61 protein-coding genes, 1 pseudogene and 1 riboswitch (2 of these 63 running past the window's edge) are annotated in these 53971 nt (G+C 62.2%); of the genes and pseudogenes, 34 read left to right on the forward strand and 28 right to left on the reverse strand.

Annotated elements, in window-relative coordinates; translation table 11 throughout:
• Positions 1-235, reverse strand: the start of a protein-coding gene (locus tag NKJ28_RS17355; RefSeq protein ID WP_502894598.1) for a cation diffusion facilitator family transporter. Its footprint begins 788 nt before the window's first position; 235 of the gene's 1023 nt are visible here — the first part of the coding sequence; the start codon lies at positions 233-235; the stop codon falls past the left edge of the window.
• A complete protein-coding gene (locus tag NKJ28_RS17360) occupies positions 232-495 on the reverse strand; it encodes a metal-sensing transcriptional repressor (RefSeq protein ID WP_023719742.1) in 264 nt (87 codons plus the stop codon). Before NKJ28_RS17360 ends, NKJ28_RS17355 begins: the two co-directional genes overlap by 4 nt.
• A gap of 104 nt (positions 496-599) precedes the next feature.
• Between NKJ28_RS17360 and NKJ28_RS17365 the strand changes: the two genes are divergently transcribed.
• Complete coding sequence (locus tag NKJ28_RS17365) at positions 600-1271, forward strand: TIGR02117 family protein (protein WP_352636532.1); 672 nt, start codon at positions 600-602, stop codon at positions 1269-1271.
• Between the two features lie 229 nt (positions 1272-1500).
• Here NKJ28_RS17365 and NKJ28_RS17370 read toward each other — a convergent pair whose 3' ends face one another.
• Both NKJ28_RS17370 and NKJ28_RS17375 read right to left on the reverse strand, forming a co-directional pair.
• Positions 1501-2733, reverse strand: a complete 1233-nt coding sequence (locus NKJ28_RS17370) for an FAD-dependent monooxygenase (RefSeq protein WP_352636533.1) — start codon at positions 2731-2733, stop codon at positions 1501-1503.
• Between the two features lie 19 nt (positions 2734-2752).
• The gene (locus NKJ28_RS17375; RefSeq protein ID WP_023677627.1) at positions 2753-2998 is read right to left on the reverse strand and encodes a zinc-finger domain-containing protein; all 246 of its coding nucleotides are present in this window, start codon (positions 2996-2998) and stop codon (positions 2753-2755) included.
• Between the two features lie 149 nt (positions 2999-3147).
• Between NKJ28_RS17375 and NKJ28_RS17380 the strand changes: the two genes are divergently transcribed.
• The 3 genes from NKJ28_RS17380 to NKJ28_RS17390 are packed head-to-tail and all read left to right on the forward strand — an operon-like array spanning position 3148 to position 7555.
• The gene (locus tag NKJ28_RS17380) at positions 3148-5349 is read left to right on the forward strand and encodes an RNA degradosome polyphosphate kinase (protein ID WP_352616756.1); all 2202 of its coding nucleotides are present in this window, start codon (positions 3148-3150) and stop codon (positions 5347-5349) included.
• A complete protein-coding gene (ppx, locus tag NKJ28_RS17385; protein WP_352636534.1) occupies positions 5349-6881 on the forward strand; it encodes an exopolyphosphatase in 1533 nt (510 codons plus the stop codon). Before NKJ28_RS17380 ends, ppx begins: the two co-directional genes overlap by 1 nt.
• Before the next feature lie 44 nt (positions 6882-6925).
• Positions 6926-7555: a hypothetical protein gene (locus tag NKJ28_RS17390; RefSeq protein WP_352636535.1), complete on the forward strand. Its 630-nt coding sequence runs from the start codon at positions 6926-6928 to the stop codon at positions 7553-7555.
• A 14-nt stretch (positions 7556-7569) separates the two neighbouring features.
• On the opposite strand, the gene NKJ28_RS17395 is transcribed toward NKJ28_RS17390, so the two are convergent.
• The 5 genes from NKJ28_RS17395 to NKJ28_RS17415 form a co-directional block, all read right to left on the reverse strand.
• On the reverse strand, positions 7570-7983 hold the full coding sequence (locus NKJ28_RS17395) for a DoxX family protein (protein ID WP_023677623.1): 414 nt from the start codon (positions 7981-7983) through the stop codon (positions 7570-7572).
• A gap of 144 nt (positions 7984-8127) precedes the next feature.
• Positions 8128-8562 carry a DoxX family protein gene (locus NKJ28_RS17400; protein ID WP_352578283.1) on the reverse strand — a complete coding sequence of 145 codons (435 nt, stop codon included), beginning with the start codon at positions 8560-8562 and terminating at the stop codon, positions 8128-8130.
• 159 nt (positions 8563-8721) lie between these two features.
• Positions 8722-10119: a class II fumarate hydratase gene (gene fumC / locus NKJ28_RS17405; protein ID WP_352636536.1), complete on the reverse strand. Its 1398-nt coding sequence runs from the start codon at positions 10117-10119 to the stop codon at positions 8722-8724.
• Positions 10120-10389: 270 nt separating this feature from the next.
• A complete protein-coding gene (locus NKJ28_RS17410; protein WP_352636537.1) occupies positions 10390-11148 on the reverse strand; it encodes an SDR family NAD(P)-dependent oxidoreductase in 759 nt (252 codons plus the stop codon).
• 113 nt (positions 11149-11261) lie between these two features.
• Positions 11262-12044 carry an NIPSNAP family protein gene (locus NKJ28_RS17415; RefSeq protein WP_023677619.1) on the reverse strand — a complete coding sequence of 261 codons (783 nt, stop codon included), beginning with the start codon at positions 12042-12044 and terminating at the stop codon, positions 11262-11264.
• A 150-nt stretch (positions 12045-12194) separates the two neighbouring features.
• On the opposite strand from NKJ28_RS17415, the gene NKJ28_RS17420 reads away from it, so the two are divergent.
• Positions 12195-12806 carry a TetR/AcrR family transcriptional regulator gene (locus NKJ28_RS17420; RefSeq protein WP_352636538.1) on the forward strand — a complete coding sequence of 204 codons (612 nt, stop codon included), beginning with the start codon at positions 12195-12197 and terminating at the stop codon, positions 12804-12806.
• A gap of 62 nt (positions 12807-12868) precedes the next feature.
• Here the strand turns inward: NKJ28_RS17420 and NKJ28_RS17425 are convergent, their stop codons facing one another.
• Positions 12869-13462: a hypothetical protein gene (locus NKJ28_RS17425; protein WP_352636539.1), complete on the reverse strand. Its 594-nt coding sequence runs from the start codon at positions 13460-13462 to the stop codon at positions 12869-12871.
• A 119-nt stretch (positions 13463-13581) separates the two neighbouring features.
• Between NKJ28_RS17425 and NKJ28_RS17430 the strand changes: the two genes are divergently transcribed.
• Positions 13582-14712 (forward strand): metallophosphoesterase, encoded by a 1131-nt coding sequence (locus tag NKJ28_RS17430; protein ID WP_352468361.1) that lies wholly within the window; start codon positions 13582-13584, stop codon positions 14710-14712.
• Positions 14713-14776: 64 nt separating this feature from the next.
• On the opposite strand, the gene NKJ28_RS17435 is transcribed toward NKJ28_RS17430, so the two are convergent.
• The gene (locus NKJ28_RS17435; RefSeq protein WP_352636540.1) at positions 14777-14956 is read right to left on the reverse strand and encodes a CsbD family protein; all 180 of its coding nucleotides are present in this window, start codon (positions 14954-14956) and stop codon (positions 14777-14779) included.
• A gap of 146 nt (positions 14957-15102) precedes the next feature.
• Here NKJ28_RS17435 and NKJ28_RS17440 point away from each other — a divergent pair, with 146 nt between their 5' ends.
• Positions 15103-15771, forward strand: coding sequence for a glutathione S-transferase family protein (locus NKJ28_RS17440; RefSeq protein ID WP_352468360.1), 669 nt, complete (start codon positions 15103-15105; stop codon positions 15769-15771).
• 77 nt (positions 15772-15848) lie between these two features.
• Positions 15849-16604, forward strand: a complete 756-nt coding sequence (locus tag NKJ28_RS17445; RefSeq protein WP_352636542.1) for an SDR family NAD(P)-dependent oxidoreductase — start codon at positions 15849-15851, stop codon at positions 16602-16604.
• 19 nt (positions 16605-16623) lie between these two features.
• Here NKJ28_RS17445 and NKJ28_RS17450 read toward each other — a convergent pair whose 3' ends face one another.
• Positions 16624-17475 (reverse strand): LysR family transcriptional regulator, encoded by an 852-nt coding sequence (locus tag NKJ28_RS17450; RefSeq protein ID WP_352636543.1) that lies wholly within the window; start codon positions 17473-17475, stop codon positions 16624-16626.
• 97 nt (positions 17476-17572) lie between these two features.
• On the opposite strand from NKJ28_RS17450, the gene NKJ28_RS17455 reads away from it, so the two are divergent.
• The 7 genes from NKJ28_RS17455 to NKJ28_RS17485 all read left to right on the forward strand — a co-directional run bounded on the left by NKJ28_RS17455 (position 17573) and on the right by NKJ28_RS17485 (position 21073).
• Complete coding sequence (locus tag NKJ28_RS17455; RefSeq protein WP_352636544.1) at positions 17573-18034, forward strand: RidA family protein; 462 nt, start codon at positions 17573-17575, stop codon at positions 18032-18034.
• 66 nt (positions 18035-18100) lie between these two features.
• Complete coding sequence (locus tag NKJ28_RS17460; protein ID WP_352636545.1) at positions 18101-18892, forward strand: SDR family oxidoreductase; 792 nt, start codon at positions 18101-18103, stop codon at positions 18890-18892.
• A gap of 437 nt (positions 18893-19329) precedes the next feature.
• Entirely contained in the window at positions 19330-19539 is a 210-nt protein-coding gene (locus NKJ28_RS17465; RefSeq protein ID WP_010915421.1) for a cold-shock protein, read from the forward strand.
• 344 nt (positions 19540-19883) lie between these two features.
• Entirely contained in the window at positions 19884-20111 is a 228-nt protein-coding gene (locus NKJ28_RS17470; RefSeq protein WP_023677608.1) for a hypothetical protein, read from the forward strand.
• Complete coding sequence (locus NKJ28_RS17475) at positions 20111-20518, forward strand: hypothetical protein (RefSeq protein WP_292664441.1); 408 nt, start codon at positions 20111-20113, stop codon at positions 20516-20518. The genes NKJ28_RS17470 and NKJ28_RS17475 overlap by 1 nt, the downstream gene beginning before the upstream one ends.
• A gap of 1 nt (position 20519) precedes the next feature.
• Positions 20520-20684, forward strand: coding sequence for a hypothetical protein (locus NKJ28_RS17480; protein ID WP_023722752.1), 165 nt, complete (start codon positions 20520-20522; stop codon positions 20682-20684).
• A gap of 50 nt (positions 20685-20734) precedes the next feature.
• Positions 20735-21073: a YkgJ family cysteine cluster protein gene (locus NKJ28_RS17485; RefSeq protein ID WP_352468390.1), complete on the forward strand. Its 339-nt coding sequence runs from the start codon at positions 20735-20737 to the stop codon at positions 21071-21073.
• Positions 21074-21110: 37 nt separating this feature from the next.
• Here NKJ28_RS17485 and NKJ28_RS17490 read toward each other — a convergent pair whose 3' ends face one another.
• Entirely contained in the window at positions 21111-22040 is a 930-nt protein-coding gene (locus tag NKJ28_RS17490; protein ID WP_352636546.1) for an AraC family transcriptional regulator, read from the reverse strand.
• A 158-nt stretch (positions 22041-22198) separates the two neighbouring features.
• Here NKJ28_RS17490 and NKJ28_RS17495 point away from each other — a divergent pair, with 158 nt between their 5' ends.
• Both NKJ28_RS17495 and NKJ28_RS17500 read left to right on the forward strand, forming a co-directional pair.
• Complete coding sequence (locus tag NKJ28_RS17495) at positions 22199-22618, forward strand: nuclear transport factor 2 family protein (protein WP_352636547.1); 420 nt, start codon at positions 22199-22201, stop codon at positions 22616-22618.
• Positions 22619-22704: 86 nt separating this feature from the next.
• Positions 22705-23316, forward strand: a complete 612-nt coding sequence (locus tag NKJ28_RS17500; protein ID WP_352636548.1) for a LysE family translocator — start codon at positions 22705-22707, stop codon at positions 23314-23316.
• A 17-nt stretch (positions 23317-23333) separates the two neighbouring features.
• On the opposite strand, the gene NKJ28_RS17505 is transcribed toward NKJ28_RS17500, so the two are convergent.
• From NKJ28_RS17505 to NKJ28_RS17515, 3 genes are read right to left on the reverse strand one after another with little or no spacing between them, the layout of a single operon-like run.
• Positions 23334-23720 (reverse strand): nuclear transport factor 2 family protein, encoded by a 387-nt coding sequence (locus NKJ28_RS17505; RefSeq protein ID WP_352636549.1) that lies wholly within the window; start codon positions 23718-23720, stop codon positions 23334-23336.
• 16 nt (positions 23721-23736) lie between these two features.
• Complete coding sequence (locus NKJ28_RS17510) at positions 23737-24183, reverse strand: OsmC family protein (RefSeq protein ID WP_352636551.1); 447 nt, start codon at positions 24181-24183, stop codon at positions 23737-23739.
• Between the two features lie 48 nt (positions 24184-24231).
• On the reverse strand, positions 24232-25242 hold the full coding sequence (locus NKJ28_RS17515; protein ID WP_352636552.1) for a zinc-dependent alcohol dehydrogenase family protein: 1011 nt from the start codon (positions 25240-25242) through the stop codon (positions 24232-24234).
• Between the two features lie 96 nt (positions 25243-25338).
• On the opposite strand from NKJ28_RS17515, the gene NKJ28_RS17520 reads away from it, so the two are divergent.
• Complete coding sequence (locus tag NKJ28_RS17520) at positions 25339-25938, forward strand: TetR/AcrR family transcriptional regulator (protein ID WP_352578268.1); 600 nt, start codon at positions 25339-25341, stop codon at positions 25936-25938.
• A gap of 93 nt (positions 25939-26031) precedes the next feature.
• Here the strand turns inward: NKJ28_RS17520 and groL are convergent, their stop codons facing one another.
• Both groL and groES read right to left on the reverse strand, forming a co-directional pair.
• Positions 26032-27687, reverse strand: coding sequence for a chaperonin GroEL (groL, locus tag NKJ28_RS17525; protein WP_352541606.1), 1656 nt, complete (start codon positions 27685-27687; stop codon positions 26032-26034).
• 62 nt (positions 27688-27749) lie between these two features.
• Positions 27750-28046: a co-chaperone GroES gene (groES, locus tag NKJ28_RS17530; protein ID WP_006203049.1), complete on the reverse strand. Its 297-nt coding sequence runs from the start codon at positions 28044-28046 to the stop codon at positions 27750-27752.
• A 217-nt stretch (positions 28047-28263) separates the two neighbouring features.
• Here groES and NKJ28_RS17535 point away from each other — a divergent pair, with 217 nt between their 5' ends.
• Complete coding sequence (locus NKJ28_RS17535; RefSeq protein ID WP_352636553.1) at positions 28264-29199, forward strand: bifunctional helix-turn-helix transcriptional regulator/GNAT family N-acetyltransferase; 936 nt, start codon at positions 28264-28266, stop codon at positions 29197-29199.
• Between the two features lie 40 nt (positions 29200-29239).
• On the opposite strand, the gene NKJ28_RS17540 is transcribed toward NKJ28_RS17535, so the two are convergent.
• Entirely contained in the window at positions 29240-30628 is a 1389-nt protein-coding gene (locus tag NKJ28_RS17540) for an FAD-binding oxidoreductase (protein ID WP_352636554.1), read from the reverse strand.
• 140 nt (positions 30629-30768) lie between these two features.
• Between NKJ28_RS17540 and NKJ28_RS17545 the strand changes: the two genes are divergently transcribed.
• Positions 30769-31677 (forward strand): LysR substrate-binding domain-containing protein, encoded by a 909-nt coding sequence (locus tag NKJ28_RS17545; RefSeq protein WP_352517858.1) that lies wholly within the window; start codon positions 30769-30771, stop codon positions 31675-31677.
• A gap of 79 nt (positions 31678-31756) precedes the next feature.
• Here the strand turns inward: NKJ28_RS17545 and NKJ28_RS17550 are convergent.
• A pseudogene (locus tag NKJ28_RS17550) lies at positions 31757-31874 on the reverse strand (AraC family transcriptional regulator); the annotation flags it as partial.
• A 135-nt stretch (positions 31875-32009) separates the two neighbouring features.
• Positions 32010-32213, forward strand: a riboswitch (cobalamin riboswitch).
• Positions 32214-32305: 92 nt separating this feature from the next.
• Here NKJ28_RS17550 and NKJ28_RS17555 point away from each other — a divergent pair.
• From NKJ28_RS17555 to NKJ28_RS17585, 7 genes are all read left to right on the forward strand, one after another.
• Positions 32306-33124 (forward strand): ABC transporter ATP-binding protein, encoded by an 819-nt coding sequence (locus tag NKJ28_RS17555; protein WP_502897392.1) that lies wholly within the window; start codon positions 32306-32308, stop codon positions 33122-33124.
• Positions 33121-34068: an ABC transporter substrate-binding protein gene (locus NKJ28_RS17560; protein WP_352636555.1), complete on the forward strand. Its 948-nt coding sequence runs from the start codon at positions 33121-33123 to the stop codon at positions 34066-34068. The genes NKJ28_RS17555 and NKJ28_RS17560 overlap by 4 nt, the downstream gene beginning before the upstream one ends.
• Positions 34069-34097: 29 nt before the next feature.
• A complete protein-coding gene (locus NKJ28_RS17565; protein WP_352624298.1) occupies positions 34098-35099 on the forward strand; it encodes a FecCD family ABC transporter permease in 1002 nt (333 codons plus the stop codon).
• Between the two features lie 81 nt (positions 35100-35180).
• Positions 35181-35660 (forward strand): MarR family winged helix-turn-helix transcriptional regulator, encoded by a 480-nt coding sequence (locus NKJ28_RS17570; protein ID WP_352517870.1) that lies wholly within the window; start codon positions 35181-35183, stop codon positions 35658-35660.
• Entirely contained in the window at positions 35657-36835 is a 1179-nt protein-coding gene (locus tag NKJ28_RS17575; RefSeq protein ID WP_352517859.1) for an HlyD family secretion protein, read from the forward strand. Before NKJ28_RS17570 ends, NKJ28_RS17575 begins: the two co-directional genes overlap by 4 nt.
• 303 nt (positions 36836-37138) lie before the next feature.
• The gene (locus NKJ28_RS17580; protein ID WP_352636556.1) at positions 37139-38674 is read left to right on the forward strand and encodes a DHA2 family efflux MFS transporter permease subunit; all 1536 of its coding nucleotides are present in this window, start codon (positions 37139-37141) and stop codon (positions 38672-38674) included.
• 173 nt (positions 38675-38847) lie between these two features.
• The gene (locus NKJ28_RS17585; protein ID WP_352636557.1) at positions 38848-41535 is read left to right on the forward strand and encodes an EAL domain-containing protein; all 2688 of its coding nucleotides are present in this window, start codon (positions 38848-38850) and stop codon (positions 41533-41535) included.
• Between the two features lie 43 nt (positions 41536-41578).
• On the opposite strand, the gene NKJ28_RS17590 is transcribed toward NKJ28_RS17585, so the two are convergent.
• A complete protein-coding gene (locus NKJ28_RS17590) occupies positions 41579-42097 on the reverse strand; it encodes a CAP domain-containing protein (protein WP_352636558.1) in 519 nt (172 codons plus the stop codon).
• A 235-nt stretch (positions 42098-42332) separates the two neighbouring features.
• Positions 42333-42788: a MarR family winged helix-turn-helix transcriptional regulator gene (locus NKJ28_RS17595; RefSeq protein WP_352592996.1), complete on the reverse strand. Its 456-nt coding sequence runs from the start codon at positions 42786-42788 to the stop codon at positions 42333-42335.
• A 62-nt stretch (positions 42789-42850) separates the two neighbouring features.
• Here NKJ28_RS17595 and NKJ28_RS17600 point away from each other — a divergent pair, with 62 nt between their 5' ends.
• Entirely contained in the window at positions 42851-43300 is a 450-nt protein-coding gene (locus NKJ28_RS17600; RefSeq protein WP_352636559.1) for an SgcJ/EcaC family oxidoreductase, read from the forward strand.
• A 276-nt stretch (positions 43301-43576) separates the two neighbouring features.
• Here NKJ28_RS17600 and NKJ28_RS17605 read toward each other — a convergent pair whose 3' ends face one another.
• Entirely contained in the window at positions 43577-43942 is a 366-nt protein-coding gene (locus tag NKJ28_RS17605; RefSeq protein ID WP_023674333.1) for a winged helix-turn-helix transcriptional regulator, read from the reverse strand.
• A 107-nt stretch (positions 43943-44049) separates the two neighbouring features.
• Here NKJ28_RS17605 and NKJ28_RS17610 point away from each other — a divergent pair, with 107 nt between their 5' ends.
• Together NKJ28_RS17610 and NKJ28_RS17615 are read left to right on the forward strand one after the other, a co-directional pair.
• Entirely contained in the window at positions 44050-44754 is a 705-nt protein-coding gene (locus NKJ28_RS17610) for a glutathione S-transferase family protein (RefSeq protein WP_023674334.1), read from the forward strand.
• Between the two features lie 143 nt (positions 44755-44897).
• Positions 44898-45722: a DUF2189 domain-containing protein gene (locus tag NKJ28_RS17615; protein WP_023674335.1), complete on the forward strand. Its 825-nt coding sequence runs from the start codon at positions 44898-44900 to the stop codon at positions 45720-45722.
• Positions 45723-45728: 6 nt separating this feature from the next.
• Here NKJ28_RS17615 and NKJ28_RS17620 read toward each other — a convergent pair whose 3' ends face one another.
• A complete protein-coding gene (locus NKJ28_RS17620) occupies positions 45729-46361 on the reverse strand; it encodes a LysE family translocator (protein WP_023674336.1) in 633 nt (210 codons plus the stop codon).
• 119 nt (positions 46362-46480) lie between these two features.
• Positions 46481-48436 carry a pilus assembly protein gene (locus NKJ28_RS17625; protein WP_023674337.1) on the reverse strand — a complete coding sequence of 652 codons (1956 nt, stop codon included), beginning with the start codon at positions 48434-48436 and terminating at the stop codon, positions 46481-46483.
• 331 nt (positions 48437-48767) lie between these two features.
• Between NKJ28_RS17625 and NKJ28_RS17630 the strand changes: the two genes are divergently transcribed.
• The gene (locus NKJ28_RS17630; RefSeq protein ID WP_023674338.1) at positions 48768-49628 is read left to right on the forward strand and encodes a TIGR01459 family HAD-type hydrolase; all 861 of its coding nucleotides are present in this window, start codon (positions 48768-48770) and stop codon (positions 49626-49628) included.
• A gap of 9 nt (positions 49629-49637) precedes the next feature.
• The gene (locus NKJ28_RS17635) at positions 49638-50621 is read left to right on the forward strand and encodes a bifunctional riboflavin kinase/FAD synthetase (protein ID WP_023674339.1); all 984 of its coding nucleotides are present in this window, start codon (positions 49638-49640) and stop codon (positions 50619-50621) included.
• A gap of 78 nt (positions 50622-50699) precedes the next feature.
• On the opposite strand, the gene NKJ28_RS17640 is transcribed toward NKJ28_RS17635, so the two are convergent.
• Entirely contained in the window at positions 50700-51254 is a 555-nt protein-coding gene (locus tag NKJ28_RS17640; RefSeq protein ID WP_023674340.1) for an HdeD family acid-resistance protein, read from the reverse strand.
• 343 nt (positions 51255-51597) lie between these two features.
• Here NKJ28_RS17640 and NKJ28_RS17645 point away from each other — a divergent pair, with 343 nt between their 5' ends.
• Together NKJ28_RS17645 and NKJ28_RS17650 are read left to right on the forward strand one after the other, a co-directional pair.
• Complete coding sequence (locus NKJ28_RS17645; RefSeq protein WP_031211148.1) at positions 51598-52503, forward strand: alpha/beta hydrolase; 906 nt, start codon at positions 51598-51600, stop codon at positions 52501-52503.
• Positions 52504-52701: 198 nt separating this feature from the next.
• Positions 52702-53505, forward strand: coding sequence for a MipA/OmpV family protein (locus tag NKJ28_RS17650; RefSeq protein WP_023674342.1), 804 nt, complete (start codon positions 52702-52704; stop codon positions 53503-53505).
• 3 nt (positions 53506-53508) lie between these two features.
• Here NKJ28_RS17650 and NKJ28_RS17655 read toward each other — a convergent pair whose 3' ends face one another.
• Positions 53509-53943 (reverse strand): RES family NAD+ phosphorylase, encoded by a 435-nt coding sequence (locus tag NKJ28_RS17655; RefSeq protein WP_023674343.1) that lies wholly within the window; start codon positions 53941-53943, stop codon positions 53509-53511.
• Between the two features lie 5 nt (positions 53944-53948).
• Positions 53949-53971, reverse strand: partial view of an Xre family toxin-antitoxin system antitoxin gene (locus NKJ28_RS17660; protein WP_023674344.1) — the 3' end only. The gene runs 682 nt beyond the window's last position; 23 of the gene's 705 nt are visible here — the last part of the coding sequence; its start codon lies off the right edge, out of view; it ends in the stop codon at positions 53949-53951.

Here is a 53971-nt window from a genome sequence, read left to right on the forward strand (position 1 = left end):
TATCGGCCAGCAATGCCACGCTCCCCGACAACGCAACCACGACCATCTGCAATGCCGCGGTGATGGCCAGGATCACGAACGACCATTTGATTGCCCAGATGCCCCGGTCGGTGGTGGCAATTGTCGCGTCGATGACGCCATGGCTGTGACCGTGCGGACCGTGACCGCCGTGATGATGTGCGGCGTGCGAGCCGAGCCCGAGCCATTCCAGAATGGGGGCTACGATGGAATTCATAGATATTTCGCCAGCTGCTTGAGTTCCGCCAGCGAGTTGCCGCCGGTTTCGACGCTGTCCGTCAGGCAATGCTCGATGTGATCGTTGATCAGCTCGCGCTTGGCGCTGCTGATGGCCCTTTCGACGGCATGAAGCTGCTGCGCCAGGTCAACGCAAGGGCGATGCGCCTCGATCATCGCCAGCACCGCCGCAAGGTGGCCTTGCGCGCGCTTCAGGCGCTTTATGATGGAAGGATGCGAGGCGTGGAGGTGATCTGACATGCTTGAGCGTATCCTCCCAGGGAGGATACGCGTCAAGCTCTAAGTCAGCTGTGCACCTTTCGGAGGGGCTTCACCTTGAGCATGGCTTGTTCTATGCCTTTCCCATGAAGAAGCTTGCCCGTTTTCTTGGCCTGCTGGTCGTTGCAGCAGTCCTTGCGGTGGCGCTGGGCACGCTGCTGCCGCGCCCGCTCTGGCCGGCGGCCGTTGCCGATCCGATCGGCACAAGCCACCGTATCCTGGTGCTGCAAAATCCGATCCACACCGACATCGCCATCCCGGTCGACGACGATGTGCGCCGGCGCTTCCATTTCCTGGTCGATGCCGGCATTCCAGCAGACGTGGCGGAGGTCCGCTACATCGTCTTCGGCTGGGGCGGCCGCGCCTTCTATCTGGAGACGCCGACCTGGTCGGAGCTGAAGGCGGTGCCGGTGATGAAGGCGCTGACGGTCGATGCCTCGGCAATGCATGTCGACATTTCCGTCGACATCGCCGAGCCGCATCGCGACGTCGCTGGCTTCGACATCGGCGAGGAGCGGTTTACGGCGCTGCTCGATTACATTGCGGCAAGCTTCCGGCAGGGGCCGAACGGGGCCATCCCGATCGAGAGTGCGGCCTATTCCCGCTTCGATCGGTTCTTCGAAGCCAATGGTCATTTCAACGCGCTGATCGGCTGCAACACCTGGACGGCGGCGGCACTGCGCACGGCCGGGCTGCGCACCGGCTGGTGGAATCCGCTGCCGGCCTCGCTCGGCCTGTCGATGCGGCTTTACAATTGAAGAGGGTTCCGGCTGATCAACGCCGCGATCCTTCGCGCCCCCCTCTGTCCTGCCGGACATCTCCCCACGAGGGGGGAGATTAGCGGCTTCGGCGCCTTGCTAGGTCATGCAACCTTGAAGATTGGCGAAAGCCAATGTGATGGCCAATCTCCCCCCAAGTGGGAGAGATGTCCGGCAGGACAGAGAGGGGTGCTGTCCAGGGCGCTGTCCCTCCAGCCTGTCGTGCGTATCATCGCGCGCCATCGTCCAACGCCCGCCAGCCATAGAGCCAGTCGAGATCGGCGGCGAGTTTTTCGGGCGAGCGCATCGCCAGGAACAGGTTGCGGGCCATCGCCACCGGCCCGGCCGCATGCCAGGCGAGGCGGTTGACGACGCCGCGGCGGGCGACCTGGGCGACGCGCGGCCGCCGCGCCTGTTCCCAGGCGACAAGCGCGCTGCTGAGATCGGCAGGCGAGGTGGCAACGAAACCGGCAAGGGTTACCGCGTCCTCGATCGCCATCGCCGCGCCCTGTGCGGCAAACGGCGTCATCGCATGCGCCGCATCGCCGATCAGCGCGATGCCTTCCGGCGTCGTCCACCGCCGCTGCTCGACGGTGTGGATCGGCCATGCCGTCCATGGCGCGGCCTCGCTCGCCAGACGGACCAGCGCCGGCGCGGTACCGCGCATGGCGCTGGCGAGAATGGCGGGGTCGGCATGCCCCGACCAGCCCTCGGCGATGCGCTCGCCCTTTGTGAAGGCAGCGAGGTTGAAGGCAGTGCCACGGCTGACCGGATAGGCGACCATATGGAAGCCGGAATAGAGGAATGCAGTAACACAATCGGGCGCACCGATCGCCGCAAAGGTTTGTCCAGCGGGGCTGTCGGCGGCCACCGTGGCGCGCCAGGCAAGCTCGCCCGAAAACCGGCTTCTCCGGAAATCGGCTGCGTTGCGGGCAATCGTTTCTCGCACCGACGACCAGACGCCATCGGCGCCGATCAAAAGACAGCCAGCCTCGACCGTGTCGCCATCAGCCGATGCAGTGACGGTAACACCTTTCGATCCGGCTGCGATGTCGGTCACCCGCGCGCCGGCGATCAGATCGATACCGGGCTGCTCCGAAACTCGCTGCATCAGCGCTGACTGCAGATCCGCGCGGTGGGCAACGAGATAGGGCGCTCCCCAGCGCGTTTCGGCCGCCTGGCCAAGCGGTACGCGCGCCAGCTTGCGCAGCGTGGCGGCATCCTTGAGCACGACCGCCTCCGGCCGCACCGCCGTAGCCAGCAGCCGATCGAGTACGCCGAGCTGCCGTAGGATGCGCGTCGCGTTGGGCGAAAGCTGGATACCGGCGCCGGCAGCCTCGAGGTGCTGCGCCTGTTCGAACAGTTTTATCCGATAGCCGCGCTCGGCGAAGGCCAGTGCCGCGGTCAGCCCGGCGACGCCCGCCCCGGCGATGACCACCTGCCGGGACTGCGTTTCCTGCATCAGGCTTGTCGCGAAAGAATCAGGCGGCCTGGTCGAGATAGAGGCAGCCCGGCGGCTGCGTTTCCAACGCCTTCAGCTTCGGCGAATAGCGATAGAGCGTCGAGCAATAGGGGCAGACTTTTTCATTGTCGTCGCCCATGTCGAGAAATACATGCGGGTGGTCGAAAGGCGGATTGGCGCCGGTGCACATGAATTCCTTGACGCCGATGTCGATTGCCGGATAGCCCGCATCGTTCTGGAAATGGGGAATGGAACCGCCTGCCATCGTCGTCTCCTGATCTTGTCGATTGCATCTGGATCATAACCCGTCTCTTTGCAAGATCGATGAAATGAAACTGTCGCAAAAGCCTGTCAGAGGATAAGTTAAGCCGGTTAAGGCTATGGTTGTCGAACGGTGTGGGAAGAGCGGAAACCATGAACGAACTGAAGCCGGTGCAGAACGAATTCATCACCGTCGAGGCGGCGAGCCGCGAAGGCGGCAATCCCGACCGCTTCGTCAACCGCGAGTTTTCCTGGCTGCAATTCAACCGGCGCGTGCTCGAAGAGTCGCTGAACGCCAATCATCCGCTGCTCGAGCGTGTTCGCTTCCTGTCGATATCGGCCGCCAACCTCGATGAGTTCTTCATGGTCCGCGTTGCGGGTCTTGCCGGCCAGGTGCGCGAGGGCATCGTGCTGAAGAGCCCGGATGGGCGCACGCCCGAGCAGCAGCTTGAACAATTGCTGCGCGAGGTCGAGCGCCTGCAGGAGGACCAGCAGAAAAGCCTTTCGGCGCTGATGCTGCTGCTCGACAAGGAAGGCATCGAGAGCATCACCCGCGATGCGCTGAGCAAGGACGAGAAGATCTGGCTCGAGGACCATTTCCAGGAGCAGGTATTTCCGGTGCTGACGCCGCTGTCGATCGACCCGGCGCATCCGTTCCCGTTCATTCCCAATCTCGGTTTCTCGATGGCGTTGCAATTGCGCCACCGTAAGAACGGCGAGGAAATGAGCGCGCTTTTGCGCCTGCCGGTGGCGCTGAGGCGCTTCATCCGCTTGCCGGATCGCAAGCGCCATGTCCGCTTCATCCCGCTCGAGGAGGCGGTCGGCCTTTATATCGGCAAGCTGTTCCCGGGCTACGAGGTCAAGGGTTCCGGCACGTTCCGTATCATCCGCGACAGCGATATCGAGGTCGAGGAAGAGTCCGAGGATCTGGTGCGCCTGTTCGAGACGGCGCTGAAGCGCCGCCGCCGCGGCTCGGTTATCCGGATCGAATTCGACCGGCTGATGCCGCCCGAACTGCGCGACTTCGTCGCCGGCGAGCTTGGCGTTTCGGCAAGCCGGATCAGCGTGCTCACCGGTCCGCTGGCGCTCAGCCAGATCTCGGAGATCGTCGCCGTCGCCCGCGACGATCTGAAGTTCACGCCCTACAATCCGCGCTTCCCCGAGCGCATCCGCGAGCATGGCGGCGATTGTTTTGCGGCGATCCGCGAGAAGGACATCATCGTCCACCACCCCTACGAATCCTTCGACGTCGTGGTGCAGTTCCTGCGTCAGGCGATGGCCGATCCAGAAGTGGTAGCGATCAAGCAGACGCTCTATCGCACCTCCAACGACAGCCCGATCGTACGCGCTTTGGTCGACGCCGCCGAGGCCGGCAAGTCGGTGACAGCGCTGGTCGAGCTCAAGGCGCGTTTCGACGAAGAAGCCAACATCCGCTGGGCCCGCGACCTCGAGCGAGCCGGCGTCCAGGTCGTCTTCGGCTTCCTCGAACTGAAGACCCATTCGAAAATGTCGCTGGTCGTGCGGCGCGAGGATGGCAGGCTGCGCAATTACGTGCATCTCGGCACCGGCAACTACCACCCGGTCACCGCGCGCATCTACACCGACCTGTCCTTCTTCACCACCGCCCCGACGATCGCGCGCGATGTCGCCCAGCTGTTCAACTTCATCACCGGCTATGCCGAACCGGCCGAGCAGATGCGGCTGGCCATATCGCCGTTCACGTTGCGCGACCGCATCCTCAAGCACATTTCGGACGAGATCAGCCACGCGCTGGAGGGCAGGCCCGCCCGCATCTGGATGAAGATGAACGCCTTGGTCGATCCGATCGTCATCGATGCCCTCTATGATGCCAGCCGCGCCGGCGTCGAGATCGATCTCGTCGTGCGCGGCATCTGCTGCCTGAGACCGCAGGTGCCCGGCCTATCGGAGAACATTAGGGTGAAGTCGATCGTCGGCCGTTTCCTTGAGCACAGCCGCATCTACTGCTTCGGCAACGGCCACGGCCTGCCATCGGACGGGGCGATCGTCTACATCTCCTCGGCCGATTTGATGCCGCGCAATCTCGACCGCCGTGTCGAGACCATGGTGCCGATCACCAATCCAACTGTGCACGAACAGGTGCTCGGCCAGATCATGCTCGGCAACATCATGGACAACCAGCAAAGTTTCGACGTATTGGCTGACGGAACCTCCCGGCGCGTTGTGCTGGAGGAGGGCGAGGAACCGTTCAACGCGCAGGAATATTTCATGACCAATCCGAGCCTGTCCGGACGGGGCGATGCGTTGAAGTCGCATGCGCCCAAGCGCATCGCGCAGTTCAAACGCCGCAAGAAACAGAACGCAGCGACGGGCTGATGATTTCAGCGTCCCAGGGCCGGCTTCAGGACCGCCGACCGCTGTCCATCATCGATATCGGATCGAACTCGATCCGTCTTGTCATCTATGAGGGGCTGGCGCGTTCGCCGACCTTGCTGTTCAACGAAAAGATGCTGGCCGGCCTCGGCCGCGGCATCGTTTCGACCGGAAAACTCGATCCCGAGGCGGTGACGCGCTCGATGGAAGAGTTCCGCCGCTTCCGCGCGCTCTCCGACCAGGCCGGCGCCGAGCGCATATATGTGCTGGCGACCGCCGCCGCTCGCGAGGCCGTCAACGGCCCCGACTTCATCCACCGCGCCGAGGATGTGCTCAAGACCGAGATCCAGGTGCTGAGCGGCTGCGAGGAAGCCCATTATTCGGCGCTCGGCGTCATCTCCGGTTTCCACCCGGCCAACGGCATTGCCGGCGACCTTGGCGGCGGCAGCCTCGAACTGATCGACATCGATGGTGAGACGATCGGTGACGGCATCACGCTGCCGTTGGGCGGCTTGCGCCTGCAGGACATGGCGAAGAACTCGCTGGCCCAGGCGGCAAGGATCACGCGCGAGCAACTGGCGCGGGCGAAATTGCTGAAGGGCGGGCAGGGCAGGGCGTTCTACACGGTCGGCGGCACCTGGCGAAACCTCGCCCGGCTGCACATGGAAATGACCAACTACCCGCTCGGCGTCATGCACCATTACGAGATCGGCATCGAAAGCGCCGCGAACTTCCTCCGGCAGGTCGCCAAGGCCGAGATCGATAAGATCAAAGGCATCGAGGGCATCTCCAAGAACCGCCGCTCGCTGCTGCCCTATGGCGCCATCGTGCTGCAGGAGATCATGGCGGCGATGCAGCCGTCGAAGATCATCGTGTCGGCGCTGGGCGTGCGCGAGGGCTTTCTCTATTCGCTGCTCGACAAGGCCGAGCAGAAAGCCGATCCGCTGATCTCGGCGGCGGAAGAGCTTGCCCGCCTGCGCTCGCGCTCGGTCGACCACGCGCATGAGCTTGTCGAGTGGACCGGCAAGGCGTTCGCCGCCTTCGGCATCGACGAGACCAGGGATGAGGCGCGCTACCGCCACGCCGCCTGCCTGCTCGCCGATATCGGCTGGCGTGCCCATCCCGAATATCGCGGCAAGCAATCGCTCAACATCATCGCTCACGCCTCGTTTATTGGTGTCGACCATCCCGGCCGTGCCTTCCTGGCGCTTGTCAGCCTGTTTCGCCATGAGGGCGTGTTCAATGAAGCCGCTCCGGAAATCCGCGGACTGGCGACACAGCGCTATCTCGAGCGCGCCCGAGTGCTGGCCGCGCTGCTGCGCGTCGTCTATTTGCTGAGCGCGGCAATGCCGGGCGTCATGCCGCGACTGAAATGGGAAAACCGCGGCAATGGCGTGCTGGCGCTGGTGCTGCCGGCAGCACTGGCCGATCTTTACGGCGAGCGCCCCGCCGGCCGGCTGGCACAACTGGCAAGGGTCACCAATCGCCGGCTGGTGCTGGCGGTCGAGGGCGGGCCAAGCGTTTCTGTGAAATAGGCGCCTGCGTCGTCGCACGTGACAGTTTAGGAAGGGGGAAGACCATGAGATCCAGGCAGGTTCTTCAGCTGTTGGTTGCAGCGATCTTCGTCGTCTTCGCGGGCACCGCCAGTGGCCAGACGCTTTACACTCTGTCCGTCGTGGCCAAGGGGACGTTCGATCTGGATCGACATTATCCCAAAGGGATGGGCGTCAGAATGCCGTTCAATTTTCATAGGATGTTGACAACACCCCAGAACGGGGAGCGCATAAATTACTTTGTATTCAAGCCAAGCACGGACGTTCTCAAATTTATGAAATCGCTGTCGAAGAGCGATTTGTTTTCAAGGCTCGAGCCATGTTCAGGAGGTATTGACCAAGCTCTTTCCGACAGGGCTCAGACCATTGGCGGATCGATCAAGCCCATTTTTGGTCGAGTCGATCTGTTGCCGTATCTCAAGAGAAAAGAACTGATTCAATCAGATGGTTATGTATATGTCGCCATAGACAGCAACCTTCGAAACTACGTTTGGGACCCAAACGACTTCGGATCGGAGTGGGTGGCTGCAGCGGTAGAAAAACAGCAGCTTTGTCTGTACATCGGCGTTGGGCGGATGGGCTACTACAGCGCCCTAGCGTCGGTGCCTGTCAATGTAAGCCGTCTCGCAAAATTTGTTTTTCTGGACACCAAATAAACCGGGTGACTTGCTCAGGCGCGGGTCCCAAACGCCCGGCCATCGAACGAATAGGCGCCGGCGCCGGCCATTGCCAGCGCCAGAAAACCGCCTGATATGGCGATGTCCTTCATCAGCATCTGTGAATGCATGAAGGTCAGCGTCGGATCGTCGCCACCCTGGCCATAGTGGCCGATGAAGCCCGCCGCGATGCAGAACGCGGCAAGCAGGAGCGCCACGATCGGCGTCTTGAGGCCGACGAGGATGAGCAGTCCGGCGATCAGCTCGAACAGGCCCGTCGCCCAGGCTACGAGCGTTGGCAGCGGCAGGCCGAGGCCGGCAAAATAGCCTGATGTGCCGGCAACGTCAGTAAGCGCGTGGAAGCCGGACGGAACGAAAAGTGCGGCGAGCAGCAATCGGGAAAGCAGAAGCAGCGCATTGCGGGGCATCTTCACCTCCGTTGTCGACGGCCGCTTGGCCTGGCGCCCGATCTTAGCAGGTTTTCCGTCAGCGGACCGAAGGGCACAAACCGACAACGAAAAAGGGGCGCGGAAAATTCCGCACCCCTTTTGTCCAAGCAATGCTGGACTGCTTCAGCCGCGCTTGGCGTCGATCGAATAGGCGCCTGGGCCCGAGGAGGCCAGCACGAGGAAGCCGCCGGCAATCGCGACGTTCTTCAGGAAATTGATCATCTGCATCTGATCGGCCCAGCCGGTGTGGGCGACCAATGCGGTGGCAACGGTGAAGATCGCCATCACCCAGCCGACGATCCGGGTCTGGAAGCCGACGAGGATGGCGAGGCCGCCAAGCAGTTCGATCAGGCCGACGACAATGGCGGTCACCATCGGCAGCGGCAGGCCGAGGCTGCCGAAATAGCCGGCCGTGCCGGCAATCGCCGTCAGCTTGCCGAAGCCGGAAAGCAGGAAGATGACCGAAAGCAGGATGCGGCCGAGCAGGATCGTGCCCGAGGCGCCGGAGGCGGTGCCGGAACCGGCAAACGAAGTGTTGGTGGACGTGTTGGTGGACATGCGTAACTCTCCAGAAGGGTTTGGCCAAACGACTTGGGATACCCGTCTAGTTAGCGCAGGCCGACTGTTCACCAAAGACGTCAGATTGGTTACGGATTGTTCACCAAAGTAACGTTTTCGCGATCAACATAGGTGTTGAGATCCAGGCATTTCAGCACCCTAGCCCGGATGCGTCATGTCCTCCGGCCGCACCAGCCGCTCATAATCGGCTTCACTGACCAGCCCGGTGGCCAGCGCTTCCTCGCGCAGCGTTGTGCCGTTCTTGTGCGCCGCCTTGGCGATCTTGGCGGCGTTGTCATAGCCGATCGTCGGCGCCAGCGCCGTCACCAGCATCAGCGAACGGTCGAGCGCTGCCTTGATGTTGTCTTCGCGGGCCTCGATGCCGACGACGCAATTGTCAGTGAACGACACGGAAGCGTCGGCCAGCAGCTGTACCGATTGCAGGAAACAATAGGCCATCAGCGGATTGTAGACGTTGAGTTCGAAATGGCCCTGGCTGCCGGCGAAGCTGATCGCCGCATTGTTACCGAACACCTGCACGCAAACCTGCGTCATGGCCTCGCATTGTGTCGGATTGACCTTGCCCGGCATGATCGACGAGCCCGGTTCGTTTTCCGGCAGCGACAATTCGCCGAGGCCCGAACGCGGGCCGGAGCCGAGCAGGCGGATGTCGTTGGCGATCTTGAACAGCGCCGCCGCGCAGGCATTGATGGCGCCGTGCGAGAAGACCATGGAATCATGGGCGGCGAGCGCCTCGAACTTGTTCGGCGCGGTGACGAAATCGATGCCGGTGATTGCGGCGATGCGCGACGCCACCTTTTCGGCAAAGCCGACCGGCGCGTTGAGGCCGGTGCCGACCGCGGTGCCGCCCTGTGCCAATTCCTGCAGGCCGGGCAGGGTCATCTCGATGCGCTTGATCGACGAGGCGACCTGAGCCGCATAGCCCGAGAATTCCTGGCCAAGCGTCAGCGGCGTCGCGTCCTGTGTATGGGTGCGGCCGATCTTCACAATATGGGCGAAAGCCTTGGTCTTGGCCTCGAGTGCCGCATGCAAATGTCTTAGCGCCGGCAGCAGGTCGTGGATGATGCGCTCGGCGCAGGCGATGTGCATTGCAGTCGGATAGGTGTCGTTCGACGACTGGCTCATATTGACGTGGTCGTTGGGATGCACCGGCTTCTTCGACCCCATGACGCCGCCCAAAAGCTGGATCGCCCGGTTGGAGATCACCTCATTGGCGTTCATGTTGGACTGCGTGCCCGAACCGGTCTGCCAGACGACCAGCGGGAAATGCTCGTTGAGCTTGCCGTCGATGACCTCCTGGGAGGCCTCGATAATGGCCTTGCCGATCGCCGGATCGAGCCGCTTCAGCTCCATATTGGCCTCCGCTGCCGCCCGCTTGACGATGCCCAGCGCCCGCACGATCGAGGCCGGCTGCTTTTCCCAGCCGATCTTGAAATTGGCCAGCGAACGCTGCGCCTGCGCGCCCCAGTAACGGTCGGCGGCGACCTCGATGGGACCGAACGTGTCGGTTTCGGTTCTGGTCTCTGGCGCGCTCACGAAGTCTCTCCGGTTTGCAATTTGCAAACGGCGTATCGCGTTGCACAAATGCCTTCAAGCGGAGATTGCGGGTGACGGGAATGCAAATCGGTTGAAGCAGCGCCTTTTCCTTCTCCCCTTGTGGGAGAAGGTGGATCGGCGCGTAGCGCCGAGCCGGATGAGGGGTGTTGGAAGAAACGAGGCGTCGGCGATCCGTCCAGCACCCCTCATCCGACCGAGCTTCGCTCGGCCACCTTCTCCCGCAAGGGGAGAAGGAAGAGCGCGCGCTCCTCACCCCGCCGTGTATCCTCCATCCACGGCGAAGATTCCGCCGCTGGTCCATGCCGCTTCGTCGCTGGCGAGATAGACGGCGATGCCGGCAAGGTCGCCGGTTCGGCCGATGCGGCCGAGCGGGTAGCTGCGCTCGACATAGGCCTTGAGCTCGGCTTGCGCGGTCTCAGGCAGGTTTTCGATCGACCTGCGCCGCATCGCTGTGTCGACCGTGCCGGGCGCGATGGCGTTGACTCTTATGCCGCGCGGCCCGAGCTCGAAGGCGAGCGACTTGGTCAGCGAATTGAGCGCGCCCTTCGACAGCGAATAGAGGCTGGACGGCCGCTTCGGGATCATCTTATGCGCGAAATAGGACGAGATGTTGATCACCGAGGCCGCGCCCGGCGCGAGATGCGGCAACAGCCGCTGGGTGAGGAAGAATACCGCCGTGACGTTGAGTGCGAAGGACTGCTGGAACTGATCCTCGCTGACGGTTTCGAACGGCACAAGGAACGCCACGCCGGCATTGTTGACGAGGATATCGACAGGTGGGCCGCGCCTGGCATGCTCGACCACGGCATCGATGCCGGCGCTGGCCGACAGGTCGGCCGAAAGCGCTTCGACATTATCCCCGAGCTGCTTGCGGGCGGCGTCGAGTTTTTTGCCGTCGCGGCCGACGATCAGCACGTCCGCGCCTTCGCGCAAAAACGCCTCGGCGATTGCCAGCCCGATCCCGTCCGAGCCGCCGGTGACCAGTGCCCGTTTGCCGCCTAGTCTCATCCAACACTCCCGCGCATTGCCGCCTTCCGCCGGCGGCATGACCCCAGAGCAGCGCTGCCTGCACTCCGGGTCAAGTCGCCTGCCTATCCCAGCGTATGAAACTTCGCCTCGTCTCACCGCCCAAGCAGCGATTGTGAGGTTGGCGACAGCCGCAAAGTCTCAGTCGGCTTGGCCATACGTGACTGGACGCTCTGCTCGAACACTTGCCACTCCGGGGAGGCAGCCAAGGCTGCCTCGTGGCGGGCATGTGCATCGGCGCTGGCGAAACCGGTGATGCTGATGAAGACGTTTTCGCTGGCCCGCACCGGCAGCCGCGGAAAGCTGTTTTCGGCATGTTCGGTAACGAAGGCGGCGAGCGGCGACGCGCCAAATGCGGCGAGCACCGGAAGGGCCGCGGTCTGGAAGTCGTTGGCGAAACGGGCTTCCAGGCCCGGTTGCAAATGATGAATCCTGATGACAATAATTGCCTGCAAATCGCTGCCTGCGCACGGTTTTTCGAGGTCCGCCTGGGGTACTCGTTTCGATCCCGAGAGGTCTAGGCTCGCGCCCGGCCAGGCCGGCTTCAGCAGCAGCACGTCGTCGGATGAGATCATCGTGGCGTTGGCGGCGTCGCGCCAGGCAGCCCAGACCGGCCCGTCATAGAAGGCGGTCAGAGCGTTTTTCCGCGCTTCCATACCGTCAAAGCCGCGCAGCCAGACGAACATATCCGGCCGGTCGAGATCGCGGAACTGGCCGATGATGGTCATCCCCGCGGTTTCCTGGCCCTCGATCAGCTGATTGTCGAAGATGCCGATCAGTGTCTCGCGCCGGCCGGGTTTCAGCGTGTATTGCCTGAGTTCGACGACGGGCGAGGCGAGCAGATCGGGATTAGGTATGGCGTTCAAAGGCAGGTTCATCGCGCGAGCTCCAAAACAGGACAGTCATCCTGTTTTACAAAACAGACCGATTGTCCTGTTTTGTCAATCTGCTATCGTGTGAAGATGTCAGCAGAGATATCCGCTCGCCCAAGGTCGCGGGCTCAAAAACGCACCAACGACCCCGAAGGCATGCGCAAAAAGGTGCTCGATGTCGCCGAGGAGGCGTTTCAGGCACGCGGCTATCATGCATCCAGCATGAGCGACCTGATGGCGACGGCGGGCGTCACCGGCGGCGCGCTGCACCACCATTTCCCAACCAAGAAGGCGCTGGCGCTCGCAGTGATCGAGGAGCGGGTCGCCGCCGCCGTAGAAGAGACATGGATCGCGCCGGTACGGATGGCTCCCTCAGCGCGCGAGGGCGTGCGCTCCGTGTTCGCGGCCGTCGCGGCGGAGCTGGAGCGGCAGGGTTTCGTGCGCGGCTGCCCGCTCAACAACCTGGCGCATGAACTGTCGCTTGCCGATCCGGATTTCCGCATTGCCCTTGCCGGCATTTTTTCTACCTGGCGTCAGGCGATCGCCGACAAGATCAGCGCCGACCAGCAGGCGGGCCGGGAGCTAGGTACCGATCCGCAGCGCTTCGCAGCGCTCGCCGTCGCCAGCTATTCCGGCGCCATGTCGATGGCCAAGACAGCACAGGACGCAGGCGTGCTGCGTGACTGCCTGATGGCGTTGGAACAGGGAGTTATGTCGTCCAAAACAGGAACGAGGCGACGTAGCAGGATACTGCACAGAGCGCTTTAACGCTGGCAGGACAGAGGCCGCAGTCGCTGATATCGCGACCGAGGCGGGGAGGCCGAGCTCTCCTAATTCGGCAGCGGCTTGATCAGCTCGTAGCCGACCACGCTTTCGGCACTGGTGCCCTCGTCATAGCGCCTGGCCACAACTGCCTGCAGGTCGGGTGCGTAAAGCGCGATGAATTCGTCCCGCGTCTCGCCGGCCTCGCTCCTGATCGTCTGCTTGACCGCGAGCACGGAGTATTTGCAATCACCCAGGCTGAACGTCTCCTTGCCCTTGACGTTGATCTCCAGCGTCTCGGTGCCCTTCGGCGGCTTGTTCGGTGCAAGACGGGCAAACGCGATCTTGCTCTTGGCCCCCGCCTTCAGCGGGAACACCTTCCTGAGATCGGAAAACGGGATCATCGCCAGCTGCCCTGTGCTGCTGTCGCGAAACACTTCGATCAGCCCGCCGAACAGGTACTGCGACTGCGGCGATTGCGACTGGTATTTGTTGGCAACCGCCACCATTCCGCCCGCCGCCGGACGAAATTCGCTGTGGATGCCGGGCCTTTCGAGAATGAAGCCGGCCTTGGCCGATTTGGCGTCGATGCACCCGGCGCCATGCGCTGCGCTCGTCACCGCCAGAATGGCCATTGTCATGCCGATGGATGTAGCTTTCATGGCGTCCTCCTCTGCCCGCGCAAGTTGAATGCCGAAAGCAATGCCAGACCTGGGAGAACGTGTCGACACACTTTGCGAGCAACTGGACTGCCGGTCCGCGTCGTGCTGAATTTTAGCGCATGATGCATCGTATTTCCGCCCGGCCGGTTTCCCGGCGCAGGTTCCTGATGAAGGCAGCGGCCGTTGCCGCGGCCGGCGCCGTTTCGCGCCCGGCCTTCGGCCAGACCGGGCAGCGCATCCCGCCGATCGACGCCACTTTTCTGTTCATCGCCGATGTCCATGCCTGCCGCATGGCAAACGGATTGAGCCCGCATTGCGAGCAGGAGGGCAAGACAGACGCTGCCTTGCTGCGCAATGTCGCCGCACTCAACGGCGTCGGCGACAGGCAATGGCCGGCTGAAATCGATGGCGTTGCCACCGCCCTGCGCTCGACGGGCAACATCGGCACGCCGCTCGGCCTCGTCGTTGGCGGCGACATCACCGATGATGGCGGCGGCCAGATCACCCAGCCCAGCGAGGGCACGCAGCTGCTTCAGTTCAGCCAGCGCTATCAGCAAGGTGTCGGCCCCGACCATGTGCACATGCCGGTCTATGTCGGCCTCGGCAACCACGACCTCGACCAGAACGGCCCGCGCTCGCATGTCGACTGGTACCGCCGCGAAATGCGCGACTACGTCGAGGTCAACCACCGCCCCGGCGTGTTCTTCAAGCCGCCCGCGCCGGCGACCGACTACGACGTCGGGACCGACTGCTATTCATGGGATTGGGGCGGTCTGCATCTTGTCCAGACGCACCGTTTTGCCGGCGATACCGGCCATGGCGCCGCCAGCAGCCTGCCATGGCTGAAGCAGGACCTGGCGACTTATGCCGGCGACGGCCGCCCGGTCATCCTGTTCCAGCATTATGGCTGGGATACTTTTTCGATCGAAAGATGGGACGCAGCCGAGAAGACCTTCGACGAAGGCGGCAAGGGTCCGCCGCACTGGTGGAGCGAAGCTGACAGGCAGGCGCTGCTGGCTGTGCTGAAGGGTTACAACGTCGTCGGCATCTTCCATGGTCACCAGCACGCGACGCCGATGATCTACCACCGTGACGGGCTCGATTTGTTCAAGCCGAAGGCCGCCTTCATGGGCGGCTTTGCGTTGGCGCGGGTGACGGGAAACAGCATGGATGTGGTGCTGGGCGAAGCCGCAGGAGATCATGGCGAGGTCACCTTCACCAATGCATACAGCAAAAGCCTGACTTTCTGACGGGCAGGAGAGGACGCAAAAAAGGCGGCCGAGCCGCCTTTTCCTGGTTTGCGAAGGGCCACCCTCAAAGCGCCTTCTTCACCTTGTCCTTCACGTCGCCGTAAGCCTTCTGGATCTTGCCGGTCGCCTTGTCGACGTCGCCTTCGGCCTCGGTGCGCCTGTTGCCGGTGGCCTTGCCGGCGGTCTGCTTGACCGAGCCCTTGGCTTGCTTGGCAACGCCGGCCACCTGATCCTTGTTCACCATCTCGCATCTCCTGAACCGTTCGCCTGGAGAAACGGTCGCGGATCGCTTAGGTTCCGGGTTCTGCCCGTCGATTGGGATAGCTTCCGGCCGCGAAGCCGACAGGATAGGGTGCGCGAGAAGCCCGAACAGACAGGGCCGGAGGGACAATGGCTGAATTCACGCTCTTCATCGGCAACAAGTGTTTTTCGTCGTGGTCACTGAGGCCATGGCTGGCGATGAAGCATCTGGAGATCCCGTTCGAGGAAGGTCTTGTGCGCCTGCGCACGCCCGAGACCGCGGCCAATCTGGCCAGGATATCGCCGACCGGCCAGGTGCCGGTGCTGAACCATCGGCTGCCGACTGGCGAGGTCCGGATCGTCTGGGAAACCCTTGCCATCCTTGAATATCTTGCTGAGCTGTTTCCCGAGAAAAAGCTGTGGCCGGCCGACATCGGCGCTCGTGCGCTGGCCCGCTCGGCGGCGACAGAGATGCATTCGGGCTTTCGCGAGGTCCGCTATGGCTGGCCGATGAATTTGCGCCGGCCGAAAGGCCACAGGCCGCTCGACGCCGAAGGTGAGGCGCAACGGGCGCGCATCGAGGATTTGTGGCGGCAATGCCGCGAAAAACACGGCAAAGGCGGCCCGTTCCTGTTTGGCCATTTCACCGCGGCCGACGCCATGTACGCGCCGGTCGTCACCCGCTTCGACACCTATGGTGGCACGCTGGCAACCGATACCCGCGCCTATGTCGACGCCGTGCTTTCGATGCCGGCGATGCGCCACTGGTATGCCGAGGCGGCGAAAGAGCCTTGGCCGGAGCCCGGCCCAGACGAGTAGAACCAAGCAAAGCCGGTCTTCCACTTCGCGGCCCGCGGCCTATCTGAAGATCGGGCAGGGGCCTTGGAGATTTCACAATGACAGCTGTTTCTTCCGCACTGGCCGGCAAGGTCGCGCTTGTCACCGGCGCCTCCTCGGGCATCGGCGAGGCAACGGCTGTGGCGCTGGCCGCCGCCGGGGCCAAGGTGGCGATTGCCGCACGCCGCGCTGATCGTCTCGAAGCGCTGGCCGCACGTATCGAAAAGGCCGGCGGCACGGCGCTCCGCATCGAGGCCGACGTCACCAGCAACGACGATGTCAGCGCCATGGTCGACAAGGTTGTCGCCGAATGGAGCCGCCTCGACATCCTCGTCAACAATGCCGGGGTGATGCTTCTGTCGCCCGCCGCCCAGGCGGTGCTCGACGACTGGCGCCGCATGGTCGAGCTCAACCTGCTGGCGCTGATGGGCGTCACCAAGGCGGCGCTGCCGCATCTGAGGGCCGCCAAGGGTCACATCGTCAACGTCTCGTCGGTCGCCGGCCGTGTCGCCAATCCGGGGGCCAGCGGCTATGCAGCAACCAAGTTCGGCGTCGTCGGCTTTTCCGAATCGCTGCGCCGCGAAGTCTACGCCGATAAGGTTCGCGTTACCGTCATCGAGCCCGGCCTGGTGCGCACCGAACTCGGCGACCATGTCACCAACCCGGCGGCGAAGGCCGGGCTCGACCAGCGGCTCGCCGCCATGGAGGCGCTGACCGCCGAGGACATCGCCGCGGCCATTCTCTACGCCGTGAGCCAGCCGGCACATGTCAACGTCAACGAGATCGTCATCCGCCCGACCGACCAGGAGCGGTGAATGACGTCGGATCGTTTCGTTAGACTTCGAAACCCGCCCGCAGGAAATCGCCACACTCCTCGACCAGCCGGGACGGGTCCCTCGCAAGATAGACGCCGAAATCCGCCATCGGCGCCGGCGGCAGGTTGAAGCGTCCGTTGAGGCTTTGGCAGTCGGGCGGCAGTCCTTCCTGCAGCAGAAGCCCGATGCCAAGCCCGGCCCTCAGCGCCGAGATCAGTGTCGCGAAGGTCGACACGCGGCAGCCGATCTTCCAGCCGATCCCGGCCTCGGCGAGCGAGGCCAGCATCCTGTCCTGCCAGGAGCAGGCGCCTTCGAAGATGATCAGCGGAAGCTCAACCTCGTCATCGATCTCGATCATGCGGCTTGCCGCCCAGACCAGCTGTCGTGACAGATGGCCTCGCGGCGCCTTTGTGAAGCGCGCCGGATCGGCCATGACGATGTCGCATCTTCCTTCGCCCAGCGACTTGCTGAGATCGCTGCTGCTGGCCGACGTCAGCTCGATCTCCACGGAAGGATGCCGGCGGCGGAATTCGGCGATGATCAACGGCAGCCGCGTTACCGCCAAATCCTCGACGATGCCGAGCCGGACACGGCCGACCAGCCTGCGGCCTTCTATCTCGCGCCTGGCATCGTCGCCGATCGCGATGGCCTTGCGGGCGAAGGCGAGCAGGATCTCGCCGGCCTCGGTCAGCGTCACGCCGCGCGGCGAACGGCGCAGCAGCTCGGCTCCGACTTCGCCCTCGAGGCGCTGAAGCTGCATGCTCACCGCCGCCTGCGTGCGGGCAAGCCGATCGGCCGCCCGGCTCACCGTTCCCGTATCGGCCACGGTGACGAAGGCGCGCAGCAGCCGGACGTCGATATCTCCAGTCATAAGAATTCCTGATAGCTGTGTCAGCACTATCAGGCTATCCGAAAGCCCGACCTGAATTCAAGGTCCGCTCGCGCCAACGAAAACAGGAGCAGCCACCTTGTCCTACAGAAGAAGATTTGAAGAGCTCGGTGTCGCCTGGCCGTCGCTCGATCGGCCTGCTTTGCCGTTCTCGCCGACGGTTCGGGTCGCAGACATCGTCTATGTCTCCGGTCAGATCCCCGAGATCGGGCAGGAGATCGCTGCGATCGGCCAGGTTGGCGCAGAGATCGATCTGGCCGCGGCGCGGAACGCCGCCCGGCTCTGCGCGGCCAACATCGTCTATTGGCTGGACAAGGAACTGGACGGCAATCTCGACCGCGTCGTGAAATTCGCCAAGCTGACCGTCTATGTGAACGCGGCGGCCGGCTTTGCGGCCTATTCGGAGGTCGGCAACGGAGCATCCGAATTTCTGCTCCATGTTTTCGGCGAGCGTGGCGAGCATGCCCGCTGCTCGCTCGGTATGGCCGGCTTGCCGGCCAATGTTCCGGTCGAGGCCGACGCCATTGTGCACGTCCGCTGATGCACGCCCAAAACATGCACTCGGGCCTGATCCGAGAGTGCGCAGCGAAACCAGGGGAGGCTTGGCTTGATAAGTGCAAATCTTGAGAGGCGGAAGGCGCTTGTTCTCGGCGGAGGCAAGGGCCTGGGTTTCGGCGTCGCCGAAGCGCTCGCGGCGAAAGGCGCCGAGATCATCCTGGTCGGACGAGGGGAGGAGATCCTGGATGCGGCGCGGCGCGCGATCGAGTCCGCCGGCCACATCTGCTCGACCTTCAGCGCCGATCTTTCCGATAACGACAGCGTCTCCCGGCTGATCCGTGCCATCGAGGACGAGCATCAGCGGATCGACATCGTCCTGCTCAATGGCGGCGGCCCGCCCCCCTTCGCGGCCAGCGTCTTCGATGCGAGCGTCTGGGAGAAGCAGTTCACCAGCATGGTGCTGAGCCAGATGCGCATCGCCATTTCTTTCCTGCCAGGCATGCGGGCGCGGCGCTGGGGACGCATCATCGCCGTTTCCTCCACGTCCGTCCGCGAGCCGATCCCCGGCCTCACCGCTTCGAATGCGTTGCGCGCGTCGCTTGCCGGCTGGGCCAAGACCCTGGCCGGCGAAGTGGCGGCGGACGGCGTCACCGTCAACCTGTTGCTGCCTGGCCGTTTTGCGACGGACCGGACGAAACAGTTCGACGCGATGGACGCCGCCGACAGGGGTGTGGACGCTGCTGTGATCGCCGCCGAGAGTCAGGCCGAAATCCCGGCAAAGCGCTACGGGACCCCCGCCGAATTCGGCGCGGTTGCCGCATTCCTGGCCAGCGACGACGCCGCCTATATCACCGGCGTGGCTTTGCCGGTGGATGGCGGGCTCAGCCGGGCCATGCTGTGAGGGGCAGGGTGCAGCGGCGCGAATGGTCGCATCACAGGAACGCCCCTCGTGCCTTTTATCTGCGCGGGGGCGTCCTGTTTGTCGTCCGCCTCTCTCAAGATCGCTCTTTCAAGAACGGCTTTCGACACCGAAAGAATGCCCCGGCGCCAAAATGGTTCCCGGCTGATTGGTATTTTCGGCGGGCAATAGCCCGGCTTTCGCCGTCCGATGTGCTGGCGCGGGCCGCCGCCGCGCGTCTCCGCGAGTGTGGAAAATCAAAAAAATTGACACAACGCGCAAAGAAGTCTATAAGAATTTTGTCGATATTTGTTTGACCGACTTTTGTTATCCGCGTGCTTAGGCGCGCCTTTGGCGAACTTCCCCCATCAAAATCGGGACAAACGTTGTTGTGCATCCGCATGACGGCGAACGAATATTTGCCATGGAAAGGGTTCGTTATGAGCACAGGCACAGTTAAATGGTTCAACGCCACCAAGGGTTTTGGTTTTATTCAGCCTGACGACGGTTCTGCCGACGTTTTCGTCCACATCTCAGCCGTCGAGCGCGCCGGAATGCGCGACATCGTCGAGGGCCAGAAGCTTGGCTACGAGATGGTCCGCGACAACAAGTCGGGCAAGATGTCCGCCGACCAGTTGAAGGCGGCCTAAAACGGAATTAAGCCTCACCGGTGACCACGGATGTACTGGCACCGGTGAATGGCAAATTCCAGCGCATGATCGCGGGGATGTTAAGTCCCCGCTCATGCGCATGAGAAGAACGTTTCCTTGCGCGTCTCTCGGGATGCGCGGGCGCTCTCATGGAAGGTCAGGCGGTGCCTGGCCTTTTTCATTTTTGCGCTTCGATCGCCGAAAGAGCGCTGCTCGACGGCCCGGACGTGCTAAGGACGTTCCAGCAATTTGAAACTGGCTGCCGTATTGCTTTGTGCGGGATCCTGGCCGAAAGACCAGTCTCGCCACTTTTCGGCGGCGTGCTCCGAACCGGGAGAAAGACCTTGACCGCAACTTCAAAAAAACCCCGCGACCAGGCCGAATCCATTTTCAGCAAGACGCGGACCCAGTCGATGTCGCTCGACCGCATCAATTCCGAACGGGATGCCGTCAGCCAGGCCCGCGAAGCCAAGACCGCGCGGCTGCGCGAATTGCGCCTGGAGAAGGAAGCCGACGACATGGCGGCGGCGGTTGCGCTCGCGGCCTCGCCGAAACGCGCAGGCAAACGCTGATGGCCACCAAACGCGTGCCTCAAAAGGCGATCGCCGCAGATTCGACCATCGCCGATGTCGTGGGCGAACTAGACAAGCCGGTCGAATATGTCCGGCGCGTGCTCGAAAAGCTCGAGCGCTGCAGGCGTGTCCACGGCGATGCCCAGGTTCGGCTCGGCGTGCGCGGTCGTGCCGAATGCCCCAATTATCTGATCGAATACGTCCGGGAAAACGCCAAGACCCGCGAGCGCGTGACCTTTCAGGATGCCGCCTACAGCGGCAGCACGCATCGCGAGCTGGCGCCCCGGCACATCGAGGAAGCCAGGAACTGGTCGCCCGAAGAAATGAATATCACGGCCGTTTCGGCGCTCATCGGCCGCCTTCGCAATCCGAATGCGCCATCATCGCGTTTCTCTGACGAGGATTGATATGGCAATCAAGTTTTCCGCCAAGGGCCAGCCGGCAGCGCCTGCTGCCGCCGTGAAGCCGGCCAAGCCGGCCGCCGCGCCAAAAACCGGCGAAGCCGCCGAAGCGGGCACCGATCTGTTCAGGTCGCCGGCGGAAGCACCGCCGCGCAAGCCCAAGAAGAAATAGCGCCCTTGCAGCAAAATGCCGACCGGAAATCTGCGCCAAGGCTGCTTGCCTTGGCGGTCGCAGAGGAGTTTTCGTCGCCACAAGAGGGCGCCGGTCCGATTGCCTTCGATTGCCAGACCTGTGGCGCCTGCTGCGCCTACTCGTCCAGATGGCCGCGCTTCTCCACCGAGGATGACGCGCAGCTCGACCTTATCCCGCAAAAATACGTGGCTGCCGACGAAGCCGGTATGCGCTGCGACGGCGCGCGCTGTTCGGCACTGTGCGGCGAGGTCGGCAAGTCAACGGCCTGCGGCATCTACGACATCCGCCCCGACGTCTGCCGCGCCTGCATGCCGGGCGATGACGACTGCCTGATCGCGCGTCGGGCTCAAGGTCTGCCGACGCTGTAATGACGGCCCTCGGGCTGGCGTCTCAGTTTGAATTTCGTCAATCAGATGGGCGAAAGTCGCTGCGGTAGAGGCCGGGCGATCGTCCGGTCAATCGTTTGAATGCCTGCGAGAACGACGGCACCGATTCATATCCGACGGCGCGCCCGATCTCGCCAATGTTCTGGTTCGTTTCCCGCAGAGCCTTGGCGGCAAGGTTCATCCGCCACCGGGTCACATAGGACAGCGGCGGCTGTCCTACCAGTTGAGCGAAGCGACGCGCGAAGGTGGCCCGGGACTGTGCTGCGCCGCTGGCAAGGGAAGCGATGGTCCAGGGATTGCCCGGCCGCTCGTGGATCAGGCGCAAAGCCTGCGCAATGCCTTTGTCGCGCAAGGCGCCAAACCATCCCCCTGTTCCGAGTGGCTGATGTTCGATCCAGGCGCGCAACAAGAAGATCAACGTGCTGTCGAGAAGGCGTGGGGCGACAATGTCGTGGCCGCCGAGATCGCCTTTCGCTTCGACCTGCAGAAGTTCCAGGGCAAGCCGCAGCGGCTCGCTGGTGTCGATCTGATTCCGGGTCAAATGAATCAGCGGAGGAAGCAGCGAAACCATCGGATATGGCCCGACGCCGTCGAGTGAATATCTCGCACAAAGAAGAGTTGTCGCGCCGCTCTCGCTTTTCGGTTCCAGTCCGCTCCGATTTGCGGAAAGGACGGCGGATATCGATGCCGTCGGTGCATCCGCCGGATTGCAAAGGGCATGCCCGATACCGCTCGCGACAAGGATGACATCTCCCTCGCCTAAGCGGATCGGCTCTTTTTGACCAGTCAGCCGCAACCAGCATTCGCCGTTCTGTATGACGTGGATGGCGGCATTCCTTGTCGGATCGACTGAAATACCCCATGGCCGATGCAGGGTCGCGCTGCCGATCATGGCGCTGCCAAATCGCAGCGAAGCAAGAAGTTCGGACAAGGCGTCCATGAGAACCATCCTCCGACAATGAACCAGACGATATTAGACGATTGGATAAGAATCCAGGCGAATAGCATATCGACCGTCTCACAAGCGTGGCTGATCATATTGGCAATGTCGGCGTGCGGACGCTCCTGTCCACACCGGGCAGAAGCAGGCACGGGAAGGAGCAAAACATGCGTGACGAACCATCAAATCCAGTTCCAGCCGAGAGTCGCAATTCGCTCGAGACCAACAAGACGATCGTCCTGGACTTCATCGACAAAGCAGTAAACCAAGGCAACATCGAAGCTGCTTCGATGCATTTTGGCGAACACTACATCCAGCACAATCCGAACATTGCCGATGGTGCGGACGGCTTCAAAGCCTATCTGCAGCAGCTCAAACAGTCATTTCCCCTCGTGAGAGGAGAGGTGAAGCGGATTTTTGCCGAAGGGGATTTCGTCATCGTGCACATGCACGCAAAACGCGAACCCGAAGAGGACGGCTTGGCCATCGTCGACATTTTCAGGCTGAAGGACAGCAAGCTCGTCGAACACTGGGAAGTTCGGCAGCCCATTGCGGATAGCAAGCTGCACGCCAATAGCATGATCTGAATGCGGATAGGCTCTCAGGCTGGCTTGTGCCCGCACGTTTCGCTGATTACGCTGGCGGCGGCAGGGCCAGCACCGGGAGACCATCTGTGAGCATCGAATTCCTGTTGACGTCGCTGATTGTCGTGGCTTCGCCCGGCACCGGCGTTCTCTATACGCTGAGCGCCGGGCTTTCGCGTGGTGCGCGCGCCAGCATCATTGCCGCGTTCGGCTGCACGCTCGGCATCATTCCGCACATGGCGGCCGCCATCACCGGCCTCGCGGCACTGCTGCATACCAGTGCCGTCGCCTTCGAAACGCTGAAATATCTCGGCGTCGCCTACCTGCTCTACATGGCCTGGAACACGCTGAAGGAGAAGGGCGGCCTGAGCGTCGACGAAAATGTCGCGCCGCGCTCGGCCGGCAAAGTGATCACTTCGGGCATCCTCATCAACATCCTCAATCCGAAGCTGTCGATCTTCTTCTTTGCCTTCCTGCCGCAATTCGTCAGCACCACCGAACCGCATGCGCTGTCGAAGATGCTGGAGCTGAGCAGCGTCTTCATGCTGCTTACCTTCGTGGTCTTTGTCGGCTACGGCATCTTTGCCGCGTCAATCCGCAGCCATGTCGTGTCGCGGCCAAAGGTGCTGACCTGGATGCGCCGCACCTTCGCCGGTGCCTTTGTCATGCTCGGCGCCAAACTGGCGCTGGCGGACCGGTAGACAGGAAGATCGCGGACCTAACCCTTCACGTAGCCCATGGTCTCGACGATCTGCCCGTCCGCCACGCGCATCAGGTTGACGCCGCGCAGCGATCTGCCGTCGGCCATCCAGTAGCGCCAGCGGATCGTCGCCCGGTCGCCGGCGACGAAAGTTTCTTCGATGTCGAAGCGCGTGCCGGGTCCGGTCGCGATCGCCGACCACAGTTCGACGCAGGCGCCCTTGCCGATGCGGCGGGCGCCGTCCGGGGCCGGCGTGGTGTTCTCGATCACGCAATCTTCCGCCACCAGATCGTCGAGCGCCGACGGGTCGTGGCGCTGGAAGACGTCGTTGTAGCGCCGCATGATCTCGGCCGTTTCGGCGGAGCGTTTGGCTGCGGCGATGTCGATGATGAGTTCCTGTGTCATTGGATATTCCTTCCCTTCAGTGATCGGTAGCGGTTTCGATGAGGCGGGCCTTGAGCGTGATCACTGCGACGCCGGCCAGCGCCCGCGACACGAGGCAGCTCTCCTTGGCCGTCTGCGCCAGCCGCTCGAACTCCGCCGCCGCCAGCCCGGCGACGCTTGCCTCGGTCTCCAGCTCGATACGGGTCAGCGTCGGTCCAGCCGCGGTGGCGCCGAGATGCGCTTTCGCGATCGTGTGGATGCGTGCGGGAGTGTAACCTTCGCGGCCGAGGACGGCACTCAGCGCCATCGAGAAGCAGCCGGCATGCGCCGCCGCAATCAATTCCTCTGGGTTGGTGCCGGCACCGTTCTCGAAACGCGACGGGAACGAGTAGGCACCTTCGAAGACGCCGCTACCGAGCCTCAGCCGGCCCGAACCATCCTTCAACGATCCCTGCCATTGGGCCTCTGCTTCACGAATGGTCATTGTGTCTCTCCTTTGATTTGAGGTCGATCAGATTTTGGGGCGGACCAGTCAGGCGCCGTCGACGACCACTTTCCCGAAGACGTCGCCTTGCTGGAAATAGCGGTAGGCGTCTTTGGCCTCGTCGAAGGCGAACACCTTGTCGATGACAGGCCTGAGGCGATGCACCGAGATGGCGCGCAGCATGGCTTCGAGGTTGGTGCGATTGCCGACGAACAGGCGGCTGATGGTGGCGAGGCTGCGCTGGTAGACCGGGCCGGGGATCTGCACCGTCCCGCCTTTCGCATCCTGTATGGTGAGAAGCACGATGCGCCCGTAAAGCGCGCAGGCGATCATCGATTGCGCGAAGGTCGGCGGGCCGCCGGTCTCGACGACGAGGTCGATGCCGCCGGTCTGCTCGCGCACCGCAGCACCCCATTCCGGCATGTCGGCGGTCGAGACGACGAGGTCGGCGCCCAGCGCCTGCAGCCGGTCCAGCTTCTCGTTGCGCGAGCTGACTGCCACGACACGGCAGCCGAGCAGCTTGGCGAATTGCAGCGCAAATAGCGCGACGCCACCTGAACCGATGACAAGAACCCATTGGCCGGGCTTCGGCATTTCGGCCGCCGTCACGGCATTCCAGGCGGTCAGGCCGGCGCAGGTCAGCGTCGCCGCTTGATGCCAGTCGAGATGATCGGGAAGCCGCACCGCCCATTGCTCGTCGAGCACGGCGTATTCGGCCAGCATCCCGTCCAGCGTGCAGCCAAGCTGGTCGATCAGACCGGCATTGATGCGGCCATCGATCCAGCGCGCAAAATAACTGCCGGTGACGCGGTCGCCGACGGCAAAGCGTGTGACGGCCTCGCCGACGGCAACGACTTCGCCGGCACCGTCGCTCAGCGGGATAACGCCTTGGCGCGGCGCCAGGGGGTAGGTGCCGTTGAGGATCATCGTATCGCGGCGGTTGAGCGCGGTGGCGCGGGCACGCACGACGATCTCGTGCGGCTTCGGCGTCGGCTGCGCCTCGTCGCGCATCACCAGGCACTTGGTACCGCAGGTTCCTTCAAGACGATAACAGCGCATTTGCCTCTCGAATATGTAGACTGATCTACATATTATGTAGACCGATTGTCATATTCGAGGCAAGGCCTATAATGCTCACTCCTGACAGAGGTTGACATGGCGAACGACACCCGCACCCGCATACTCGAGACGACGGGGCTGCTGCTGAGGCAGCGCGGCTACCACGGCACGTCGCTCAACGATATTTTGAGCGCCTCAGGCGCACCGAGAGGTTCGCTCTACTTTCACTTTCCGGGCGGCAAGGATCAGCTGGTCATCGAGGTGACGCGCGACAGCGTCGCCGACGTGACGCAGAGGCTGGACGCCGCGCTCGCTGCCGAAAAGGACCCGGCGGTGGCTGTCCACCACATCTACCAGTCGGTCGCGCGCATGCTGGAAGACAATCGGTTCACGCTCGGTTGCCCGATCGCGCCCGTGGTGTTGGACTCGCCGATCGACATGCCGGAACTGGCCGAGTTGTGCCGGTCCGCCTTCGAGCAATGGATAGGCTTGCTCAGGGCGGCGTTCGTCAGGGCCGGGGTGCCCGAGCGACGCGCGCACGCGCTGGCACTGCTGGTCGAATCATCGCTTGAAGGACTGATGGTGATCGCACGCGCCACCCACGACCGCGCCCCGGTGCTGGCGGTAGCCGATGAGGTCGCGGCGCTGATTGAGGGGGCATTGCCGGCCAAGAGTGCCGCTGCCGCGGTGCATTGATATCGCCGCTTGAGCCGGGGCAGCCCGCTGTGAAGCAAACAAAAAGGGCGGCATCGCTGCCGCCCTTTCCGTAAGCTTGCGAGATTGGCTGGATTAGAAATCCATGCCACCCATGCCGCCCATGCCGCCGCCGCCCATGCCGCCAGGCATGCCGCCGCCAGCCGACTCCTTCTTCGGAGCCTCCGCGATCATGGCTTCGGTGGTGACCAGCAGGCCGGCGACCGAGGCCGCGTCCTGCAGAGCCGTGCGCACAACCTTGACCGGATCGACGATACCCATGGCGATCATGTCGCCATATTCGCCGGTCTGGGCGTTGTAGCCGAAGGTTGCCCCCTTGTTCTCAAGGATCTTGCCGGCAACGATCGATGCTTCCGCACCGGCGTTGGCCGCGATCTGGCGGGCCGGAGCCTGCAGCGCGCGGCGCACGATGTTGATGCCAGCGGCCTGGTCGGAGTTGGCGCCGGTTGCCTTGATGCTCAGCGAAGCGCGCAGCAGTGCGACGCCGCCGCCGGGAACGATGCCTTCTTCGACGGCCGCGCGGGTCGCGTTGAGGGCGTCATCGACGCGGTCCTTCTTTTCCTTGACTTCCACTTCGGTCGCACCGCCGACGCGGATGACGGCAACGCCGCCCGCCAGCTTGGCGAGACGTTCCTGCAGCTTCTCCTTGTCGTAGTCCGAGGTGGTCTCCTCGATCTGCTGCTTGATCTGGGCGACGCGGCCCTGGATTTCGGCCTTCTTGCCGGCGCCGTCGACGATGGTGGTGTTCTCCTTGGAGATCGACACCTTCTTGGCGCGGCCGAGCATGTTGAGGCCGACATTCTCGAGCTTGATGCCGAGGTCTTCGGAAATGACCTGGCCACCGGTGAGGATGGCGATGTCTTCCAGCATGGCCTTGCGGCGATCACCGAAGCCCGGCGCCTTGACGGCAGCGATCTTCAGGCCGCCACGCAGCTTGTTGACGACCAGCGTGGCCAGGGCCTCGCCTTCGACATCTTCCGAGATGATGACCAGCGGCTTCGAGGTCTGCACGACGGCCTCGAGGATCGGCAGCATGGCCTGCAGGTTGGAGAGCTTCTTCTCGTGGAGAAGAATGTAGGCGTCTTCCAGATCCGCAACCATCTTCTCGGCGTTGGTGACGAAGTAGGGCGAGAGATAGCCGCGGTCGAACTGCATGCCTTCAACGACTTCAAGCTCGGTCTCGGCGGTCTTTGCTTCCTCGACGGTGATGACGCCCTCATTGCCGACCTTCTGCATCGCTTCCGCGATCATCGAGCCGACCGACACGTCGCCATTGCCGGCGATGGTGCCGACCTGGGCAACCTCTTCCGAGGTCTTGATCTTCTTGGCGTTCTTGATCAGCGTCGCGACGACGTCGGCGACGGCGAGGTCGATGCCGCGCTTGAGGTCCATCGGGTTCATGCCGGCGGCAACCGACTTGTGGCCTTCCTGGACGATCGACTGTGCCAGAACGGTCGCGGTGGTGGTGCCGTCGCCGGCGATGTCGTTGGTCTTCGAAGCAACTTCGCGGACCATCTGCGCGCCCATGTTTTCGAACTTGTCCTCAAGCTCGATTTCCTTGGCGACGGTGACGCCGTCCTTGGTGATGCGCGGTGCGCCGAACGACTTGTCGATGACGACGTTGCGGCCCTTGGGGCCGAGCGTGACCTTCACCGCGTCGGCGAGGATGTTGACGCCGCGCAGCATGCGCTCACGAGCGTCGCGGGAGAATTTTACGTCTTTGGCAGCCATTTTTAGCTCCTGGCAGGGGCTTGGATTGAGCCCGAAGATTTAAACGAGGGTGAGGCCGATATTCAGCCGATGATGCCCATAATGTCGGATTCCTTCATGATCAGAAGGTCTTCGCCATTGAGCTTGACTTCGGTGCCCGACCACTTGCCGAACAGGATGCGGTCGCCGGCCTTGACGTCCAGCGGGACGAGCTTGCCGGCTTCGTCGCGGGCGCCGGAACCGACGGCGATGATCTCGCCTTCCTGCGGCTTTTCCTTAGCCGTATCGGGGATGATGATCCCGCCCGCGGTCTTGGATTCGGATTCGACCCGACGAACGACCACGCGGTCATGAAGCGGGCGGAACTTCGACTTTGCCATTTTTTATTCCTCGATGAGAATGGTGAGAACAGTTCCTCCGTCCGGCGGCGCCGGACATGTGGTTAGCACTCATCTTGGGGGAGTGCTAACGTGGCGCTGAAATAGGCTGGCAGCTCGTGCGAGTCAAGGCGCCCGCTGGGCATAATCAGGACAATTGCTTCAAACGGATACTTGACCAAGTCAACTAAATCGCTGATCTTGCCGGGAGGAGGATGCCATGACCATTCATCATCACCCAGGCAAGGAGCGGATCGACGCGGTGCGAGCCTTCAACCGCTTCTACACCCGCCAGATCGGGCTGCTCGACGAAGGGCTGCTGAAAAGCACCTTCTCGCTGACCGAGGCGCGGGTGCTCTATGAGCTGGCGCATCGCGATGGCCTGACCGCCACCGACCTTGCGCGCGATCTCGGCCTCGATGCCGGTTATCTCAGCCGGCTGCTGAAGAAGTTCGAGGAGCGTGATCTGGTCGAGCGCGCCACGATCGAGGCGGATGCGCGGCGCTCGTCGATCGCGCTGACCAAGGCCGGGCGGCAGGCCTTCGCGCCGCTGAACCAGGGTTCGCACGACCAGGTCGGGGCTTTGCTCGAACGGCTTTCGGTTGCCGAACAGGACAGGCTGGTCAAGGCCATGCAGACGGTGCAGCGTTTGCTGGGCGGAAGCGCCGAGCCCAAAATTCCCTATATGCTGCGGCCTCTGCAAGTCGGCGACATCGGCTGGATCATTCATCGCCAGGGCCTGCTCTACGCGCAGGAATATGGCTGGGACGAAACCTATGAAGCGCTGGTCGCCGAAATCCTCGGTGCCTTCGTCAAATCCTTCGATCCGAAATGGGAACGCAGCTGGATCGCCGAGCGGGAAGGCGAGGTCGTCGGCTCCGTCTTCGTCGTGCGCCAGTCGGACGCGGTGGCGAAGTTGCGCCTGCTCTATGTCGAGCCTTCGGCGCGCGGCCTCGGGATCGGCAAGCGGCTGGTCGAGGAATGTGTCGGCTTTTGCCGCGCCAGGGGTTACAGGACACTGACGCTGTGGACCAACGGCGTGCTCGCCGCCGCTCGCCACATCTATGAGGCTGCGGGCTTTAAATTGACCAACGAGGAGCGCCACCATTCCTTTGGCAAGGATCTGGTCGGCCAGAACTGGAATTTGGAGCTGTAGCAGCGCCGCAGAATTTCGAGCATCGGCCTGGGGCGGTCGCTCAGGCCGCAGGCTTAATGTTTTGGTTCAAGCGAAAGAAATTGGTGGGATCATACTTGTTCTTTAGTGCGGCCAACCTCGGATAATTCTCGCCGTAAGCCGCCAGAACCCGATCAGTGCCCTCTTCGCCGAGATTATTCGCATAGACGCCGCCGGTCGAGAACGGTCTCATTGCATCCCACAGGTCGCGCGCCCATCGGATGTGCGTTTCGTCGTCAGACGGATTGTCCCAAATCGATATCGGGAAGCAATCGTAAAGTGCATCTCTGTTGGCGTAGGGCGTTCCGTCCATCGGTACTCGCGAGATGGCGCCGCCAACCTGCTGCAGGACTAGAAGCGATTCGCTGGGTGCAGTCATGTAAGCCGCAAGCATGGTATCGATCGCCTGATCTGTGATTTCGCGCATGAACTGCGCCTTCCAGTAGTAGCGCCGCCCGCGCGGAAAGAGGCTGTCCCCGGCCGATTGGATTTGAAGATAGGGGACAGGAGCAACCCGGCGCTCAACTGGCGTGCCATACTCTCTCAGAGGTTGAATGATTTGCTGGCCTTCGTCGAGTGGGCCGATGTAGCACGCCGATATGCTGAAGAAGCGTTCGCCCGAGGGCGCCGTCACAAGTGCTGCATCCAGGCTCAGCTCATCCGTGGCGCCGCTCGAGAACGCACGATAGAACCGCATCGCTTCGCGTGCCTCTTCGTAGCGGTATAACATCGATCCCGCGATGAGAAGCGGACCCACTGGATGGAGCTTGTATTCGAAGGTGGTGACTATTCCGAAATTGCCGCCGCCGCCCCGAATGCCCCAGAACAAATCTGCATTTTCGGCCGCGTTTGCCGTGAGCAACCGGCCGTCCGCCGTCACGATTTCGACAGCGACAAGGTTGTCGCAGCTCAGTCCATGTTTGCGGCCAAGCTTGCCGAACCCGCCGCCGAGTGTCAGTCCGGCTATGCCGGTATCCGCGTTGACACCCATGGTCGTCGCAAGACCATGGACCTGTGTGGCTGCGTCGAACTCGCCCAGGTTCAGGCCGGCCTCTGCGCGCGCAACACGGCGGATCGGGTCGACTTCGATCCGCTTCATGCGTGACACATCGATCACCAAGCCGCCGTCGCATACCGAACTGCCAGCGACGTTATGACCACCGCCGCGGACGGCGACGAGGAAGCCTTGCGATCGGGCGAAGTTGACGGCCGTGACGACATCGCTGGATTCGGCGCAATAGAAAACAGCCGCCGGCCTCTTATCGACCATGCCATTCCAAACTCTGCGCGCCTGGTCATAGCCAGGGTCGTCCGGAAGGATCAGATCGCCGCTAATCGCCTGCCTGAGCCGGGCGATATCTGGCGCCTGCAACGTCGGCTCGGAACCGTCTATAAGCTTGAACATGCTCATCGAGGGATACCCTTCGTGATTCAGCACGGTTGGACAGGCCGCTGTCGTTCACCGGATCACAATGATCTCATGCGGCGCCATTCGCTGCAAAATCGAATATCTCAGTCGCTGGATGAGCTAAATTCATCTAAACTGCCTGGATGAGAAAACTTCCGCCGCTCGGGTCGCTTCGCGCCTTCGAAGCCGCTGCCAGGCTGATGAGCTTCAGGAAGGCCGCGACGGAACTCGGCGTGACGCCAACGGCCATCAGCCACCAGATTCGATTGCTGGAGGAGGTCTGTGGGCAACTGCTGTTCCGGCGGCGCCCACGACCGCTCGTGCTCACAGGCGTGGGCGAACGGCTATTCCCGGTAATTTGCAGCGGCTTCGACGCTTTCGCTGCGGCAATAGCATCAGCCTCGGCCGGAGTTGGCCAACGCCCGTTGCGCGTGACGAGCCCAAATGCATTTGCCAGCCGATGGCTGGTTCCGCGCCTGTCGAAGTGGCGCGAACAGCATCCGAACATTCCACTGGAGATCATCGGGACAGACGCCGTTCTGGACCTGCGAGCCGGTGACGCCGACGTCGCGATCCGCTATGCGCGCAGGATGCCGCGGGATGTTCCCGCGCAGGAAATTTTTCGGGACGCATTCTTTCCGGTATGCAGCCCGGAGTTGTTCGCAGGAGGCGACCGACAGATCGAGCGCGCCGCCGATCTGCTGCAATACCCGCTCATCCATTTCAATTGGACGAACCGCGACCCGGAAGCGCCGACTTGGCAACGATGGCTGGCGATCGCACGCTCGATCGATCCCAGCATCCCCAATGCCAACCAGGCATGGGACCTAAGCTTCCGCGAAGAGCTGCACGCGATTGACGCGGTAGCGGCAGGCCAAGGTATCGCTATCTGCAGCGATGTGGTCGTCAGTGGCGAACTCGAGGCTGGCAGGCTAGTCAAGGCACATGATCTCTGTCTGCCAGGCTATGGCTTTTACCTTGCCTGCGTAGCCAATCACCCCCGACAAGCGCATATCGAAGCGTTTTCCGCCTGGATGAGATCGATAGTCTGAGCATCTGAACGCCGATCTTCTGCATGCTCGTCACAAGCGGTAGCAGCGCTTCCTGCGCTTCGGGGTCGCCTGCCGCGCCTCACACTTTGACCGGTATCCAAATTTCCAGCCTTGCCGCTACAGGGATCGAATTCCGGCGCATCGGCGACCTCGCGCCCAGATGCCGGCAGCCATTTGTCCCAAATCGTGTTGGGGGTTGACAGAAGCAGACAACGTCCTCTAGGTACGTAATGTTATTACATTACGAGGTATGCATGACTCCTTCTGACAAGACCCTTGCTCCAGCGGCTGTCCGAACTCCGAAAATTTATTGCGCTGTGAGTGGCGGAAAATTAGGGTGGCTGAGTGATGGTCCCCGAGTCGAAAGGCAAGGGGTGAAAAGGGAACACGGTGAGGTCTTCGGATCGAGGCCGTGGCTGCCCCCGCAACTGTAAGCGGTTAGCAAGATCCGAAGTGCCACTGGCCGGCAAGGCTGGGAAGGCAGGATGGCGCAAAGACCCGCGAGCCAGGAGACCTGCCATCAGCATGAGTTGACCGGACGGGGTGTGCCGGGAGGAGACGTGGACATCGGTCTTGTCGGCCGGTCCGTCCAGCTTCCTTCCGTCGCCATTGAGAAAGTGACGGTAAGTTGGACGCCTCCCAGCCTCTTCTTGAAGCGCGCGAACTGAGTGCGACGGCAAATGGCCAGCGCCTGGTCAGTGCGGTGAGCCTTTCGCTAGCGGCGGGCGACCGCCTCGCCATCATCGGCCCTAACGGCGCCGGCAAGACGACGCTGCTGCGCATGCTCTGCGGTACGCTGCGGCCAAGCGCAGGAGACGTGAGATTCTCCGGACGCCGGCTGGAGAGATTTTCGGCCGCCGAGCGGGCGCTGCACATGGCGGTCGTCGGCCAGACCGATCAGCCCGACCCGCGGCTTGCCGTGATCGACTATGTCGAGCTTGGGCGCGTCCCCCATGCGGGCTTGCGACGAAGGAGCGAGCAACGCGACATCGTCATCGAAGCGCTTCGCAGAACCGGCCTGATGCCGCTGCTCGGCCGCACAATCGGCTCGCTATCCGGTGGCGAGCGGCAACGCGCCCAGCTGGCGCGCGCCATCGCCCAGGAGCCCAAAATCCTGTTCCTCGATGAACCGACCAATCATCTCGATCCGCGCGCCCGCAGCGACCTTCTCGAACTCGTATCGCAGTTTGGCATGACCGTGGTGGCGGTGCTTCATGATCTGTCGCTGGTCACGCCATTTGCCACCAGGGTCGCGGTGATGAACGAGGCCCGCCTGCAGGCACTCGCCGGTCCGCACGAGGCGCTGACCAAGCAATTGATCCGCGAGACTTTCGGCGTCGACATGCTTCGGCTGCGCCATCCCACCGAGGACCGCGAACTTACGATCTTCGACGTTCCTAACCGTGCCTCTTCCCATCCTGATCTGACCAAGGAGCAACATTCGTGAAACGCCTCGTATTGTCTTTTGCCCCCCTACTGCTTGCCCAGGCCGCCTTCGCTTTTCCCGTGACCGTTGACAGCTGCGGCACGCCGCTGACGTTCGAAGCCGCGCCGAAGCGCGCCGTTATCCAAGATCTGAACATGGCGGAGATGGCCTTCGCGCTGGGGCTGCAACCGTCGATCGTCGGCCTGACGGGCATCACCGGATGGTACAAGGTCGGTCCGGAATTCAAGGCTGAGCAGGGCGCGATCCCGGAACTCGCGCCGAAATACCCGACGCTCGAAAACCTCGTCGCCGTCGAGCCCGATTTCTTCTTCGCCGGCTGGTATTACGGCATGAAACCAGGTGGCGAGGTGACGCCCGATACGCTGGCGCCGTACGGCATCAAGACGCTTGTGCTGACGGAAAGCTGCGTCCATCTCGACAAGAACCGCCCCGCGGCCTCGATGGACCTGCTCTATGGTGATGTCGAAAAGCTGGGCAAGATTTTTGGCAAGGAGGCCCAGGCGGGAAAGCTTGTGTCGGACTGGAAGGCACAACTTGCCGATATCACGGCAAAGATCGGCGACCGCAAGGGAACGCGCGTGTTTCTTTACGACTCCGGCGAAGACAAACCTTTCACATCAGGCAAGTTCGCGATCCCCAGCGCCATGATCGCTGCTGCCGGCGGCGACAACATCATGGCCGACATGGCGACGAGTTGGGGCAATACGGATTGGGAGACGGTGGCGGCCCGCAATCCGCAATTCCTTATCCTGCTCGACTACCAGGACGGCGGCGGCTACAGGAAACTGCTCGATTTCCTCAAAGCCCATCCGGCGATGAAGGAGACTGATGCGGTCAAAAATGAACGCTTCGTCGCGCTGCGCTATGCCGAACTGACACCTGGGCCTGCCAACATCGAGGCGATCGGCAAGATCGCCAGGGCGATGCACCCGGAAGCTTTCTGAGCTTGCGCCAGAGAGCGTTCGAATTGGCCATGACAGCAGGAGCAGCAGCAATTGCCGCTCTTGCTTTGTTGTCGATTGCCTATGGATCGACGGTCATCGCGCTGAGCGACGTGATTGCTGCGCTCGGACATGCGGCCGGGCTGGACGGAGATATCGTGTCCGGTCCGGCCGGCAAGATCCCGATTGCCAAGATCGTTGTCGATCTCAGGCTGCCGCGCACGATTATGGCCATCTGTGTCGGCGCCGGGCTGGGCGTCATCGGCGCGCTGCTGCAGACGGTAACGCGCAACGACCTCGCCGATCCGTTCCTGTTCGGCCTGTCGTCCGGAGCGGCGGCCGGCGCGGTTTCCGTCATCACCATTTTTGGCGACCATTTCGGCATCTGGACGTTGCCGGTCGCGGCCTTCACGGGCGGCGTATTAGCCGCCGGCATCGTGCTGTTGCTGGTTTCGCGGGTGAGGGGGCAAGGCCCCGAACGGCTGATCCTCGCCGGGCTTGCTGTCTCCTTCATGTTCACCGCCTTGACCAACTATCTCGTCTTTGCCGGAGACCAGCGCGCCGCTCACTCGGTGTTGTTCTGGACGATGGGCGGGCTCGGGCTCGCGCGTTGGGACAATGTCGGGCTGGCTGCTCTGGGCGCAGGCACCATCCTTGTCTATGGACTTTGGAACCATCGTCGGCTCGACGCTTTCCTGGCCGGCGAGAATGCCGCCGAAAGCCTGGGTGTGCCGGTTGCGCGGATGCGCAGGATGACATTTCTCGTCGCCGCTTTCTCGACAGCAATCCTTGTCTCGGTAGCAGGCGTCATAGGTTTCGTTGGCCTGATGATCCCGCATTTGTCCAGGACCCTTGCCGGCCCGCTACACCTTCGCCTGATCGCAACCTGCGCTATCTTCGGAGCGGTGCTGTTGCTGGCAAGCGATCTTCTCGCGCGCACGCTGCTGCCGCCGCAGGAACTGCCGATCGGCATCATCACCAGTTCGTTCGGTGCTTTCTTCGTGGTCACGATGCTCATTCGCAATCGCTCATGATGTGACTGCCATGCACACTTGCCGGCTTCTGGCACAATCCGGCTCCTTGAATTATGAGCACGCTTATTATATATGTCGCTCATGGTTTCCGACGGCATCGACAGATTGGGCTTTTTGATCCACGACGTGCAGCGCCTGATGCGCAAGCGCTTCGAGGCGCGCGCCAGTGGTTTCGGCCTTTCTTCGGCGCAATGGCGGCTTCTGGTACGTGTCGCCAAGGAGGCGGGTGTCGCGCAGGCGCGGCTTGCCGAGCTTCTCGAAATCGAGCCGATCAGCGTCTCGCGTCTTGTCGATCGCATGGAGGAGGGCGGCTGGATCGAGCGCCGTCCCGACGCAACCGACAGGCGAGTGCGCATGATTTTCCCGACCGCCAAGGCCAACGCGGCCTACACCCACGTCAAGAGCCTTGCCGGCGAGGTTTATGAGGAATCGCTCGTTGGCGTTTCGCCGGAAGATCGCCACGTCCTGGTCAGGGCGCTGGAGACAATGGTGCAGAATCTTGCAGATGGTGAGACGCCGCCCTCGGAAAAAGTGAAGAATACGGAAGGCGCAGCAGCATGAACGCGGTAGCCAAACTAGATGAGAATGCGGCCAAGCTGGAGATGGAAGCTCCCGCGAAGCCGGCGGCAGCTCCGGTAACGGTCGCTCCGCAGATAGCTCCGGCGCCGGTGGCGCCGAAGAAGAAGCGCCGTGCCGGCCGCTTCCTTTTGATGTTTGTGCTGCCCGCTGCGTTGATCGCCGGCGGCAGCTATGTCTGGGTGACCGGCGGCCGCTATCAGGAGACCGAGAACGCCAATCTGCAGCAGGCCAAGGTGTCGATAGCCGCCGATACGGCGGGCCGCATCGTTCAGGTCGACATTTTCGACAACCAGTCTGTCAAGCAGGGCGACGTGTTGTTCGCTATCGATCCCGAGCCCTACCGGATCGCATTGGCCCAGGCCGACGCGGCGGTGGCTGGCGCACGGCTCAATGTCGAGCAGCTGCGTGCGGCCTACAGCCAGGCGCTGGCGCAGGAGAAGTCCGACGAAAGCCAGGTCCAGTACGCGCAGTCGCAATATGACCGCGCCGCCGACCTTGCCCGCAAGGGCATCAACGCCAAGTCGTCTCTGGACGAAGCCAAGAACGACCTCGACAAGGCGAAGCAGCAGCTGGCCGTGGCCCAGCAAGGGATCGCCAGCGCCAAGGCGGCACTTGGCGGCAATCCCGACATCGAGACCGACAAGCATCCAACGGTAATGGCGGCGCTCGCCGCACGCGACAAGGCGGCCTACGATCTGGTCCAGACCACGGTCAAGGCACCTGCCGACGGCATCATCAGCCAGGCCGCTTCGTTCAAGGTCGGCCAGTATGTCGGTTCGGGCACGCCGCTGTTTTCGCTGGTCGAGACCGGCGACACCTGGGTCGACGCCAATTTCAAGGAAACCCAGCTCACCAACATGAAGCCGGGCCAGAAGGCCGAAATCGTGGTCGATACCTATCCGGGCAAGACGTTCGAAGCCACCGTCAAGGCGATCGGCGCCGGCACCGGGGCCGAGTTCTCGCTGCTGCCCGCGCAGAACGCCACCGGCAACTGGGTCAAGGTCACGCAGCGCATTCCGGTCCGCCTGGAATTGGCCGATGCCGACGCCAAGACGGCGCTGCGCACCGGCATGAGCGCGACGGTCACGGTGGACACCGGCGTTTCCCGCGGGCTGCCGAGCATTTTCGGCCGCGCCACGGCAGGCGAGGCCAGGTAAAGAGGCCTGGTAGCGGCCGCATAGCAAACAGCGAGATGGATGCAGGATTGGTCCGAGGGAGGCGCAGGAAAAGTTGAATGCGTGGACGGGCTGCGCTGTAGCCTGCCTGAGCAGACAACGCCGCGCAGGATCTTCGGTCCTCAGGTTTCCGGGCGGCAGGCGCCCGCTTGTCGAGACGCTCAGTCGATGTAACCCCCACATCGATGCTCGCGTCCCACCGCGATGAGGGTCTCTCTACAGCGAGGGCCTCGCCGTCCGGAAACCTAATGTACACGTTTTGTTACCTGCTGGAAGTTTTAGCTCATGAGCAGCCCAGAACCCTTTCGCGAAGTACCGCACCGCGGCCTGATCACAGTTGCGCTCATGCTTGCGACGATCATGCAGGCGCTCGACACGACGATCGCCAACGTTGCGCTGCCGACCATGACCGGCGATCTCGGCGCCTCGCCCGACAACATCAACTGGGTGCTGACCTCCTACATCGTTGCCGCGGCGATCATGACGCCGGTGACCGGCTGGCTTGCCGACCGCTTCGGCCGCAAGGAGCTGTTCCTGACGGCCGTGGTCGGTTTCACCGTCTTCTCAATGCTGTGCGGCATCGCCTGGAGCCTTGAGACCATCGTTTTGTTCCGGCTCATGCAAGGCGTGTTCGGCGCGGCCATCGTGCCGCTGTCGCAGACCTTCCTGCTCGACATCAACCCCAGGGAACGCCACGGCCAGGCCATGGCCATCTGGGGCGCCGGCATCATGCTGGGACCAATCCTTGGCCCGACGCTGGGTGGCTGGCTGACCGAGAATTTCAACTGGCGCTGGGTGTTCTTCATCAACCTGCCGGTCGGCATCATCGCCTTCCTTGGCATGGCCGCATATCTTCCCAGCGTCGCCCGTCGCGTGCGCAGCTTCGATTTCTTCGGCTTCACCATGCTCTCGCTCGGTGTCGGCGCGCTGCAGCTGATGCTCGATCGCGGCGGCGAGGTCGACTGGTTTTCCTCGATCGAGATATGGATCGAGCTTGGTCTTTCCATCACCGGTTTCTGGGTATTCACCATCCACACGTTGACGGCGGAGCACCCCTTTATCGACCCGAAGATCTTCCTCGATCGCAATTTCGTCACCGGGCTCGCGTTCATCTTTGTCATGGGCGTGCTCATCCTGGCGAGCATGTCGCTGCTGCCGCCAATGCTGTCGACCATCTTCGGTTATCCGACCCTCACCATAGGCATCGTCTTGGGCCCGCGCGGTGTCGGCACGATGATCGCGATGCTGTTCGTCGGGCGGATCATGCACAGGATCGATGCCAGGATCCTCGTCGTCATCGGCTTCCTGCTGACCGCGCAATCGCTCTACACGATGTCGAGCTTTTCGCCGCAGATGGACAACTGGCTTATCCTCAGCTCCGGCGTCATCCAGGGCCTTGGAATGGGAATGGTGTTCGTGCCGCTGTCCACCGTGGCTTTCGCCACGCTCGACGCACGCTTCCGCACCGATGCAACGGCGCTGTTCAGCCTGGTGCGCAATCTTGGCTCGTCGATCGGCGTATCGGTGGTGACGGTTCTGCTGGTACGCAACACGCAGATCAATCACGCCGAGCTCTCGGCCTATATCAATCCGTTCAATCCCAACCTCTGGGCGGCATCGCCGGCAGCGGCGGGCGGCGATCCGACGGCGCTGTCGCTGATGGATAGCATGGTCAATATCCAGGCGATGATGATCTCCTACGTCAATGACTTCAAGCTGCTGATGATGATGACACTGCTTGCTGTCCCCTTTGTTTTCCTGCTGCGCAAGCCAAAGGCTGCGCCGCCCGCCGGTGGGGCGCCTGCCGCGCATATGGACTAAGTCTCACGGCTCCGGCACCGCGACCGGCTCACGGCTTCCGTTGCCTGTGCCGGTAGCGTCGGCGTTGAGCCAGGTTCACCTGCCATTAGTATATCCGGACCAATATGCAGTCGCTTTTGGGTTGAAGGCGAGCCTCCTTAGCTTGCCTCAAGCATCAGCGGGAGGAATTGTGTTTGGCCACGAAGTCATCCAGGCAAACCGCCGACGCGCCCGAATCCGCAAATTTGACGACGCTGGCACAACTGGCGACTGCCTCATATGAGGCCCTCGAGCGCGAGCTGCGCGCCACGATTGCGGCACTTCAGGACCAGGCACTGCGGTTCCAGACCGCGATAGAGAACATCTCGCAAGGCATCTGTTTCTTTGATGCCGATGAACGGCTGATCCTGTGCAATCGACGCTATGCGGAAATCTATCGCCTTGCACCGGAGCAATTGCAGCCGGGTGCGGCGCTGCGCGAAATCGTCGAGCGGCGCGTCGCTGTCGGAACCTCGGCAATGAATGCGGACGCTTATCTGGCGTTGGCCCGGGCAGTCAATTCGGGCACGGCTTCGGGGAACTGGACAGCCGAGCTCGCCGATGGCCGGACAATTCAGGTCTGCCATCAGCCGATGCCTGACGGCGGCTGGGTGGCCACGCATGAGGACATCAGCGAGCTCAGCGCCAACCGCTTGGTCGTCGACGAGCGTATCTCCTTGCAGACGCTGATCGACCTGGTGCCTGACTACATGTGGGTGAAGGACACCGAAAGCCGCTTCGTCGTCGCCAACCGAGCCATCGCGTCCGACAGCGGTCGAGACAGCACGAGCGACATGATCGGTCTGAGTGACTTCGATCTTCACGCGCCGGATCTTGCGCAGAAATTTCGCCTCATCGAGCAGCAACTGATGCGCGACGGAAAACCGATGATCGACCAGGAGGAGTTCGTCGTCGATGCGTCAGGCACCGGCAAATGGTTCCTGTCTACGAAACTGCCGTTGCGCAACGTTCAGAACAACATTTTCGGCCTCGTCGGCATTGCCCGCGACATCACTGCGCGCAAGCAGGCCGAAATCCTTCGCGACGGGCAGGCGCATATCCTCGAGATGATCGCAAAGAGCGCTCCCCTCGAAGACGTGCTCGAGCGGCTCATGCGTCTGGTCGAGTCCCAACTGGCGGGGATATTCGGTTCGGTCTTGCTGCTCGACAAGGATGGCAGCCACTTGCGCCACGCCGCCGCGCCGAGCCTGGCGAGAGACTACACCGACGCCGTCGACGGCGCCGCGGTAGGCCCAAGGGCAGGGTCTTGCGGTACCGCAGTCTATCGGCGCGAGCCGGTGATTGTCGCTGACATCATGCAGGATCCGCTTTGGCAGGACTATCGCGAACTCGCGCGGCCACACGGTTTGCGTTCATGCTGGTCGACGCCGATCCTGTCGCATCAGGGCGCCGTGCTCGGCGTTTTTGCGATGTATTCTATGACGGTGCGCGAACCGACCGAGGCCGAGACTCGCCTCATCGATTTCACCACGCGCATCGCCGGAATCGCCATCGAACGCAAACAGGCCGAAGACCGGATCCACTTCATGGCCAATCATGACGTGCTGACCGGGCTTCCCAATCGCGCCTTGTTGGAGGACCGGCTTTCACAGGCGGTCTTGTACGCCCAGCGATACGATCGCTGGGTGACAGTGGTGTTCATCGATCTGGACAATTTCAAATTCGTCAACGACACGCTCGGCCACAATGCCGGCGACGAGCTCCTGAAGATCGTCGCAAGTCGCATGGTCGACTGCGTCCGGGCGACCGATACCGTCGTGCGACTTGGCGGCGACGAATTCGTCGTCGTGCTTTTCGACCAGCCGGCGAACGTCGATCTCGTTTCCGAGACCTTGCAAAAGCTCAGGGCTGCACTCGCCGAGCCGGTTCAGCTCGGAGCGCATCTTGTGCGGGCGACGGCCAGTATCGGCATTGCCAACTATCCCAAGGATGGAACGGATCCCGATACGCTGCTGGCAAATGCCGATGCGGCCATGTATCGCGCCAAGGAGTTCGGCCGCGATAATTTCCAGTTTTACGCTCCGGAGTTCAACACCAGGGCGCATGAAAAATTCGTGCTTCAGGAAGAGTTGCGAAACGCCTTGGCGCGTTCGGAATTCACGCTGCTCTACCAACCGCAGGTGGACCTTCGGTCAGGTCGGGTTTTTGCGGTCGAGGCGCTGATACGCTGGAACCACCCAACGCTTGGCACGGTAATGCCGACGATGTTCATCCCGACCGCCGAGGAGACAGGTCTGATCGTACCGATCGGCGACTGGGTTCTGCATGAGGCGTGCCGGCAGAACAAAGCCTGGCAAGACGCAGGACTGCCGCCCTTGACCGTTTGCGTGAATGTGTCGGCGCGGCAATTCAGGGAGCGCAACCTGATCGATCGCATCGTCAGCGCGCTGAAGGACAGCGGCCTGGAGGCCAGGTATCTCGAGCTGGAGGTGACCGAGAGCCTTATCATGCAGGATATCGAGCTGGCGGTCGCCACCATGAACGCCCTGCAAAGCCTGGGTGTCCAGATCTCGATCGATGATTTCGGCACCGGCTATTCCAGCCTCAGCGCACTCAAGACCTTTCCCGTGGCGCGGCTGAAGATCGACAAGTCCTTCATCAAGGATCTCGCCGCCGACGAGAACGATCAGGCTGTGGCCAGCGCGGTGATTTCATTGGGGCAAAATCTCAACCTGAGGGTCATCGCCGAGGGCGTTGAGACAGATGATCAGGTGGCTTTCCTGCGCAGGAACAATTGCGACGAAATGCAGGGCTATCATTTCAGCAGGCCGGTTTGTGCGCAGGACATCGAGGAATTGCTCGGCGGCGGCCGCAAAAACTGACGGATCGGTCGCCAGCAGGCTTCCGCCGACCAAATGGCGGAAATTATCTGCCGAGCACAAGGCACCAATAGCGAAGCGTGCTGTCGCGGCCGTCGCGCACATAGGCGAGGCCGAAGCGGGTGAAGCGCGGGTCGAGCATGTTGCGGCGGTGGCCTGGCGAATGCACCCAGATATCAAACAGCTTCTGCTGGTCGAAGCGGCCTTCGGCGATGTTTTCGGCGGCAGCGCCGGCAATGCCATTGTCTTTGACGCGCGAGGCAAAGTCCTTGCCCCAGCCGGTGGTGTGGTTCATTCGGCCGCCGCGCGCCATATAGCCGGCCTGCTGCAGCGCCGCCTGCTCGAGCGGCGCATCGGGGACAAGCGGCCCGAGACCCGCCGAAGCACGGATGCCGGCCAGCGTGCCGGCGGCGGAAGCAGAGACACCGGCGCTTTCGCCGGTAGGCAGCACGGCGGTTGCGCATCCGGTGAGCCCGGCAAGGGCGCCAAGGCCGGCAGCTCTGAGCAGCACGCGCCTGCTTAGGCTTGGTTGGGCCTCATAATTTTCGATTTTCGTAACGGTCATGCCGGCCTGACATAACCGCGATCATGGCTTTTGCCGGGCAGGGCGGTGAAAATGCGTGATGAATGGTTTCGACGCGATGGCACTGTGTCAGATTGATTTCACCGCTCAATCGAAACAGGCTTGCTCGGATGGCAGCATTCGCCCAGGCGGCTGTTCGGGCTCGACACTCCCAGGGACTCGATACCCAGTCAGGCATTCACGGACAGAGAGCTTCTTTTGCCCTACCTTTGCGGCTTCACGAGCGCTGGCGAGGTATCCTCGGTTGCAAATTTTCGCTGGGGGATATCGCTTGCAATGACGACCGGAGCGATTCGTACGCCTGAGCACCAAGCAGCCTTCGGTATTGGTCTTCGAGACGCTGATTGAAATCGTGGACGGTCCGGATCACCGCAAGCGCCTCGTCAGTTGCAACGATTAATTTGGCCCGTCGGTCGTTCGGATCATGTGAACGCCGAACATAACCGAGGCGCTCCAGTTCATCGATCAACTCACCCATCGATGCTTTGCCAATGCCCGCACGCTCTGCGAGGACGCTGGGTCGGGTTCCTTCCGCGTCGATGTTGGCGAATACAGCGCCGTGTTTGGGCTTGATTGCCGAATGGCCGCTCTCCCGGAGCACCTGGACCAAAGCGCTCGCCGACGATTGATAAGCATAGAGAAGCAGAGACTGCGTGTATGGCTGATTATCCATCTTTCCAAACTTATATGGTGCCCATATAGTATGGCAACCGAACTATATGACAGGAGATCAGCATGGCTACCGGCAACATCCGAACTGAAGGGGTGGAAAGTGTCGCGCACAGGCTGATCGAAGCTTGGAATCGTCACGATGCTCGCGCCTTTGCCGCCGTATTCGCGGCAGATGCCGAGTTTACAAACGTCTTCGGTATGCAGGCGACTGGACGTGACAAGATCGAGCAGTTCCATGCCCCAATTTTTGAGAAGATGTTCAAGCACAGCCATCTATCCGCCGAAAGCGTGCGGAACAGGCTTGTTCGCCCTGACGTTGCCACGCTCGACCTGCGGTGGTCCATGACTGGCGCGCTCGATCCGATGGGAAACGAATGGCCGCGTCGGCGCGGATTAATCAGCGTAGTGGCGACGCGGGATCATGATGAATGGTTGATTACAACGATGCACAATATGGAACTTGGGGACGATCAAATGGCAAAGTCTCAGGAGAAACTTCAAGAGGATAAGTAGGCTCTTCATTCACGTCAGAATCGAAAGCGACAGCCATCCAGCATAGTCAAGCCGATCTGATCGGGCAATGAGATCGAACGGCGGGTCAGGTGATCGGGATTGGCGAGCTATGCTACAGGAGTTGGTGCTGGATGGCCCGTGCCTTGTCCGGTTTGGCCGACCACAATGGCGCGCCTCATAGCCGGTCGCCTTGGTCTTGCGGGATCTAATGTATGAACGGCTTGGAGCGCTGGGCTCTCGCCGGCAGTTCTTGGCGGCGCGGTGATCGCCGGTCGGCTATTCCGCCGCCACGAGTTTGGTTTCCGGCGTCGATGTAGCCCGGCTGGCCCGATCGTCCTCGGTATCTTCCCACCAATCGCCCAGGGCGTCGATGAGCGGCACAAGCTTGAGACCGGGCTCCGTCAGGTCGTAATCCACGTGTAGCGGATAGCCGGCATGCGCTGTTCGCCGCACAATCCCGGCTTCCTCCAGCTTGCGTAGTTCGAGCGCCAGGATGCGGTGCGACACTGTCGGATTGTCACGCCTCAGGTCGCTGAAGCGCTTGGTACCGTCCTTGAGATAATAGAGCAGCAAGGTGGGCCAGCGACCGCTGAGCACACGCATGGTCTCCTCGATCGGGCAGCGTGAGACGACATCTTTCATGGCGGGACCTGGTTACAGAATAGTGCGTAATTTACATGGGGCGACCAGCGTTTAGGGTCAAGTTTCGCTGCGCAGCGTGACCCCTAAATCATGGAAGAGACAAAGAAATGGAACCTATTCTCCTTTACGGCTTCCCGCTGGGAAGTTCGATGGGGCTTGTCGCTGCTTTTGAACGCCTCGAACAACGCTACCGCCTGTGTCGTGTCGACATGCTCGCTGAGATGAAGAACGACGCCTATGCCAGTATCAACGGCCGCCAGGAAACGCCGGTGTTGATCACCGACGAAGGCAGGGTGCTCACCGAGACCATGGCGATTGCCGCCTGGCTCGAAGCTCGCGATACGCAACGTCGTATCAGCTTTGAGTCTCGCTCGCCGGAAGCCGACCGGATGCACCAGCTGATGGCTTTCGTGAACACCGGTTTCACCGCCGCTTTCACCCCGCTCTGGGCTGCTTATGAAATGGAGCCGGCCGAACCGGTGCTGCTGGCGACCTTGCGTGACTTTGGCCGCAAGGTCGTTACCAACCGCCATGACCAGCTCGAGGCGATGATCCTCGACACGGATTTCCTGGTCGGCGACCGGCTGACGCTTGCCGATACCACGCTGATCGGCGTGGCGCGCTGGGCGGAGTTCCACCAGGCGGTCGACGGCGCCGCTTATCCCAGGGTGGCGGCGCTACGTCGCCGCATCGAAGCCGATCCGGCCGTGCGATACGCGCTCGCTGTCGAGGCTGGCGAAAAGCCCGCCGGGTCAGGCGCTTGCCTCGGTCACGTGCCGCTGGCCGAGGTGATCGATCGCTTCGCGGCCTAATCCGTTCGTTCAGCCGCCCGGCGCCCCGGCGCCGGGCGGTGGCGACAAGCACGCCGAGATCCGCTATCTTACGGGCGTTCTTGAAGTGGCAGCTGCGGGCGGCCATCCTGGCGGTGACCGCCCCGACACACGGGAGAAAGGTTATGGCCGGCTTTCATGTCATGGCGGACGCACGTGGAATGCATGTACAGCCCACGGTGCGCCGCATCAGCACCGAGGATCTGATAGATGCGCTCCGTCTCGGCGTAGAGGATTTCTGGGCCAAGCCGTCGCATTATGTGTTCCTGTGCCTGATCTATCCGGTGGTCGGCCTGATCCTGACGCAGTGGACCTCGGGCTCGAACGCCATCCAACTCATCTATCCGCTGATGTCCGGCTTCGCATTGGTCGGTCCGTTCGCCGCTATCGGCCTTTACGAAATCAGCCGCCGGCGCGAGTTCGGCATGGATACATCCTGGTGGCATGCGCTCGACGTGCGCCACTCCCCGGCGCTGCCCGCGATTGCAGTCATCGGTATCACGCTGGTGGTACTGTTCCTGCTCTGGCTGTTCACCGCGCAATCGATCTACACCAGCCTGTACGGCAATCAGCCTCCGGCCTCTATCGTCGGCTTTATTCGCGAAGTGCTGACGACCAGCAAGGGCTGGACGCTGATCCTGCTCGGCAACCTGGCCGGGTTCGCCTTCGCCGCGATCGTGCTGGCGACGACTGTCGTCGCCTTTCCGCTGCTGCTCGACCGCGACGTCGGCGCGGTCTCGGCAGTCGAGACGTCGGCGCGCGCAGTTATGACAAACCCGCTGCAGATGGCGCTGTGGGGCCTGATGGTCGCCGTGCTCCTGGTCATCGGCTCGATCCCGCTATTTGCCGGGCTTGCCGTCGTCATGCCCATCCTTGGCCACGCGACCTGGCATCTCTACCGCAGGGTGGTCGAACCGGAGCGGGCAGAGCAGGTCAGGCGGCCGATGTAGGACCGATCAGCGTTGCGCGTCGGTTGCCATCTTGACGGCCAGCGCGGTCAGCACCGTGCCCATCATCCAGCGCTGGATCACCAGCCATAGCGGCCGCCCGGCGAGGAAGATGGCGATCGAGCCGGCCGTCACCGCGATGATGGCGTTGACGGTCAGGCTGATCGCGACCTGCGTGGCACCGAGCACCAGAAGCTGCGACAGCACGTGGCCCTTGCCGGGGCTGATGAATTGCGGCAGCAGCGACAGATAGAGCACTGCCACCTTCGGGTTGAGCAGGTTGGTCATCAGGCCCATGGCGAACAGCTTGCGCGGCCTGTCTTTCGGCAGTTCGCGGATCTGGAAGGGCGAGCGCCCGCCGGGCTTCACCGCTTGCCAGGCGAGCCACAGCAAATAAAGCGCGCCGGCAAGGCGCAGCACATCATAGGCAAAGGGCACGGCGAGCAGCAGCGCGGTGATGCCGAACGCCGCCGACAGCACATAGAACAAAAAACCGAGCGCCACACCGCCCAGCGAGATCAGCCCGGCCTTCGGCCCTTGCGACAGCGAGCGCGAGATCAGATAGATCATGTTCGGGCCGGGCGTCAGCACCATGCCGAGGCAGACCAGCGCGAAGGCAAGGTGGTTGGCGGGTTCAGGCAAGAGCGCATCTCCGGGTGGGGACACTCACCACATGCTTCCATCACCCGCAAGGGCATGACGGCAGGAGCCTTTGCGCCAGCGCGCCGGGCCCCCTGCCTTAGTTGCCAATCCCATCGCCTTCAGCCGACGATGCGCAGGTTCGACAATTCGTTGGCGATTTCCTTGAAATTGTCGGACAGCGTCGCGCCGGTTGCATTCCAGAACAGCTTGGCAGGCTTGCTCGGGTCGGCCGAATCCTTGCGGAAGCGCGAATCCGACGAACACGCCTTCAGCGCATCGATTGCCTTCTTGTCGCTGGCATCTGTGGGCGACAGGTCGAGCGCCACCGTCATCACCAGAACGTTCGAATTCTTTGCATTGGCGCAGAGCGTTTTCATCTGCTCGTCGAGTGCTGCCGTGTAGTTGGCACCGGTATAGGTGGTCTTGCCGATATCGGTGCTGGTATTCATGAACAGGCGGGTTACGCTTCCAGATCCCGGATAGGTCAGCCCAGTGTAGCCGTAGGCGGCGTAGGTCGACCTGTTGTTGGCGTAGCTGCCGTCGCTGACGGCACTATAAGTATTGGCTCCGTCGGTCAGCACCACGACCACCTTGTCGTTGCCCCTCTCGCTGTTCGGCCGACCATCGGTGAACGGTGGGTTGCTCGATACAGTTCGCCAGCCCCAGGCAAGGCCCTCCGGCACGTTGGTGTTGCCGTTCGGCGCCATGGCGTCGATGGCGTCCTTGATCTCCTGCTTCTCTGCGTCCTGGCTGACGTCCTTCAACGGCGTGATCGGGTTGGTGGTGCAGGAGGAATTCGGCCCATCGCCCGCGGCTGCGGATTGCGAACCGTATGGTTTTACCAGGAAATATTTGCGCATGTCAGACTGGCGCTGGGAAGCGGTAGGACCGGCGACATAGGGCCAATCGGCCCACCAGTTGTTGCCGTAATTGTAGGACGTGCTGATGACGTCGTTGATGCCGTCACGGTTGAAATCGAGCCACAGAGTGCCAGCCTCATCCGGGGCGAACATCGGCACGAAAAGCGTGGCCGGCGCGGCTGTATCGGGCGTGGTGTCGTCGACATTGTAGGGATATGGCCGTGCTTCGACGCAACCTTGCCAGCTCGCATAGCGGCTTGTGGTGTAGATATATTCCGGTGCGCTCCAGTGGCCGTACTGGCAGGTGCCGTTCTTCTTGTATGTGTCGCAGACATATTGCTTCGAATTGGGTACCTCTTCGCGGCCCGATTCGACCGTCATGTCGGCGTAGAGGCTGAAACGCGTCAGCGGCTGGTCCTTGGTCTCGCCCCAGCCGGTGCCGCGCTTGTACCAGACGCCGTTGAGCTTCTCGGCATATTTGTCCGGATTGTTGGCGGCACTCATCGTCGTCCAGTCGAAATCCTCGTGCTGGATCGGGGAGATGCCGTCCTGATCCATCCAGCTGTCCTGGTCGTGGGTAGGGCCGACATTGACCGAGGCCGCAAACGGCACGAGAGAAAACTGCACCGGTTTGGTGATCTGCTTCATCTGCTGCGCCTGAAGCGCCAGCGTATCGACAAGCTGCTTGGCGGCCGACTTCAGCAGGTCTATTCGCTTCTCGCCGGTGCCGGAGCCGAGATCGCTCATCGAGCCGGAATTATCCAGCACAAGCGCGACTTCGAGGGTGTTCTTGAGGCGGAGTTCCGAACATTCGGTGAAGGTCGTGTCGCTTGCCGTGCCGCCGATCAGCAGGCTGGCGGCCGGTAGAAAATAGGGGTGGAAGGTGAGGCCGGCGCAGAGCTTCAAGGTGCCGCCGCCGGCATTGTTGTTGGGCAGCGTGACGGTCAGCGCTGTGTTCGCCGGGTCGATACGTGCGAGATTGGTTTCGAAAAATGTCTTGGCGTAGGCCTTGACGTCGTCGTCGCTGGCGCCGGCAACGATCTGCTGGGCGGCGGCGAGGCCGGCCGCATCAAGTGCGTTCAGCGTTTCGTGCTTTTGGCGCAGCAACTCCCCGTAATCGACACTGAGCGCCAACCCGCCCATCAGCGGTACAATGGTGATTGCGGTCATTAAGGAGTAGTTGCCACGTCTGTCGCGTCGGAAATTTCCGATCATTGCCTTCAGCATTCCCGCCCGCCCTGTTTTTTTCCGGACGATGCCACGCATTTTTAAATTTCCGATTGCTAAAATACGTTCAAGGTCGGCACGGTTTTTCAATGCCCGTTAACCACACGTCCGCAATCGGCAATGCTGCTCCGCGGCAAAGCCCCATAAGGCTCTGAAAAAGAAGGCTTTCGCCATCACGTCCTCGCCGGCGTCCCCGGGCGGCAATCTTGCGGGCACAACGAAAGCTGGTGACAGAGCGAAGCGCTTCGGTTAATCCGGGCCGGCCGCTACGGACCGTCGGTCGCGGCGCTTGCAAGCATCATGGTACAGGGACAACGGCATGGCGGATTCGCCCGACATCATCGGTTCGCTCGCAGACCTGTCGGGAGCCTATTCAGCCATCCTGTGCGACGTCTGGGGCGTGGTGCACAATGGCGAATGGCATTTCCCGGCGGCGGCTGCCGCGCTGATCGCTGCTCGCGCGGCGAAAATACCTGTCGTGCTGATCACCAATTCGCCGCGTCGCAGCGCCGACGTGGTGGCACAGATGAACGCCATCGGCGTTCCGCCCGCCGCCTACGACCGTGTCGTGACGTCCGGCGACGTTACCCGCGACCTGATCGCCGAAGGGCCGCGAAAGATCTTCCACATAGGCGCCGATCGGGATTTCACGCTCTATGAGGGCCTCGACGTCGAACTCGTCGAGGAGTTCGAAGCATCCGGCGTGGTCTGCACCGGCCTGTTCGACGACGAGGTGGAGAAGCCGGAAGATTATGCCGATCTTCTGCAGAGGCTGCGTGCCAGGAACCTGCCCTTCATTTGCGCCAATCCCGACATCGTCGTCGAGCGCGGCGAACGCATGATCTGGTGCGCAGGCGCTTTGGCCCGCGAATACGCACAGCTTGGCGGACGCACGCTGATCGCCGGCAAACCCTACGCGCCGGTCTATGACGTCGCCATGAAGGAGATCGCCGTCATTCTCGGCCGCCGGGTCGAGCGTTCGCAAGTTCTGGCCATCGGCGACGGCATGATGACCGACATCAAGGGCGCGGCCGACAATGGCTTCGACGTGCTCTACGTATCGGGCGGCATCCATGCCCGCGATTACGGTGAGACGCTGCAGCCGGATCCGGCCAGGCTCGCGGCCTTCCTGGAAAAATATGGCTACAGGCCGGTCGCGGTGATTCCCAGGCTGCAATAGGTTCAAGCCATGACGGCCATGTTCGAACGCATTTCCGCAACCGCACCGCTGCCGGCCCATCTGCGCGGCGGCGTGGTGGCTATCGGCAATTTCGACGGCGTCCACCGCGGCCACCAGGCGGTGCTCGAACGCGCGCGCGCCGAAGCGGAGCGTCGCGGCGTACCCGCCCTGGTGCTGACCTTCGTACCGCATCCGCGAAAGGTGTTTAGGCCGGACATGCCGTTGTTCGTGCTGACGCCGCCGCCGATGAAGGCGCGGCTGTTGTCGCATCTGGGCTTTGCGGCGCTGGTCGAACAGCCGTTCACACGCGAGTTCGCCTCCTTGTCGGCGGAGGCCTTCGTCACCGGCGTGCTCGAGCGCAACCTCGGCATAAGCCACGCCGTTACCGGCTTCGATTTCCATTTCGGCAAGGACCGCCAGGGCGGTCCGGCCTATCTGATGGCTGCCGGCGAGCGCCACGGCTTCGGCGTCACGCTGGTGGATGCGTTTCGCGACGAAAGCGCCGAGGTGGTGTCGTCGAGCCGCATACGCACGCTGCTGTGCGAGGGCAATGTGGCCGAGGCCGCCGGCTTGCTCGGCTACCGTTTCACCGTCCAGGCGGAGGTGATCGGCGGCCAGCAGCTCGGCCGGACACTCGGCTTTCCGACCGCAAACATGAGGCTTTCGCCGGAAGCCACCCTCAAGGAAGGGATTTATGCCGTCCGCTTCCGCCGCGCCGACGGTTCGCTACATGATGGCGTCGCCAGCTTCGGCCGCCGGCCGACGGTCGACGACAGTGGCGCGCCGCTGCTGGAGACCTTCGTCTTTGACTTTTCCGGCGACCTCTATGGAGAGATTTGTGCCGTGTCCTTCTTCGGCTACCTGCGCTCGGAGGTGAAGTTCGATGGGCTTGACGCGCTGGTCGCCCAGATGAAGCGTGACGAGGCCGAGGCGAAGGCACTGCTCGCCGGCGTCAGGCCGCTTTCCGGGCTGGACGCGGCCATAGCTTTTTAGAGCATGGTCCCGAACTGAAGGTCAGCGAAGCAAAAACTGGGAACCGGTTTTCCGATTAAGATCATGCTCAACCAGAATTTATCTCTTCAGTGCCAAGCCAAGGGCGATGAAGGTCCAGCCCTGGAAGATCAGGTCGACGGCCAGGAACAGGCCGAGCACCCACACGCTGTTGACCGGCCAGCCCATGGCGATGACCAGTCCCGCCAGTGCGCTGATGATGCCGGCCGCGACCACCCAGCCCCAGCCCGGCTGCGGCCGGTGGCTGTAGCCTACCCAGGCCCTGAGCACGCCTGAAGCAAGCAGCGCGACCGCCAGGAGGAAGGTCAGCACCGTCGAGGCGAGGACCGGATTGTCGAAGGCGAAGAAGCCGGCGACGGCGTAGAGGAGGCCGCTGAGCAGCCAATAGAAGAAGCGGCCCCATGTCTTCACGCCGAAGGCATGGATAATCTCAACAATGCCGGCCATCAGCATCAGCCAGCCCACGACAAAGACGGAGGCGACGGTTGCGATGAACAGATTGCCGAAGGCGATGCCGCCGAAGACAAGCAGCAGCACCCCGAGCGCCACGAACCACCCCCATTTCGCCCGCGTCTGGCCAATGGCGTCTTTCATGGCATCGCTGTGCACGGTCATTGCCCTTCTCCCTCAAGGTTGCCTAGCTTCTTTGTTCCGGAAGGTAGCGCCGATCGCCTTGCCCGTCCAGCGAGCAGGCTGTGAGCGCCACACTCCCGAGCGATCCGCTAGACCTCCGTTTTTGACCCGAAGCGGCCAAATACCAGATGGAATAATTCGATCATGTGGGGGGTGAGCCAGTGCTAAAAGATAACAAGCGGGTTTACGGGCGACCCGTCGTCCCGTGTATTCGCCGCGGCGCAAGTGTAACGAAAATTCCCAGTGCTGGCATTGGCCCTTTATACGATGACGTGTGCTGCTGCTATATGCCGTTTTCTACGCTTGATGAGGCTAGGGAAGCAAAATGAGCGATGCGGACGAACACCTCGATCTGACGGAGATCAACGCCGTCCGCAGGTTGTTGACCTCAAAGCCTCGAACGGTCCGCTGGGACGAACGCCGGGCACGGCTCGACGAAGTCGGTTCGGTGTGGCCAGTCGCGGAGGACATCCGATGCGAGCATGTGGTTTTCGATGGCCTCGCGGGCGAGTGGTCCCTGGCGCCTGGGAGTGACAGGGATAAGGTTCTGCTCTTTTTCCACGGTGGTGGCTACTGCTCCGGCTCCCTTAAAAGTCATCGTCGAATGGTTACCGAGGCAGGTCGGGCAATGGGAATACGCACCCTCGCGATCGACTATCGCCGCGCACCGGAACATCCTTTCCCTGCGCAACATGAAGACGCACTCACCGCATGGCGCTTTCTGAGCCGGCAAGGCATCGCGTCGGATCGCATCGTGGTTGGCGGAGACAGTGCGGGCGGCAACCTCACTCTGTGCCTGGTCAGTATATTGCGCACGGCAGGCGAGCCGTTGCCGCGATGTCTTTGGCTGGTTTCGCCTTGGACGGACCTTTCGATGTCCGGCGCGACACTATCAACCAAGGACGCAATCGACCCTATCATCCACCGGGCGTATTTGGAGGAACTGGCAACGGCCTATGTTCCCAATGGCGTTGGTCGGCGCGATCCGCTGATCTCGCCTTTGTTCGCCGATCTGAGCGGATTTCCCCCAATGCTGATACAAGCCGGTTCGGCCGAGACGCTGTTGTCGGACGCAACTCGGCTCGCCGAAGCCGCTGGCGCGGCTGACGTTAAAGTAGGTCTCGAAATTTGGCCTCATATGATTCACGCTTGGCCGGTTTGGAATGCGGGGTTGAGCGCCGGTCGCCGCGCTCTTCACAGCGCAGGCATGTTTGTCCGCGAATGTTTGTAACCCCTGCCGAGGCAACTGCTATCGTATTCCAAACACTTGATCTGGAATCTTGGTGCGCCAAACAATCGACTGCAACGCGGAACAGGCCGGCCAACGCTGCCAATGTTGCGGATATTAAGTCAAATTTTACCGAACTGGCGCCATGGCTTCAGTCAAGGCTGGTTGTATCGGCCAATGCGTTCGACGTATGGAGTAACGATGCGGTCTGTCCCGACGATCTTGGCCGCATTCATGCTCGGCACCTGCGGCGTTGCCAAGGCCGGCGAGGGAACCTTCGGCTGGCTGTCCGGAGACTGGTACCTGACGGTCGGCGCCACCGGCATGGTTGCCCCGAATTTCGAGGGCGGCAAGAAGTACCTGCTCAGTGCCTCGCCGATCATCTCGCTCGGCAAGGCTGGTCCCGCGGCGCGCTTCACCTCGCGCAACGACAATATCTCATTGGCATTGATCGACGATGGCGGCGTCCGCGCCGGCCTGACAGGCAAGTTCCTGTTTTCCCGCGACGGTGGTGACGCCGACGAATTGAAGGGTCTCGACCCGGTGCACTGGGGCGGCGAGGCTGGCGGCTTCTTCGAATTCTATCCTTTGGATTGGCTGCGTGCCCGCGCCGAATTGCGGCACGGCATTCGCGCCCATAACGGCTTTGTCGCCGACATCGCCGCCGACGCCTTTTACGATGTGACGTCCGACGTTAGGATTTCGGCCGGACCGCGCGTTTCGTTCGCCTCATCGGACTATTTCGACGCCTATTACGGCGTTGATGCCAAGGAGTCCCTGGCCTCGGGACTTAGCGAATATCATCCCGGCGGCGGGGTGAAGTCGGCGGGCCTGGGCGGCGCGGTGACCTGGAAGGTGACCGAGCCGATGACGGCCAGTCTGTTCGGCGAATATTCCCGCCTGATGGGCCCGGCCGCCGATTCCAGCCTGGTCAAGGAGCGCGGCTCCAGGGATCAGTTCATGATCGGCGTGTCGACGACCTATCGCTTCGATTTTTCGATGTGATGTCTACCCCAGCAATCGGGTATCGATAGGATGCGTTGTGACCTCAACGATGTGGATGCCGTCGCGCGCCAGCAAATCTGGGTTGAAGAGATAGTTCCTTGTAAACGGGACGATCACACAGGGGACTTCCATAACGGCGTGCTTGGCTGTGGCGATAAAATCCGTGCCGAGCCGCTGCGTCGTGGCTGTATCGTGCTTCCAGTCATCAGATAATTCCAGAGATGCAACGGTAACGCCGTCCGGCACTTCGATTTCCAGAAGCTGATAGGTCTGGGGCAGGTCTTCCGCGTCCACATGCACCAGAATTTCGAGAAGCGCTGTAGCTGGATGATCGGCGCAGTAGACGATCGGTGTCCCCATGACATGCCAACGGCCGGCGCTGACCATGCCACCGGCGCCGGAGAGATCGGCGTAGCTGGAAATGCGCCACAGCCGCATATGTGTTAGGCGAGAATGCCGTAATCGA

The organism is Mesorhizobium sp. M0145 (genome assembly GCF_040322355.1).
Lineage (GTDB): Bacteria > Pseudomonadota > Alphaproteobacteria > Rhizobiales > Rhizobiaceae > Mesorhizobium.

Excerpts from the sequence above, each read along its gene's own strand:
- groL (WP_352541606.1), bottom strand. The coding sequence starts at position 27,687 with ATGGCTGCCAAAGACGTAAAATTCTCCCGCGACGCTCGTGAGCGCATG.
- NKJ28_RS17480 (WP_023722752.1), top strand. The coding sequence starts at position 20,520 with ATGGCAATCAAGTTTTCCGCCAAGGGCCAGCCGGCAGCGCCTGCTGCC.
- NKJ28_RS17495 (WP_352636547.1), top strand. The coding sequence starts at position 22,199 with ATGCGTGACGAACCATCAAATCCAGTTCCAGCCGAGAGTCGCAATTCG.
- NKJ28_RS17505 (WP_352636549.1), bottom strand. The coding sequence starts at position 23,720 with ATGACACAGGAACTCATCATCGACATCGCCGCAGCCAAACGCTCCGCC.
- groES (WP_006203049.1), bottom strand. The coding sequence starts at position 28,046 with ATGGCAAAGTCGAAGTTCCGCCCGCTTCATGACCGCGTGGTCGTTCGT.
- NKJ28_RS17605 (WP_023674333.1), bottom strand. The coding sequence starts at position 43,942 with ATGAAAGATGTCGTCTCACGCTGCCCGATCGAGGAGACCATGCGTGTG.
- NKJ28_RS17540 (WP_352636554.1), bottom strand. The coding sequence starts at position 30,628 with ATGAGCATGTTCAAGCTTATAGACGGTTCCGAGCCGACGTTGCAGGCG.
- NKJ28_RS17390 (WP_352636535.1), top strand. The coding sequence starts at position 6,926 with ATGAGATCCAGGCAGGTTCTTCAGCTGTTGGTTGCAGCGATCTTCGTC.
- NKJ28_RS17615 (WP_023674335.1), top strand. The coding sequence starts at position 44,898 with ATGGCCGGCTTTCATGTCATGGCGGACGCACGTGGAATGCATGTACAG.
- NKJ28_RS17570 (WP_352517870.1), top strand. The coding sequence starts at position 35,181 with ATGGTTTCCGACGGCATCGACAGATTGGGCTTTTTGATCCACGACGTG.
- NKJ28_RS17645 (WP_031211148.1), top strand. The coding sequence starts at position 51,598 with ATGAGCGATGCGGACGAACACCTCGATCTGACGGAGATCAACGCCGTC.
- NKJ28_RS17440 (WP_352468360.1), top strand. The coding sequence starts at position 15,103 with ATGGCTGAATTCACGCTCTTCATCGGCAACAAGTGTTTTTCGTCGTGG.
- NKJ28_RS17535 (WP_352636553.1), top strand. The coding sequence starts at position 28,264 with ATGACCATTCATCATCACCCAGGCAAGGAGCGGATCGACGCGGTGCGA.
- NKJ28_RS17450 (WP_352636543.1), bottom strand. The coding sequence starts at position 17,475 with ATGACTGGAGATATCGACGTCCGGCTGCTGCGCGCCTTCGTCACCGTG.
- NKJ28_RS17400 (WP_352578283.1), bottom strand. The coding sequence starts at position 8,562 with ATGTCCACCAACACGTCCACCAACACTTCGTTTGCCGGTTCCGGCACC.
- NKJ28_RS17595 (WP_352592996.1), bottom strand. The coding sequence starts at position 42,788 with ATGGATAATCAGCCATACACGCAGTCTCTGCTTCTCTATGCTTATCAA.
- NKJ28_RS17630 (WP_023674338.1), top strand. The coding sequence starts at position 48,768 with ATGGCGGATTCGCCCGACATCATCGGTTCGCTCGCAGACCTGTCGGGA.
- NKJ28_RS17395 (WP_023677623.1), bottom strand. The coding sequence starts at position 7,983 with ATGCCCCGCAATGCGCTGCTTCTGCTTTCCCGATTGCTGCTCGCCGCA.
- NKJ28_RS17625 (WP_023674337.1), bottom strand. The coding sequence starts at position 48,436 with ATGATCGGAAATTTCCGACGCGACAGACGTGGCAACTACTCCTTAATG.
- NKJ28_RS17465 (WP_010915421.1), top strand. The coding sequence starts at position 19,330 with ATGAGCACAGGCACAGTTAAATGGTTCAACGCCACCAAGGGTTTTGGT.
- NKJ28_RS17430 (WP_352468361.1), top strand. The coding sequence starts at position 13,582 with ATGATGCATCGTATTTCCGCCCGGCCGGTTTCCCGGCGCAGGTTCCTG.
- NKJ28_RS17490 (WP_352636546.1), bottom strand. The coding sequence starts at position 22,040 with ATGGTTCTCATGGACGCCTTGTCCGAACTTCTTGCTTCGCTGCGATTT.
- NKJ28_RS17365 (WP_352636532.1), top strand. The coding sequence starts at position 600 with ATGAAGAAGCTTGCCCGTTTTCTTGGCCTGCTGGTCGTTGCAGCAGTC.
- NKJ28_RS17610 (WP_023674334.1), top strand. The coding sequence starts at position 44,050 with ATGGAACCTATTCTCCTTTACGGCTTCCCGCTGGGAAGTTCGATGGGG.
- NKJ28_RS17410 (WP_352636537.1), bottom strand. The coding sequence starts at position 11,148 with ATGAGACTAGGCGGCAAACGGGCACTGGTCACCGGCGGCTCGGACGGG.
- NKJ28_RS17415 (WP_023677619.1), bottom strand. The coding sequence starts at position 12,044 with ATGAACCTGCCTTTGAACGCCATACCTAATCCCGATCTGCTCGCCTCG.
- NKJ28_RS17475 (WP_292664441.1), top strand. The coding sequence starts at position 20,111 with ATGGCCACCAAACGCGTGCCTCAAAAGGCGATCGCCGCAGATTCGACC.
- NKJ28_RS17360 (WP_023719742.1), bottom strand. The coding sequence starts at position 495 with ATGTCAGATCACCTCCACGCCTCGCATCCTTCCATCATAAAGCGCCTG.
- NKJ28_RS17420 (WP_352636538.1), top strand. The coding sequence starts at position 12,195 with ATGCGCAAAAAGGTGCTCGATGTCGCCGAGGAGGCGTTTCAGGCACGC.
- NKJ28_RS17435 (WP_352636540.1), bottom strand. The coding sequence starts at position 14,956 with ATGGTGAACAAGGATCAGGTGGCCGGCGTTGCCAAGCAAGCCAAGGGC.
- NKJ28_RS17520 (WP_352578268.1), top strand. The coding sequence starts at position 25,339 with ATGGCGAACGACACCCGCACCCGCATACTCGAGACGACGGGGCTGCTG.
- NKJ28_RS17600 (WP_352636559.1), top strand. The coding sequence starts at position 42,851 with ATGGCTACCGGCAACATCCGAACTGAAGGGGTGGAAAGTGTCGCGCAC.
- NKJ28_RS17515 (WP_352636552.1), bottom strand. The coding sequence starts at position 25,242 with ATGCGCTGTTATCGTCTTGAAGGAACCTGCGGTACCAAGTGCCTGGTG.
- NKJ28_RS17655 (WP_023674343.1), bottom strand. The coding sequence starts at position 53,943 with ATGCGGCTGTGGCGCATTTCCAGCTACGCCGATCTCTCCGGCGCCGGT.
- NKJ28_RS17375 (WP_023677627.1), bottom strand. The coding sequence starts at position 2,998 with ATGGCAGGCGGTTCCATTCCCCATTTCCAGAACGATGCGGGCTATCCG.
- NKJ28_RS17510 (WP_352636551.1), bottom strand. The coding sequence starts at position 24,183 with ATGACCATTCGTGAAGCAGAGGCCCAATGGCAGGGATCGTTGAAGGAT.
- NKJ28_RS17370 (WP_352636533.1), bottom strand. The coding sequence starts at position 2,733 with ATGCAGGAAACGCAGTCCCGGCAGGTGGTCATCGCCGGGGCGGGCGTC.
- NKJ28_RS17590 (WP_352636558.1), bottom strand. The coding sequence starts at position 42,097 with ATGACCGTTACGAAAATCGAAAATTATGAGGCCCAACCAAGCCTAAGC.
- NKJ28_RS17545 (WP_352517858.1), top strand. The coding sequence starts at position 30,769 with ATGAGAAAACTTCCGCCGCTCGGGTCGCTTCGCGCCTTCGAAGCCGCT.
- NKJ28_RS17635 (WP_023674339.1), top strand. The coding sequence starts at position 49,638 with ATGACGGCCATGTTCGAACGCATTTCCGCAACCGCACCGCTGCCGGCC.
- NKJ28_RS17580 (WP_352636556.1), top strand. The coding sequence starts at position 37,139 with ATGAGCAGCCCAGAACCCTTTCGCGAAGTACCGCACCGCGGCCTGATC.
- NKJ28_RS17575 (WP_352517859.1), top strand. The coding sequence starts at position 35,657 with ATGAACGCGGTAGCCAAACTAGATGAGAATGCGGCCAAGCTGGAGATG.
- NKJ28_RS17380 (WP_352616756.1), top strand. The coding sequence starts at position 3,148 with ATGAACGAACTGAAGCCGGTGCAGAACGAATTCATCACCGTCGAGGCG.
- NKJ28_RS17445 (WP_352636542.1), top strand. The coding sequence starts at position 15,849 with ATGACAGCTGTTTCTTCCGCACTGGCCGGCAAGGTCGCGCTTGTCACC.
- NKJ28_RS17565 (WP_352624298.1), top strand. The coding sequence starts at position 34,098 with ATGACAGCAGGAGCAGCAGCAATTGCCGCTCTTGCTTTGTTGTCGATT.
- NKJ28_RS17650 (WP_023674342.1), top strand. The coding sequence starts at position 52,702 with ATGCGGTCTGTCCCGACGATCTTGGCCGCATTCATGCTCGGCACCTGC.
- NKJ28_RS17640 (WP_023674340.1), bottom strand. The coding sequence starts at position 51,254 with ATGACCGTGCACAGCGATGCCATGAAAGACGCCATTGGCCAGACGCGG.
- NKJ28_RS17425 (WP_352636539.1), bottom strand. The coding sequence starts at position 13,462 with ATGAAAGCTACATCCATCGGCATGACAATGGCCATTCTGGCGGTGACG.
- ppx (WP_352636534.1), top strand. The coding sequence starts at position 5,349 with ATGATTTCAGCGTCCCAGGGCCGGCTTCAGGACCGCCGACCGCTGTCC.